The organism is Arenimonas sp., assembly GCF_047602345.1.
Taxonomy (GTDB): Bacteria; Pseudomonadota; Gammaproteobacteria; order Xanthomonadales; family Xanthomonadaceae; genus Arenimonas.
The window spans coordinates 55,592-107,502 of record NZ_JASGHN010000005.1 but is presented as its reverse complement, the minus strand read 5'-3'; the positions used below and the strand labels follow the sequence as shown (position 1 = coordinate 107,502).

The window sequence follows — 51,911 nt, the reverse complement described above, 5'->3', positions numbered from 1 at the left end:
GGCACGAATTCGTTGCCGCGCTGCAATATGTACACTCCATCCCGCCCGCGAGCATTTCTCAGCGACACGTCGCCGGGGTCTTCGAGACCGGCTGCTTTAAGGCGCTCAGCGACAAACGTGTCAGCAATATTCTCGAAAACCGTCGCGGACATACCCCAAGGGGGTAGCACGTCACCGTCGTTGTATTCCACTGGTTGGCCGACGATTGCATGAACGGCCGTCGCAACGAGGTCGTCATCCTGGTCGGCAGCAAACGCGCCGGCATCAGCAGAGACGCTTGCGTAGTAGGCGCGCACCGACTGCAGCGCGGCGCGGTATTCCTCAGGGCGGCCGGCGAAGGACTGGCCCACGAGGTTCGCGAACTCTGCCTCGAACTGCTGCGCGGGCGGCATCTTGAACGCGGCGCCCCGCCCGTCCTCTTCCCGGTCGCCCTTGGCCGGGTTCAGCAGCGCTTCGCCTTTGAGCAGATGCGTGGCAATGTCGCCGTATTCCTGTCCGTCGGCACCGCGAAGCAATCCGCTGGTGACGCCGTTCTTGCGTTGGAGCAGGTACAGCTCGCCGGCACGGGCGCGCACTGGGGAGTCCGGCGCGATCTGCTGCATGACAGCACGGTATCCGTCGTCATCGCCGAACACGGTGCGCAGCGACGAGAACAGCTTCACGACCTGGGCGGGCTTGGCCTGCGCCAGGGCGCCGGAGATCGCGCTCGCCTCGCCCGGCAGCAGCGGGGACGTGCCCGCCTCGCCGCCGTACTTCTTGCGAAGCGCGCCGAGCGTGTTCATGCGCGCGGCGATCTGCGATTGCAGGATGGACGTATCGCCATCGAACAGGCTTTGCAGGGCCAGCGGCTGCACCGGTTCGCCGGTGAGGTTGGCATTGAACTCGAGCGGCGAGTCCTTCAGCAGCTTGAGCTGCGCCTCCATCGCGGACTTCATGCGCGCGAAGTTGCGCTGCTCGCGCACGCTGGCGCCTTGCGCACGTTGGCGGACTTCTTCCTGCTGCAGGTACGCGCGCTGCTCGGCCGGCGGGCGGCGAAGCATCTGCTGTACCTCGACCTCGTCGGCCAGGCGCTCGCGGAACTCGGCCTCCATCGACGTGCCTTCGACGGCATCGGCCCACGATTGCAGGTCTTCGATCGTCGGCGGGATGGCCGTCGAGATTTGTTCGTCGTACTGCTTGATCGCGCGCTCGGCCTTGGCTTCGCGCTTGGTCAGCGCCGATTCGGCCCGGGCTTCGAGGCGGCTGCGCGCGGTCAGGATTTGCCCCTGCAGCGTCGTGATCTTCGCCGAGTCCATCTTGCCGTAGTAGCGCCCACCCTTGCCGAGGTCGGCCTCCAGCGCGTCTAGCAGCATCTGGTCTTCCTTGCTGGCCACCAGGCGCGCGGTGGCGTGGTCGGAATACACGCGATCGGCGAAGTCCTGATGTCCCTTGTCGAACACGTCGGGATCGATGCCGAAGCGCAGGGCGGTATCGCGCAGCGCCGCGTCTTGCGCGACGATCTTCTCGAGGTCGGCATCGGGTTCGAGCGCGAGCTTGCCGAGGCTGTCGCGCGTGCTGCTGATCGTGCCCTTGGCCTCGCTGCGCTTGGCGCCGGCCACCATCTGCGCGACGTCGGCCAAGCCTGCGGCCTTGTTGCGCTTGTAACCGCCGCGCGCAATCTCCATGCCGGCCGGGCCGAGTTCGACCGGATCGGGCGCCGGGATATCGTCGAGCGCTTTCAGCGCCTCGGCTTCGGCTTCGCGCCAGTCGAGATCGCCCGCGTCCACCCGTGCACCGATGTCGCGAACGCGGGTGCGAACTTCGAGCTGGTGATCGAGCTGCGCGTTCGAGGCCTTCGCGCGGGCCAGGTCTTCGTTCTGCTGCGCCTCGGCAGCGCGCATCTGATTGAGCTTGCCCGACAGGATCGACAGACCTTCCTGCCCCGCGTTGACGGCCGCGTCGAGTCCTGCGGTCAGACCGCGCGTGTCGGGCCGGAATTCGGTCGGGCGATCGGGGCCGCGATTGCCGAACTGCGGGTTGGAGCTGCCGACGCCGCTGGGGATACGTGCCATGTCAGGACTTCCATCCGCTGCCGCCGCCGTTGCCGTACATCGACAGCGCGGTCTTGCCGAGCGTGATGCCGGCGTTGAGATACGAGGCCGACTTCGCGACCTTGCCCTTGTCGCGCGTGAGTGCCGCCTGTGCCGCCATGCGCGCCGCGCGATCCTTGCCGCCGATCAGCGCGAAATAGGCGTCCTCGTTGGCTGCACGCGTGATGTCGCGATTGATGGCCAGGGCGCCGGCGCTGGAAACGTCGAGACCGCTGTGCGCCGTGGCGGCGGTAGCTTCGGCGACAGCCGCCTTGCCCATCTTTCGGATGCGCTCGGCTTCCACCTTCGCGTAGCCCGCTTCCGCGCGCGCATCGGCCTCCCCCTGCTTGGCTTCGTATTCGGCGTATTTCGCCTCGGCCTTGCCCTGTTGCACTTGGCCGTAGGCGGTCAATGCGCCGACGACCGCCATGCCTACCATGACGATAGTGGTCGGTTCACACACGGCGGAATGCTCCCTTGCTGAAGTAGCGCATGACGCCGCCAGGACCGGCGGGCGCCTTGCTGACTTTGAAGCCCAGCCATTCGAGCCAGGCGATCGCGACGTGGTTGTCGCAGTGGACGTAGTTGCACAGGATCGGGAAGGCGGCCTGCATCAGGTCGACTTCGCCGCGGCACACTTCGATGAACGGGCGGCGCACGCGCTTGATCGCATCGGTCGCCAGCATCCACGCGGCACCGACACCGGCTTCAGCGGTAGGCGCGACGCCGTACACGATGGCAGGCAGACCGTCGACACGCGCCACCGTGGCCCAGCGCGAAATGCGTACGCTTTCGAGCAGCACGGCGACGAGGTCGCGATCCGGGTCGGTGACGGTGAGTTCGCGGCGATCAGCGTCGCGAAGGTGCTCGGCGATGTAGCGCGCGGTTTCCGGCGTAGCGGCTTCGAACGAATAGCTGGGCTTAGCCATCGTTGACCTCCAGCCGGCGCACGAGGCCCAGCAGGTGGAACGGCAGCGGATCGGGCTGCGTGATGACGAGCTCGGCCTCACCCCGCATGGCGGAATCGGCGAGCTGTTCGATGCGCATGAGTCCGCTGTAAGGCTGGATCGGCTCGTTGAACGGCTCGTTGTTGAAGCTGCGGAACTGCATCGCGCGCCCGTTGACCGTGCAGCCGACCGTGTCCTTGAACATCAAATCGACGTAGATGTCGGACTGCGGCAGGCCGAAGATGGTCGTGCCGAAGGGGCTGTTCTGCAGGTCCGGGCGCAGGGTTTCGACGAGCGGCTCGAAGTGCAGGCCGATCTCGATGGTGGTCGCCGGGCGGTCGAGTTCGATCGCGCCATCCACCACCTGTAGCGGACGATGCACCATGCCGTCGGCGAGGATGTCGACCGTCTTGCCTTCGTACTGCTCCAGGCCTTCCCAGCTTGCCGTCGGGACCGGCGTCGGATCGGGATCGTCGCCACCGGCCGGCGAAGCGACGCCGAGCACGCTGCAGTCCATGTAGCGGTCGTAGTTGAATCGCTCGATCGAGCGGCGAGTCACGCCGCCCGCCTCACGACGCACCACGGCCCATACCCAGTGCACGCCCTGGTAGGGAACGACGCTGATGGATTCGAAGGCGCCGTCGGTGGTCAACAGCACCCAGGCGACGACCTCGTTGTCGCGATCAAGCGTGCACAGTGCGATCTTGCCGTCAGCACGCACGCACCACAGCAACGGCTCCGGCTCGATCTGCCGGTCCATGTCGACGATGCCGGATTGCGTGATGTGCTCAGCGAGGTCCGTGATGCTGGGCGCGGCGAAGTTGCTGGCATCGAAGCGATCCGCCGCCATCGCGCGGACCTTGAGGCCGGACAGGCTGACGAACAGCAGCTCGGAACCGATGCGCACCGGAGCGACATCGTTGCAGCCGAACGAGGTCTGGTTCTGCACGTCGATCGCGCCGGGCGAGATCGGTCCGCCGTCCGTACCGCGCAGCGTGAATTCGTTGCCTTCGGTCAGGACCGCCAGCGCGCGACTGCTGGCCATGTGCCGGATGGGGTTGGCCTGGTCCGAATTGACGATGCCCATCGTCGCCGCGTCGGCGAGCACGCCGATCTCGAAGTCGTAGTACAGGCCGATGGACGACTTCCACCAGCCTTGCGGAAAGGCCGGCGACCCGCCTGGCCACAGGCATTGCGAATGCAATGCACCGGTGCGCGGGTAACCGAATTCCAGCCCCCACATGCTGCGCGCGAGGAACCAGGCGTTCGGCGGCGCGGCGACCGTGGCCGACAGCTCGCGACGAATCTCGGCATCGACCACCGTTGCGCTGGTGTAACCGGTGATGCGGCACAGGCCGGCATTGAGGTTGACGAACTTGCCGACATCGTCCGAGCGCCAGCCCGCAGCGCCCAGCGTGAGCGTGATCGTTGCGCCGACGGGATCTTTCGCCGAGGGCGTGCAGGTGGCCTGCGGGCTTCCGGTGATCAGCCAGTCGCCGGCCACGTAACTCGTCGCCCCGAACGCCGTCTTGATCGTGCAGGTGACAACGGTGGTCGACGTGTAGCCGGTGATCGTGGCGATGCCGCCCGCGATCTCGATGTCGCGGCCCACGTCCGAGGCAAGGAACGCCGCGCCCGATGCGGTGAAGGTGACGCCCGCACCGATCGAGGGGGAGCTGAGCGTGAGGTCCACTGGCGGACGCAAGCCCAATTCGTCGAAGGGCTCGGGGTCAAACGGCGCGTTCATGATGCGCCAATCGGCATGGCCGAATCGCTGCACCCGCTGCGGGTACACGTTCGGATGCCAGAGGAACATCGTGTCGCCGCCCTGGCAGAAGTCCAGCGCCTGCGCCTGCTCGAAGGTGTACGGCGTGGCGATCTCGTAGGGCACGCCGGGGCTGGCTTCGATCTGTTCGCCAGACGCGGTGTGCACGCGCATGTAGTAGTCGCCGAACTCAAGCTGGTAGGCCTGGCTGACGGTGAACACGTAGGGAATGAGGCGACAACGCTTGTCGCCGAACTTGGCGTCCGCGATACCGTCGGTGCCGGGGCGACGCACAGCGCCGCCCTGCGCCTGGATGATGACGTTGATGGCGCGCTTGAGCGCGCTGTTGTACCGCGCGACGTTGCTGCGCATGTACATCCGCGGCGACATTTCGCCGGCAGTGAAATCGCATTGGCTGAAGTTGATGCGCGGCATCAGGAATACCGGATCGCGAGCAGCGGCGAGTCGCCGACGGTCTCGGGGGTTTCGTCCATGCCGTCGACCGCGCGCGCCTGCTTGAGCAGTTGCTCGAGCTCGAACTGCTTGGCCTTGGCCTTGTTCAAGTCGCGGGGGATGGCAGGCGCCAACGCCGCAGCCATCGCGACCTCGACGCACTGGATCAGCAGCGCGTCCCAGGACCCGGTGACGGTGTTGCGGAAGATGTAGCGCAGGTACAGCGCCGAGGCGTCCGTCAGAATCTTGCGCCCTTCCGCCTTGTATTCGGGTTCGTCGCCAACACGGCCGACCGACATCGTGCGCAGCCAGTCGCCCGGCACGGTGTACTGGTAGGCGTAGTCGAAGGCCGGCGCGATCGCATCGGGGCTGAGCACGACACGCTTGATGGCGCAGTTCCACGGGTGGGCGCGAAGGATCGCGTCGCGCACCGTGGGGTAAAGGCTTCGCGCCGCCTGCGCGGCATCGGTCAGATCCTCGAAGCTGTTGATCGGCTTAGAGCCGATGCTTAGCAGCGCGTTCGAGCACAGTTGAACCGGAGTGGACATGGGGCCGCCTCAGCAAGTAATCGGTAGCTGCGGGCCCGCGAAGCTGTTCGGCGGTGAGCAACAGCCCGCGTCGGTTGTCGAGTCCGCCGCCGCTGCGCCGACTCGCCAGCGGTACATCGAGCGGGGTGGCAGCGGTCGGCGCGATGCCGGCACGCTGCCCTCCCCCGGTTGAAGCCCGGCCAGAACTCGATTCCGAATCCTGGCCGGTGTCACGCATCGATCAGGAACTTGGATCAGTTGCCGTCGACGTACATCAGGCGAGCTGCCAGCACACCGGTGCCATCGGCATCCGCAGTCAGCGTGATCGCCACGTCGTACAGCTTGCGCGGGTCTTCGTTCAGGCCGAGCTGTTCCCAGACCTTCTTCTCGGTGTTGGCGAGCGTGATGACGTTGCCGTGCGTCACGTCGCTGTTGGCGAGCGCGCCGTCCTTCAGCGAGATCGATGCGCCGAAGAAGTCGACGTCGACGACCGCGCCGCCGTTGATGCGCGGCTCGTCGTACAGACCGATGCTGCACACCGTGGTCGTGCCGATGTCCGGGCACGAAATGAACAGCTTGTCGATTGTGTCGCCCGAGCTGATGCGGAACAGGCGGTAAGTGGAAGTGGACGAGTCGCCGCTGGTGATGCTGGCCTTGCCGAGCTTGCGGCGGATGCGACCGCCGTCGAAACCCTGCTTGTTCTGCACCGGCGGAGTCGCGTCGGCGTTGGTGACGGAAGTGGACTTGAGATTGACGACGCCCATGATGCATTTACTCCTGAATCTGAAAGGGGTTTGCGGATCAGCGGCCCGCCGAAGCGGGCGCGCTGGGTTCCGTTATTCGGTGCACTGGACTTCGACGACCTTCTCTTCCTCGACGCGCACGGCGCCGATCGAGAGGCAGACGTAGACGCGGACGTTGAAGCCCTTGCCCGGGTCCTTGCCGACTTCGGTCTTGATGTCCTGGCCGACGCCGAGGCACAGACCCGACTTCGCGAAGGCCACCAGCGAGCGGGTGGTGCTGGACTTCGGGCACAGCTCCGAGGGAATCCAGTTGAAGCCCATCCACTTCTTCGAGTTGATGTTGCCTTCCTGCAGCATCTGCACCGCGAGGTGATCGGACGAGGTCAGGGTCGTGTCGGTCAACACGTCTTCCATCGCCTCGCTGCCGTACACGAAGTAAAGCTCTTCGGCGTTCTGCTCGTCGGCTTCAGCCGCGCGGAACATCTTCTTGGCCTGGATGATCTTGGCCTTCGTCAGGCCAGCCGAGCCGTGCAGGATCTTCTGCGAGGACGGGAGCACGATGCTGCCGGTGGTCGAGCGCGAACTGCCGAGTGCGGCGGTGATGATTTCCAGGTCCTTCTGGCGATTGCCGCCGCCGACCATCGCCTTCATGTAGTCGCTGGTCGGGTCGGTCAGCAGCTTCAGCTTGTCGAGGTTGTCGAGCATGTCGCCGTCGTCGTAGTCGAACAGGTCGACGTAACGGGTGGAGTGCGGCTGCTCGTTGATCGGGGTGTCGGCGTGACGGCTGGTGCGGCGCTGCATCGTGCGCTTGCCCAGGCGGTTGACCGACTTGGACGTGCCGACGATGCCGTTTTCCTGGCGGACGGCGCCCATCAGGCGGGACTGCATCTGCTGCGCCACATGCAGGTAGGTCGAGCCGAACTGCTGGACGAAGGCTTCGGTAATTTGGTTGGACATGACTGACTCCGAGAAAGGTTGCGATGGGGTCTGCTGCCGTTCTCGGGGTGTCCGTTACCGGGCCCGATGCTCGCGCGGCGTTGCTCGCGGGCTGTGTCGCTGGGTATCCGGGTGCCACCCCGGGCCATGCGCGCCAATCTGTCGCTCGTGCCGTGTCGAGTTCTCGACTTTCGGAAAAAAGAGAGCCGGCGACGGGGCCGGCTCAGAGGGCTACACCTGCTGCTTGTTGTCAGGTCGACGATTTGCCGTTGTAGCGCTGCGCGAAGAGCCGGGTCGATTTCTCGACGGCCTTCGCGTGGTCGGGGTGGCCGGCCTGGTTGAATGCCTCGCTGGCGTAGACGGCCGCCAATTCGGCTTCCCAGCTCTGCACGTCGCTCGGGTTGAACGAGACAAGCTTGTCCTCGGTCACTTCGGCGCCGACGGCAGCGAGCACGCGGAACAGCAGTGGATTGTTCGGCAGCGTCGCGATCTCTTCGGGCGTCGCATCCGGCACGAACGCTCGGATCGCGCGCAAGCCGGCCTGCATGTTCTTGTCCCAGTCGCCAGGGTTAGGCCAGTGCTGCTGCATGGCCGTCTGCGCTTCTTCGATCGTCATGCCCGGCGCGGCGGCACCCTCGGCGCGCTTGGCGTATTCGCCAAGTATCCAGCCCAACGTGTCGTTGTTGATGCCCTTGGCATGCGCAGCCTTGAGGAAGCCCGTGTATTCCGGGTCCTGCTTGAGCGCTTCGAAGTCAAGACCTTCGACGACAGGCGCGTATTCGTCGGGCGTCGCGGGCGGTGCATCGCCGGTGCCGAGCCGCTTTTCGAGCGCGCTGTGTCCGTCGAGCATCTTCGCCCAGCTCGCATCGGCATCGAGTGAACCGTCGTCCTTCTTGACCTGGTACTTCTCGGGGATGCGATCGACGGCCGGCTTCGGCGCTTCGACGACCGGGTTGGCGGGGTCAGCCGCAGCCACCGCGGCGAACGCGTTCGCAGGTGCGGCGGGGGTAGCTACCGGCTCAACCGGCGGGTTCTGTGTCGTTTCCATCGTCTACTCCGTGGGCTCGGTTGATGCGCCGAAGGATGAACTGCACGACTTCGAGGCCGCCGGCGTTGAAGTCGGTGGCGCGTTGCGCGTCCAGGCCGCCCGGCTTGTACGGGTTGCGACCGAATCGCGCGACGAGTTCTTCGAGGATCTGCTGACCTTCGGGGATGTTTTCGAACACCCGGGCATAGGCCTCGGGTGGCAATTGCTGGCGTTCGGCCATTACTGGTCGAGCAGGACTTCGACGTCGACGCCGTAGTCGCTGATGTCGGGGCGGTTCACACGGAACACGCCGGGGCCGACGATCACGCGCAACGGATACGCGTGCGACAGGGACGACACGACGCGTTCGGCGCCATCCTGGTCGATCACGATCGGCAGCGAGAAATTGCCGGGGATCGCGACGCCGTCCGCCACCTTCAGCGATACGGTCGCGTTGCTGCCGGCAGCGACGGTGATGTCGCTGGAGGCGAGTGCCGACTGGCCTGCCGCGAGAATAGAAGTCTGTGCCATGGGATTCTCCGGGTTAAAGGGCGCGCTGCGCGATGCGGGTGCCGGCGGCTTCGGCGGCCTTCGACATGCCCTGCGCGAGCATCGCCTGCTGTTGCTGCTGTTGTTTCTGCTCGGCGCGTGCGGCGCGGCGCTTGGCCACGTCCTTCGCGTCGACGATGAGTTCGGCCGGCACGCCCAGCAGCTCGGCTTTCTTGCGCTGCGCGGCGTCGGCGTTGTAGTTGTCCATCAGCTCGATCGCGGCCTCGGGGTCGACCTGGCCGATCTGCTGCATCTGGATACCGAGCGAGGCTTCGAAGCGATCCATCGCGGATACGTCCTCGAGCTTCTGGGCGCGCGCCATCGGCGAGTCGTAACTGACCATGTACTCCCGATCGCGCAGCGATTCGGGCATGGGGCCGAGGATGCCGGCACGGAACGCGAGACCGAAGCAGCGCTCGACGAGCGGGCGCAGCCATTCGGGCTGCAGCCGGCCGTACACCGGGCCGAGCAGTTGGCGAATCAGGTTCACGCGCACGTGCACCTCGGTCGCCGTCATCGCCGGCCCGTCCTTGGGCTCGAGCTGGTCGGACATCATCACTTTTCGAATCGCGCGCTGCAGGTCCGCCTTCACGGTGAACGAGACTTGGAAGTCCGAGCCGGTGAGCAACGGCTTCATGGATTCGACGCTGTTGGCGACGATGACCTTGCGCGGCCCGACCTTGATGGTGCGCGCGTTGAGCACGCCATCGTCTTCGGCGATCCACATGCCGGCGACGGCGAGATCGGTCGCGATCAGTTCGTTGCGCACCAGCAGGTTCAGGGTCTTGATGTCGGCCAGCGCGTTCGCGATCGGGCCGATGCCGTAGGCGCTCGACGGGCTGATGCGCTTCCAGCGCGGGGCGATGAACGGGCACTCGTGGTAGCCCGATTCCCGCAGCAGCTTCTTCGCGTTGACCTCGAACGTGTACGAGGCAAACGGCATGTTCTTGGCCAGGCGCGCGCCCGGCACGTGCAGCTTGCGCGGCTCGACCACATGCAGCAGATCGACCATCGTGTCGGGCTTTTCCTGCGCGAGCTTGCGGGTCTGCTCGCTGAGGTTGTCCAGGCCGAAGGTCGAGGCGCAGGCGTCGGCCGTGAGCTGGTACGTGCGGTACAAAGTGTCCGCGCGGCCGTCAGGGCGGGAGCTGGCGAGGTAGCAGGTGCCGATCGGGAACTGCGTGAACACGTAGCCGCCGTGCTCGCGGTCGTCGTCGATGAACAGCACAAACCAGCCGCCGCCGACCAAGTCGAGCGAAGCCTCGTAGGCTTCCGCGTCGTAGTTGGCGTTGTGGATGTTCTTCCACACGATTTCGGCGCCACGGTCGAGCCAGCGGCGCTCTTCGTCGGTTTCGTCGCCCACGTCCAGCCCGAACCAGCGCGAGTTCGCCGGCGTGAGGCCGGACATGATCGCCGCGGCCAGCATGCGCGCCGAGTCGTCGGCCGTGCTGTCGGTGACGTTCGCGCGGTCGCTGCGGACCTCGTCGCTGGTCTTGCCCGTCGAGTTGAAGCCGTCGGAACGGATCGGGTCGACGTACAGGAAACACTGCCGCCAGGTTTCCTCGTGCGGCTGACGCGCCGCCTTCAGGGATTCCAGGCGCTTGCAGGCGGCGGCAGCTTCGGTCACTGCACGCCCCCGGTCGGGTTCGAGCGCGAGACGGCCTGCGCGAAAGCGGTGTTCGTCGGCGAGCCGGCCAGACCGCGCGCGCCGACCGTGAACAGCGAGGACATGCGTAGCTTCTTGCGCCGCATCGCGATCTCCGCGTTGGCTTTGCCCTGCGATTCGTTGGCCGCGTCCGCCGCTTCCTTCACAGGATCGCGTTCGACAACGGGCGGCGGCTTGGGCGTGGAGGCTTTGCACATGGCAGTCGTGTCAGTCGTTGATACCGAGGGGGCCGGGGCCGCCTTTCTTCGCGTCTTCCACCGCGAAGGCCGTGCTCTTCTTCGCCATCTTCGCGTCGGCCTTGAGGCGATCGAGGCCGAACTTCGTGCCCTTCTTCGCGTGGTCGAGGCCCAGCTTCGTGACGGCCTTGGTGTGCTTGATCGGGTTCGGGCTGAGCAGGCCGGAGCACATAGCGGCGGCGCTCAGGCTTTCGGCGGCGGGGCGGGCGTGATCCAGCCCTGCTTGGTCCGCACCGAGCGCTTGAGGGTCTTCGGGTCGATCTCGCTCGCGTCCGGCAACTCGCCGGGCTGGCGGTCCAGTTGCTTGCGGACCTGCTCGGCGTCGGCTTCGCTCACCTTCGTCTCGGCGACGGTGGCGATGGCCGCGGCTTTCTGCTCGGGCGTCTGCTCGACGGGCGCGGCGGCGGCGCTCGGTTCGGGGGTCGTGGTGTCGGTCGTAGCGCCGGGGACTTTCGGGGCGCGGTTGGACTTGGCGCGGGGCATAGCGGGCTCCGGGGTGAGGCGCACGGATGCGCAGGGGATGCGCGCCGAGTGTTGGTGGCGCGTGCTGTCGAGTTCTCGACTTTCAATCGAGCCAGGGCGGCCGGTTCGTCATCGGCAGCGCGTCACGTGCCTCGCCCGTCATGCGCAGCCACAGCCCGACCAGGCGCTCGCCGTCGGCGTGGCACGGCTCCCGTCCCTGCTTCCAGCCGAGGATCGTCGCGCGCGGAATCTCCACCTCGACGGCGATCATCGTCGTGTTCAGGCCGCGGCGATTGAGCGCGTCGAGGATCGCGAACCAGTCGACGCGGCTCTCGGTCTGCAGGCGCTGCTGCTGCTCGCGGCGCATCAGTCCTCCCAGCGCCAGGCGTTATCCGCGAGCTTGCGGCGCTTGCGGTTGCGCATGCCCTTCTTCGTGCCGCTGCTGTGGTGCCAGCCGTGGCAGTACTCGCAGTGGTAGGCCGAGCCCGCGCCGTGCTTGCGCACCGCCTTCGCCGCGTCGTGCTGCGTGGCGTGGATCGCCTTGCCGTTGCGGGGGCAGTAGCCGAGGCTCAACGCGCCCGATCCTGGTGCGTGACGGCCACCGCGAGCGCGGCCCAAGCATGCGACTTGACGCCATACGTTGGGCCTGGTGCCGCCTTCGTGCCTTGCGGGCCGAGCCGGTCGAGCAGCGCCTGCCGCACGTTCGGATCCTTCGCCCGAGGCGAGCCGCACAGGTGCAGCTTGACGTCCTTGCGGAACACCTTCGTCGGCAGCGAGCCGTATCGCCGGCGCCAGGCCTCGCTGAATCGGCCGATCCAGACGCAGGTCTCGAAGACCTCGTGCCCGACCGCCATGCCGTAGCTCGCGATCATCTCGATCGCGCAGTCCTCGACAACGTGGTGGATGATCATGGGCTTGATCTCGCCGGCGATCGTGTCGAGCAGGTGCTGGTTGCTGCACACGCCGCTCGCGGTCACGCGCCCGTTCGTGAGGATGACCCAGCCGGACTCGTAGGTTCCGGGGTCGATGGCGAGCAGCGCGCTCACGACACCCCCCACATGCGCGGGTACTTCGTCGGCGCCTGCCAGCTCGTCGGGAGCTGCTGCACCGTGCCGCCGCGGGCGAGGTATTCGTCGACGGTTTCGGCATGGCCTGCTGGCAGCGCGGGCGGTTTCGCCGGCCGGATGACGACCTGGCACGCGGCCGTGGGCTTCGGCTGGCCGCGCTGCAGCGCCTCGCGCCCGAGCAGCGTGATCGCGTACAGGTGGCAATCGCGCATCCCGCTGCGCTTGCCCTCGCAGAATTCCTTGCGCAGGCCCTTGACCTGGATCTTCGAGTCGGTTTGCAGCGTGCCGACGCTGGTCGCGACCTGGCGCGGGCTGAATCTCAGCGCGGCCACGAGTCCGACCGTCGTCGTCGGCCCGTGCTCGGCCAGGTGCTGCAGGATCAGGCGGGCGAGTCCGGTTTTCATGCCGCCGCCCTCCGCTTGCCTGCCTCGGTGATCGTCAGCACGTCGCCGTTGCGCACGGCGTACCCGTGGGTCTGAAGCGCCGTCACGACCTGGTCGCCAGCCAGCACGTCGCGGAACATCGCGCGGATGTCTTGCACCGGCACCTCGCGCTTGCGGTCGAGGCGCTTCAGGGCTTGCAGCAGTCGGTCTTTCTGTCCGTGGAACATCACAGCCACCTCCAGCGGTAGCGAGCTTTCACGTGGAACAATTTGCGATGCGCGTCGCCGCATCGACGGGCGCGGGCCTTCTCGCGTTGGTAGGCCTGGGCCCAGTTCTCGACGCAGACCCACATGCCGCCATCAGCGATGGCCTGAGCCATTGCCCGCAAATGCGCGCGCGCGGTGGGAGGTGGGGAGTTCAAGCGTCACCGCCGACGGATTTCAGGGCGGTCTGACTACTTGTCGATTTCCCTACTACCCTATAGGAATCGACAAGTAGTCGGACAGAGACCCGAGACGGGGAAATATCGGCCCTCAGAGAGCCGAATATTCCCCGCTCGTGTCTCCCTCGGGTTGCGCGACCATAAACAAGAGACTCGTCGATTGTTAAATCGACAGGTGCAAACGCAGCAACGGCGCGGCTTTCCGTCGCACTTGTCGCACTTGTCGAATTAGTGAATCGACGAGTCATTCCGACACCTTTAGGCGGTAAACCGGCGTCAGGCCCCGGGTGTGCGGGACAGCCTCGTCGACGACCTGTAGATCGCCCTGATAGACGGCATCGACAAGTGGTCGACGAGCCCATGCGGGACTCCGTCCGCAGGCATCGGAGACGGCGCGAACGGTCGGCTGACGCCCCTCCGATTCGAGACGTTCCACGACCGCGACGACCTTGCGGACGTCGTCTTGTTGTTTCACGGTCCGGACCTCGTCGGCGGCCTCGGCACGGTAGGAACCGATCTGCCGGTGCAGCTTTCGCCAGTGCATGCCGCGGTACTCGGCCGGCGGGGTGATGGCTTCCTGGCGGGTGTGGTCCCAGGCGAAGAACACGGGCGGCGGGTCGAGGGACTTCGAGCTGTCGAGGCAGATCAGGGCGCTGATGCGCGAGCGAATGCCGGGGGCGATCATCTGGCGCAGGTGGGTGCGCGCGTCCTTCTCGCCGAAGGGGTCGTCCTCGCTGCCGAGGTTGACCAGTAGCCAGGTCTGACGCGTGTTGCCGATCAGCGCTGTTCCGCCGCGGATGTCGGCCTGGCTGACGTTGAGCGTCGACAGGTTGAGCGCGGAGGCCTGGCTGGTGTGATGGGCCAGCGACACGGCGATACCGAGGCTGCGCGCGATCTGCTTGGCGGCGTCGGCGAATACGCGCAGGCCGACGTTGTCCTCGGCGGCGTCGGACAGTGTGCTGACGGTTTCGAGCACCATCCAGCCCAGTGGTGCGTCCCATTCGCCGTCGATGCTGTTGCCGTCGAGGGGGCGCTGGGCGGCGTCGATCAGGCTGTCGACGAGCGCGACGTTGCGCATGACCTCGCCATGCTGGACGAGCACGAGCGGCCCGACGCGGCGCTTGATGCTCTCCAGGTCGATGATGCGGACGTTGTCGAGGACGGTGCGCTGGTCTTTCGGGCTGAGCTTGCGAAGCTGGGCCTCGAGCTTGGCGTCGTACTGCTCGACGCTGTCCTCGGCCGACACGATGATCGTGCTGAAAGCGCCGTGCTCGCAGGGCTGATTCCCAAGGTCCAGGCCCAGCGCACCGTTCACTGCGATCGCGATGATGGCGCTGGTTTTGCCCTCGCGCCCCGGGCCGGCCAGGATCGACACCTCGGCACGCGGGAAGGCGGCAGAGTCACCGAGGCGGAACAGGTGCGGGTGCGGCTTCTTTGCCGCTTCCAGGTCGCTCGGCGTGCGCTTGCGCATCAGCTCGGCGATCTCGTCGGCGAGCGTCATTTCCTGCGCCGCGGCGAGCACCTTCGCGCGTTCCTCGACCGTGTCCGGTCGCCCGTAGCGCTCGAGGTCGTAGTCGTCGACGGCCAAGGCGTTCACGGGATCAGCCCCCTCGCCTTCTCCATCCGCTTGACCTGCTCGGGGGAACGGGCGGCGTGTTCGGCCTTGAGCTGTTCCCAGAGCTGCATGCAGCGATTGACGCCCATCGGGCCAGCGCGCTCGGCTTTGTTGAGTTCGCGCCCGATCTGCGCGATGCGTTCCTCGCGCGCGCGGTCCTCTTCGGTTTCGGCGGGGTGCGCCGGCAGCGAGTGCACGAGGGTCAGGTGCGGGCGGGCGCTCATTCAGCGCCCCGGGCTGCGCGAATGGCAGCGGTCCATCGGTAGGCTGTTGCGCGACACATGCCGAACTCGCTGCGCAACTCGTCTACGGTCGGAATTCGGTGTTGGTACTTCTGTGCGATTGAGCACGCGACGAAAATCGCACTTTGCCCATCGGCGTACAGTTGATCGCGAAAGGTGCCCGTTGAACGAATTCCGCGCTGCGGGGGGGCAACGAGTCCATCGCCGACAATGCCTGCGCCCAGTCTGTTGTAAATCGACACGACGTTTACGCCCGCGATCGCAGCAGCCTGTTTGGCTGTCAGCATTCCGGCCGCACCGCAGTCGTGGACGCGCGCTTGCTTGCCATTCTTGCCAGTCGGGACGAGTTGCATCACCCCTGCCCCCTCGCCGTGCCGTAAGCACGCGCGCCGGCCTTGCGGAACCGGATCTTCAGGCGGTACGCCTGCTGCCGAACGGCGGGTTCGCTGCGATTAAGTTCGAGCGCAACCTCGAGCGAGGTGTGCGTTTTCGCCATCGAGCGCAACGCAGCGAGATCGGCGCCGGACCAGGGCTGGTAGTGCATCAGTGCGTCTCCTTCTTGCGGCGCTTGAGGGCGCGTTCGATCAGCGCGAGCGACGATTGCTTTGCGCGGACTTCCTTGCGCAGGAAGTCGCGCACGATCACGAGTTGATCGAGCTGCAGGGCTGCGATATCCGCCTTCGACGGCGGGATCGGGCACACGAAGGTCGTGCCGAGGCGAACCGGGGCGGCGGACATTACTTCGCCCCGGCTTCGGCCATCAAACGGTTCAGTCGGTCGACGAGTTCCGGCAACGCGGCCATCGCCTGCTTCTGGACGGTTTCGGCGTCCTGCAGCCAACGCGCGGCCCAGTAGAGTGCCGGTGTCGTGTCACGGAATTCGCGCATGTAGCGCTCGACGATCGTGCTGTCGAGGTTGCGCTCGCCGCTGAGCATGGCGCTCAGGTTCGACGGCGCGACGTCGACGGCCGCTGCAACGCGGCCCAGGCCTTGGCGGTACACGCAGGCTGCAAAGCATTCGCGAAGATCGCGGTAACGCTGCGCCATCCCGGGCTCTAAGCTCAGGGCGAGTTGGTGCATGGGAATCTCCGATACGGATCGTTATCAGTGGTTATCAAGGCCACCGGCGAAAAAAAGGCATGCCCGACCTGCCCCGCCCGCTTGCACCGCCGCACCCGTTCGCGGGCTGCTTGTACCTGGGCTTCGTGGTGGTCGTGGCAACGCAGTCGCGCACCGTCACGCTGGCGGCGGCAGTTCGGCTCGACGCAGCGATTGAAGGCGCCCGCCTGCCGGTAGGATGGGGATGCGACCCCACCACCCACACCGGAGACGGACATGGAAGACGACGCGGCCATCAGGGCGCCGACCCCCGACGAAAAATTCGCGATGCTTTCGCAGCAAGCCTCCGCGTTGACCTGCGCAGTGCACGCATTGCTGACCACAGTTGCGGTGCCCGAGACCAGCGAGCGGCTTTCAGTGCTGCTTGCCAGCCACGAAGCCGCACTGAATGCGTCGCCAATCGGCGAGCGCGGGCTTCAGCATTTCCGGCAGATGGCCGAATCGTTACGGGCCGCAGCCGTCCTCGGAAGTCAGCGATCCACAATCCTGAAACAGGCAGGGCGGCAATAGCGGCATCAATCTCGCGGCGCCTCCGGATGACGGACAAGTCCGGAGCAATCAGCGCCGTCGGCACACCCAGCCCTGCGGTGTGCGCGTCGATCTCCTTGTCGAAATCCGGCTCGGCGGCCATGTCAGGCGGCCTCTTTCGCCGTGACCCAGACCAGGGTCTTGTAATCGAGCATCGGGTCGGCAGCTGCGAGGCGCTGGGCGAGCCTGCGGCCAATGCCGCGGCTTCCGTTGCAGACACCTGCGATGGTGGACAAGGGAACGCCGGTCAGCTCCGAAACCTTTGCCGGGCCGCCGTTGCGTTCCACGTAGGTGTTCCAGTATTCCCGCGGGGTCATGGTGCCTGCTCGTGCTATGCGTAACGCGTTATCAAGCACTATGCACAATGCAGAGCAGCTACGCAAGGGGCGTTGGCAGAATAGAAGCCGTTCCGATGCCGAAAGGTCTCAGGCTGTGAGCCAGCTTTCCGACAATCTCACCAACCGGCGAGACGAGTTAAAGATGAGGGTCGAGGACGTCCTTGTTGCCCTCAACAAAATGGGCCATGACGTGGCCTATTCCACCGTCGCCGGCTGGTTTAATGGCAGTCGAGGCGTGCGGAAAATGGAACATCTGAAAGCCCTGTGCATCATCCTGCAGACCGACCTGAACTCCCTGGCGGGCGACGAGATCGAGATCGCCGAGGGCAAGGTCGAATCTGCTGTCGTGCGTGAGCTGCGGGACGTGAGCCCCGCGCAACGCGAAGCGGTCCTGGCACTGATTCGCAGCATGAAGGGGGACGCAAAATGAAGAACTTCGCTTGGGCGGTCTACTGGATTGGTGACGCCGCGACTGTGATCTACCTGACCTTCTTCGACGGCTACAACTACACCTGGTGGAACTGGCTTATTGCCGTCCCCGTGAACATTTTCCTCGGGTTCATTTGGCCGATTTACTGGGGCATACTGGCCCCATTGCACCACTATCTCTAAGGCGAAAATGCGCCGCTGGGGCATCATCGCGGCGATCGGCGGATCCTTTCTCGCATTGCTTGGCTTGGGCGAATGGGCCCGCCGTAACAATGCCGAGCGTGATGCTGGCATCGTCTGGACATGGGTGGTCAGCCCGCGCACCTCGCAGTCCTACCTGATGCGCGCGAAGTACAACGACGACCAGAGCATCGCCAGCTTCGCTTTCGACGATGGCCAGGCGCATACCTTCGTTGGCTGTTACCCGCCCGAGACCGATGCGGAATCCGACGAATCAGTGAGCTGCACCGACCAGCTTGGCCTGAGCTGGCATCTTTCCCGGGACTGATTTGACCGCAAACCCAGCAGCGGCGCGGGTTGCGTAATAGTTTCGATTCACTACGCATTACGCATTGACAGACGCTACGCGTTGCGCGTAGTCTTCTCCCATCGCCCCACCCCGGGGCAGGGAGAACGATATGACCGAGACCTTCGATCACTTGTTCGGAGGCTGGCACAAGGCGCCGGCAAGGCGCTGGCGGAATCCGGACGGCTCGCAGGGCGGCATCGTTGCTGTCGAGGCGCGGGTCGATCAGACCCTGGTCATTCCCGGCGACGCGGTTGTGTGGCCGGGCGCCAGCATCGGCGGTCGCGCCAGCATCGGCGACGGCGCCAGCATCGGCTACGGCGCCAGCATCGGCGACGGCGCCAGCATCGGCGACGGCGCCAGCATCGGCGACGGCGCCAGCATCGGCTACGGCGCCAGCATCGGCGACGGCGCCAGCATCGGCGACGGCGCCAGCATCGGCGACGGCGCCAGCATCGAGGCGGGCGACTGGTGGATGTCTGCCGGTCCGTTCGGTGCGCACAAGCGCCTCGTTACGGCCGTCTTCTCGCCGAAGCATGGGCTGCGCTGGTGGGTCGGATGCCAGAACGGAATCTCGACCGCCACGTTCCAGGAACGCCTGAGTAAGGACCACGCGCCTGGCGATGTCGTGGACGCAGTCGGTGCGGCCTACATCCATTTCATCGCGTTCGTGCTCACGCATCCCGATCTGCTCGCTGCGCAGGCGAAGGCGGGTGCGCAATGAGCGTAACCCGACGCGATCACCGCATCTGTCGCGTTTGCGGCGGTAGCGGCGAGGTCTGGACGAACGAATCGAACGATCCGCAGACGGCGAAGGCTTGGCCGTGCGACGGCGATGGTTGCCTGAATGGCTGGGTTCGGACGCGACCGCTGGACCCGATGGACGTGCTGGCCGAAGCGCGCCGCAATGCGTTCTCCGCATCCTGGGGCGCGCAGTGGTACGGCTCGCTGCGTCAGCGCATCGTGAGCCCGGTGCTGCTGCCGTGATCGTTTCCATCAACCCCTGCGACAGCATCGAGGCGCTGGCCGTGCGCGATCGCACGATGACGCGCTCCGAATACACCGACGCCCGCCGCCGGGCGCATCAGCTCGACACCGAGGCTTGGCTGCTTCGAAAGGAAATGCCGAAAGCTGCCGCTGCCGACGAAGCCTATGCTCGCCGCATTCGCAGCGCCATCGCGGTGCCGGTCGATCGTACCGAGAGCGCGCGTAACGTGCGCTGGCAGCGCCTGACGCTTGCCCTGCGCACGTCCGCGCGCGCGGTACTTCTGCGCAACCAGGCCCGGCATATCGCACGGGAAGGGGCGGTCGCATGAACCCCGACGACCTCGCCCCCGCGCCCGACGCGAAGCAAGCCCACGTTCGCACGATGGATCGCTGCCTGCTGGGCCTGCTGCTGTTCCTGATCGTGACGCAGGTATCGCGCATGTCCGACGCCGAGATCGCTCAGGCGGTGATCGCGTGGCTGCTGCTGGCGGTGATCGCGTGGCTGTCGTACTGGCGCGGGCGGGACGATGCGAGGACCAAGCCGTGATCTGCTCGACGCGCGACACCCTCAAGCTCGCCGCCTCGCGCTTGCGCAGCGACAAAGCCTGCCCGCACACCGCCGACGAACTCGATTGCGACGTCATCCCGGTCGTCGACATGATGGCCGAGGCGTTGCGCTACGTGCGCGACAGCACCGGCAGCGCGACGGCCGCCCACCAACGCGCGGCCGAAGCGCTGGCCGCCTACGACCGCGGCATGTTGCCGCCCCGAACCGATTCCAACCCCGACAACCGGAGCATCCCCGCATGAGTACCCGCATCTACGTCGTCACCGAAACCTTCGAAGGCGGCACGAACAGGCACCTGATCCGCGCGATCAGCCCGGCCCAGGCGGTCGCCGCCGTCACGAAGCCGCGTTTCACCGCCGAAGTCGCGGGCCAGGACGAACTCGTCAAGCTCGTCGGCGAGGGCGTGAAGGTGAAGGACGCGGCGGGCGAATGAACGCCGTCTTGAAATATCCCGAGCCCGCGCTCGGCCTGACCTACGGCGAACCGGCGGACGTCTACCACGTCCGTCGGCTGGGTGAACTGTCGTGCAGCGGCATCAAGGAGCTGCTGCGCTCGCCCCAGCATTACCAGCACTGGGCCACACAGCCGGACGACGAGAGCACGGACGCGATGCTGTTCGGCCGCGCCTTCCACATGGCGCTGCTGGAGCCGGAGCGCTTCGCGCGCACGTACCGCGTGCTGCCCGAAGATGCCCCGCGCAAGCCCAGCAGCGCGCAGCGCAACGCCAAGAAGCCCAGCGACGACACGGTCGCCGCGATCCAGTGGTGGGACGCCTTCGAACGCGCCGGCCTGCTGGTGCTCAAGCCCGACGACGCCGAGCGCATTCGCGCGATGGTGGCGAGCGTGCAGGCCCACCCGTGGGCGAAGCTGCTGACGCAGGGCGGCCAGGCCGAAGTCTCGCTGCGTTGGATCGACGAAGCGACCGGCCTGCCGTGCAAGGCGCGCGCCGACTACTTCGTCGACGGCCCGAAGCGTTTCGCGCTCGACGTGAAGTCCTGCGTGGACGCAAGCCCGGCCGGTTTCGGCCGCGCGGTCGCGAACTACACCTACGACCTGCAGCACGCGCACTACTGCGACGGCTTCCGCGCGAACGGCTTGCCGCTCGACAACTACATCCTGCTGGCGATCGAGAACGAAGCGCCCTACGTCTGCCAGCCCTATTTCCTTGACGCCGAATCGGAACAGCGCGGTTACAGCCTGCGCGCGCGCGGCGCCGAGATCCTGAAACGCTGCCTCGATGCCGGGCGATTCCCCGGCTATTCCGACGACATCCTGCGCCTGAGCATGCCTGCTTGGGCGTTCAAGTCCACCCAGGAGTAACGCCATGTCCGCTGTCCCCGCCGATACCCTTCCCGTTCCGTCCACTCCGCAGAAAGCCGGCGCGCTCGCCCCGGCCTCGCAGGCCGATGCCCGCTTCAATCTCGTGTTTCGCCAGGCCAAGGCGCTGTCCTCCAGCCAGCTCGTGCCGCAGGCGTACCGCGACAACATTCCGAACACCATGCTCGCGCTCGACATCGCCGACCGCATCGGCGCCAGCGCGTTCGCGGTGATGCAGAACCTGCACATCATCCAGGGGCGGCCGTCGTGGTCGAGCACCTTCCTGATCGGCAGCGTCAACCACACGAAGCGCTTCGAACCGCTGCGCTTCGAAATCGAAGGCACCGACCCTTTCGACAAGGGCTACCGCGTGCGCGCCTACGCCAAGGATCGCGAATCGCAGACGGTGTGCTGCGGCGCGTGGATCAACTGGAAGATGGTCGAAGCCGAGGGCTGGTCGTCGAAGTCAGGCAGCAAGTGGAAGTCGATGCCCGAGCAGATGTTCCTGTACCGCGCCGCGGCCTTCTGGGCGCGCGTGTACGCGCCGGAAGTCTGCCTCGGCCTGCACACGGCCGACGAAATGGGCGACGTCTACGGCGGCCCGCAGGTCATCGACGGCGGCTCCGTGAACTCGTCGGCCAGCATCGGCGATCTGAAGCAATCGCTGCTCGGCCAGGACAGCATCCCACCTGCCGACAACGGCGAGGTCACCTTCGAGTCGATCAAGGCCGGGCTCGAAGCTGCCGGCACGCGCGATGCGCTCGACGAAGCGTCTTCGCTGATCGGCCTGCTGTCCGACCCCGAGCAGCGCAAGGCCCTGGTCGCGCTGTACGACGAACGCTTCCCCACCCTCGCCGAATAACCCGGAGCGCCTGCCATGTTCGAACTCCACCAGCACCCCGCGAAGATCATCAACCACAACGCCCGCGTCGAGCGGCACGGCGAGGAACTGAAGCTCGCCTCGGACCTGAAGCTGCAAGTCGTCGTCGGCGCGAAGGCCCTGGACGCCTTCGACGAGAGCCTGCGCACGTTCCTGTACCGCGAGCGCACCCTCGGCGATGCGCCGGCGCAGGCGCGACTGGACGGCGACAAGGACGAGGAAGGTCTCGCCCGTCGCCTGCCGAATCTCGACCCGCTCTCGCTGAAGGACAAGTTCCCCGGCTACAGCGTGACGATCGCGACGGGCATGGACTTGGTCGAACCGATCAAGCTGATCGCCGCCGAGTTGTCGAACTTCGACATCGAGGCGATGGACGGCGGCAGCGTCAAGCTCACGTTCCGCGCCACCAGCTACGTCAGCAACGCGGTCAGCGGCGAACTCGACGGCCTGCAGCAGCGCGAGGTCACGGTCAGCATCGAGCCGCCGTCGCGCGAGGCCAATGCATCGCCGCAGATGCAACTGCTGGCGACGGGTGCGGAAGATCCGGCCGACACCCGCAAGCGCGTTCTCGTCGTCGGCATCGCGACCGAGTCGCGCAAGGGCGGCACGGTGACCGGCGTCACCTGCACGCTGTCCGACGGCGACGAAATCGACGGCGGAGAATTTGCCTACATGCCGACACTCGACGAGATCGACGCCTGGATCTCCGTCAAGCACGGTCTCGCGGTCGAGTTCAGCCCGTCGGCGCGCGCGACGTACGAAGAGAGGGCCGCCGCATGAGTATGCACAACGCTCGCAACCGCATCGCCGGTGCTCCGCGCCCGCCGTCCAGCACGTTCCACATGCTGCTGCAGAAGGGCAAGCGCAACGCGACGGAACTGCTGCGTCACCTCTCGGGCGATCCGAACGCCGAAGTCCGCACCGAAGGCGTCGGTCGTTTCGCTCGCACGATCTTCCGCCTGTCGTGGGGCTCCAGTGGCTGGGCGCCGCACCAGGGCGAGCGTGAGCGCGCCCGCCGTCGCGGCGGCAGGCACTGGGACGCCTTCCGCGCTTCCGACCGCAGGCGCCGCGGCCTCGACACCTGACCTTCACCGACAGCGGCGGGGAACCCCGCGGCGCCTCCCCTCGCCGACCTCGCCGCTGTCAATTCTTCGGAGTAGCGCATGCGCCTGTTCCTTCAAATCATCGGCGGCATCGTCGTCGGCCTGGTGCTGCTCGCGTTCGTCGCCTACCTCGCCGTCTGGCTGTGGCTGCGTAGCTACGGCTACGGCACCCACTAACCCGGCCTAGGAGAGAGTGATGGACAACAGTGATTACTGGTCGGAGTGCGTTGCTATCGCTGCCGAAGAATGCGGCGCGACGCTCACTGCCGAACAGATCGAGCATATCGCCGGTTCAGTGGAAGGCGCCCACGAGAACTACGGGATGGCCTTCTATCAGCCACCCGCATCCGACCGCATAGGTGACATAGAGCGCGACTGGAGGAAGAAGCTGGACGATTTGCAGCGCGAGTTCGATGCATACCGCAATGGCTCAGAGAGCGCGATGCGCCGAGCACTGGGTGAGCGCAGCAGCTCCAATATCAGCATCGACAGCGAAGGCCGCGTGTTCCGGCACGATGGTCGAACGGAGCAGCTCCTATGACGCCCCTCGACGCCGCGCGGTTGGTGATGGAGTCGGCTGAGAAGGCGACGCCGGGGCCCTGGTTCCACTGCCAGCCATTCCAGCGGGTTGAGAAATATCGAACCGTTCATGGCCCCGTGGCCGGACAGTGGGTCGACTTCGTGTCAACGGAGCCGACCCCTGTTCACAGGCGAATCGTAATCCCGATGCACGACGCCGAGAGTGGCCGCCGTGTCATTTCTGAAGACATGGCCTTCATCACCGCCGCCTGCAACTTCGCCCGCACCGACCTTCCCGCCCTTGTGGCGGAGGTGGAGAGGTTGCTGGTAGGTATTGAGCGATTGTCAGCGGAATGGCGAGCAGATGCGATCAAGCTGCGTAGAAGGAAGCGAGGCTTTTCAATATCTCGCCCATTTGAAGCCGCAGATCTTGAGGCTACCGCACAGGAAAACGACTCCAAAGCCGACGAGCTAGACCAACTACTGAACGCCCAACCCGGAGGCCAGCGATGAGCGACTACAGCATCCGCGTCACCAAGGACGGGCCGCAGCGAAAGATGCCGGATGGCTCGTATAAGCCGACGAGCTGGGCCATTGCCGATGCCGTTTTCACGATGAACATACCTCTCGCCCAAGCCCTGATAGAGCAGGAAGAACAGAACGAAAAGGCCCCGCAGCGATGAGCGAGAAGATGAGCGATGACAGATATTGGTCGCCAGAAGATTCCATTTCGGCTATGCATATTTTGCAGTTCGGAAAGAGCCTCGACAACATTGGCAAAGAGGCGTGCAAGCGTACTGCCGAAACGATCAAAACCCTCACCGCCGCGCTGGCTGAGCGGGATGATCGTGAACAGGCTTTGCAGGCGGCATTGATTCGCTGGCTCCCGCAGGTGTTCGACGAACAGTCCGGCGACGACGCCATGCTCCTGGTCGGCTACAGCGGCCCGGATCAGCCGCAGCTAGGCGAGGCGATGAGGGCGGATGCGGAGCGCTTCCGTTGGGGTGTCGAGAATGCCCGCTGGATTCGCCACGACCACGAAGCCTATGTCGCCATCCCTGTTGCGCTGGTGGCTGACCTTTCCTGCTACGCAACGCGGGTGCATGCCATCGACGCCGCCCGCTCAGGAGACAACAATGCGCCACGATGAGCTAGTCACACGGTGGAGAGAACGCGCCACGATCAAGCGTCAACGAAACGAAGGCGCAGTAGCAGATGCGTTGTTCGGTTGCGCACGAGAACTTGAACAATCTCTCGCCACCCCAGCGCCAGAGGGGGCGGTGGCTTGGCAGACCCGCAGTTTCTTCCCGACGGCGGATCGTTGGTCTGATTGGATGCCAGCCGATTCAGCCGAGGTCGCGGAAAAGCAGGTGGCCGACTTTGAGCGCGCCGGCTACAAGTCCGAATCGCGTGCCCTCTACGCAACCGCCCCGCCGCAGGTGACGGAGGCGATGGTCACGGACGAAATGGCGTTCGCATGGGCCGAGCGTTGCGACTTCGGCGGCTCGTGGAGCGCGAGCGAACTGCGCACGACGATTGAGGACGCTCAGACGATCCACGCGCAAGGGGGCGGGTGATGTCAATGCTCACGCCCGGTGATGACAAGGCTATTGCCGCTGAACTTCGTAGGATCGAGCGAAAGAAACGGGAACAGGACTTTGATCCTGACCCGCCTCGATGCGGAACCTGTCTCTATTTCAGCCAGGGGCCAGCCAAGCAACGGCGCGAGGCAGCTAAACGTGGGCGAGGAATCGAACACCTGCAACGCTGCACCTTCGGCAACTTTCGTGTGACCTACAAGGGCGTATGCGACGAATGGCGCAACCGTCAAGGCGACAAGATCGAACAGGAGCACCCCACCCATGAGCGATGATGTGAAGCGGGTGGTCATCGGCAGCGCAACGCTGTACCTGGGCGATTGCCGAGACATCCTGCCGACGCTGCCGAAGGTGGACGCGGTTATCACCGATCCGCCGTATGGAACGACCCGTTGCAGGTGGGATGTCGCGATACCTTTCTCGGAGCTATGGCTAGCAATTCGCTGCGTAACCGGTCGCTCGGTCCCTATCCTTATGTTCGGAGCTGAGCCATTCTCGTCCGCGCTGAGGCAATCCAATCTAGGGGAGTTTAAGTTCGACTGGATTTGGGAAAAGCCAAAGGCGTCTGGTCACCTCAATGCGAAACGTCAGCCACTTAGGGCGCATGAAATTGTTAGCGTGTTCTGTGCCGGGCCGGCGCCATATTTTCCGCAAAAAACCCAAGGACACGAAAGAAAGTCGGCGTTCAAGGGTGCGCACCTGCAGACGGATGTATATGGGCGAACGGCTCAAGGGGTCAGCTACGACAGCACAGAGCGTTACCCGAGAACAGTTCTGCGATTTTCACAAGATACACAGCGTTCAAGCGAACATCCGACACAAAAACCTGTCGCGCTTATGGAGTACCTGGTCAAGACGCACAGCGCAATGGGAAGCTCTGTCATAGACCCCTTCATGGGCAGCGGCACCACTGGCGTAGCTTGCATGAACCTAGGCCGCAGCTTTATCGGTATCGAGCGCGAGTCTAAGTATTTCGACATAGCGTGTCGGCGTATTGAGGAAGCATGCCGGAACCAGAGGTTAATCGCATGAAGCGCGCGATGGCGAGGGCGTGGTGGAGGACTCAACAATCAACCTGGAGTGTTGCGACATGAAAACTTTGCAGTTCAGTGGCTATAGCGACGACACGTTTGGCGAGATTTCGCCACGAGGCGACGACTACGATAACTGTGCCAGCGGCAAGCCCATCGAATGGGTGGTCGAATCAGCGTCAGAGGCCAATGCGTTGCTCGTTGTCGGCCAGCATTGTCCGGGGAATGCGCGGGGCTGGCTGATCGGCGTGTCGCCATACGACCCGAAGGACAACGAAGCCGAACCTCCGGCGTGGCCTATTCGCATGAAACCAGGCGAGCGGGAATACAGCCTCGTGCTGGAAATTGATGCACCGGACGATGCGACCATTCGTTGCCTGCAACGCACCGATGACGACGACTAACCGCTGGGCGCGACGGGAGGGGCGGTGATGGACTCGCTGAACCTCACCCCCGACGAGATCCGCGACATCACCGGAAGCCGCAAACGATCGCTGCAGCTCGGCTGGTTCATCGCGCACGGCATTCCCGCCGAACTCGGGAACGACAACCAGGTGAAGGTGTTGCGAGCCGCCTACGTCACGCGCATGATGCCGACGGCGACGAAGCCCCGCGCCAAGACCGAACCCCGCCTGGACCTGCTGCCCAAGGCAAGCTGACGTGAGCCGCCCCCGCAAGCACCGCACCGGCCTCCCGTCCTACTGCCAGCGGGACAGGAAAACGGGCGCGCTGTGGATGTACGTGCCGGACGCCTCGCGCAAGTCCGGACTGCGCCGGCAAGCCTTCCCCTCCCTCGATGCGATGCTCGCCGCCTGGCGCACGACGTGGGGCGATGCTAAGCGCCGGCAGGGCCGGTACGTCGGCGACCTGCTCGATGCGAACCTGGCCGAATGTGTGCAGCGAGAGGCGAAGGGCGAGCTATCGAAGGCCACGCTGACCGACTACACGCGCTGCCACGCCTCCCTGCGACCCGTCTGGGCGGACGTCGCGATCGACGATGTGGACGTGCCGATGCTGTTCCGCTGGCGCGATGCGCGCGGCGCCACGGCCAAGGTGCGGGCAAACCGCGAGCGCAGTTTCCTGTTCGAATCGTTCCAGCTCGGGGTGCGACGCGGCGCGCTCAGGGACAACCCCGTGCGCTACCTCGAACGCTTCGCCGAGAAGCCGCGCGAGCGCTACGTGACCGACGAAGAATTCATGGCCGTGTACGCCGTCGCGCCGCCGATGGTGCGAGCAGCAATGCTGCTGGCGGCAGTGACCGGCTTGCGGCAGGCCGACATCCTGCGCATCCGCCGCGCCGACTTCGGCGACAACGGGCTGACCGTGCGCACGAACAAAACCGGCAAGGCGCTGCAGTTCGCCTGGACCGAGGGCCTGCGTCGGGCGGTCATTGCCGCGGCCGATGCTCGCGACTTCATCCCGCTCAACTTGATCGCCACCGAGCGCGGCAACGCCTACACCGGCGACGGCTTCCGCACGCTCTGGCACCGGGCGATGGTGGCCTCGGGCCTGGCCGATCGCTTCACCTTCCACGACCTGCGGGCCAAGGCTGGCAGCGAGGCGCGCGACTGGCAATTGCTCGGCCACATGGATCGGCGCACCTTCGAACGCATCTACAACCGCCTGCCGCGCCAGGTCACGCCGGCCCGCTAAAAAGTCCGTTTTCAGTCCAGCAGAATCAGGCACCTGGCCTGTGGATAACCCTTGCGCGTTTTGAGCGCCGGCCCGACGCAAGCCACGGGCGGGCAAGGGAAAGCGGCGACCCCGAAACACTGATTGAAAATCCCCGTGTCGGCGGTTCGATTCCGTCCTCGGCCACCATTGATTTCAGTGACTTACGAAAGCCGCACTAGTTGCGGCTTTTGTTTGTGTGCCAAAAACGTGCCATCGATCCGGCCCGCCGCCCCGCGCAGGTGATCCGCCGCAAGGTGGGCGTACCGCAAGACCATGTCGTAGCTGGCCCAGCTGCCCAGCTCCATCAGTTCCTGCAGCGGCGTTCCGCTTTGAACATGCCACGACGCCCAGGTATGCCTGAGGTCGTGCCAGCGAAACGACCGCTCGATGCCAGCCCGTTCTAACGCACGCTTCCATGCATGGGTCGAGCATCGTTCTACGGGTCTGCCGTTGAAGGTAAACACGTAGCTCCGATCCTGACCTAAGCGCCGACGCAACACGTCGAGCGCGTCCTCGTTCAATGGAACGCCAATGGCCCTCCCGGCCTTGGCCTCATCTGGATGAATCCACGCCACGCGGCGGCTCATGTCCACCTGGTCCCAACGCAGGAAAGACACGTTGCGCTGCCGGAGTCCCGTGGTCAGTGCCAACTGCGCCATGTCCCGAAGATGCGCCGGCAACTCCGCCAGGAGTCGCCGGGCCTCGTCCGGGGTCAGGAAGCGGATGCGCTGCTTCGGTTCCCGGTAGAGCCGGACGCGCGGGATATGGTCGAGCCATTCCCATTCGTCCTTTGCACGCCTGAGGATCGAACGAATCAAAGCAAGGTAACGGTTCGCATTGCTCGGGCTGGATTCTTTCGCCTTTCGCTCCGCGATCTTCTCGATCACATCCTTGGTCACGTGATGCAACTTCAAGTGACCAAGAAAACGATCCAACCACCGCAACTTCGCCTTGTCCTTCTCGTGCGATCGCTTGTGGCCTGTCTCCTTCACCCAACGCACAGCGGCTTCCTGCCAGCTGCGCTCCGGTTTGACGCCTAACCGCTGTTGCTCCCAATACCGGACCTTCAATCGGTCGTGGAATTCGAGCGCCTGCGTTTCGTCGTCAGTCCCAGCAGAACAGCGTATTCGCTCGCCGTTCGGCGTGGTGAAGCTGACCCACCAGACATCACCCCGTCTGAATAGCCCCATGAAGATTTCTCCTCGTTGGAGCCACTTAACGGCGCTTGCCGCTGACGAGCGTAAAGCTGGCCGAGATAGTCAGCAAGATCCTCGTCGAGGAAGACCCAGCGCTTGCCCGGTTTCGCAGCCTTGACGCGGCCTTGGCGGGCATGCAGGCGCAGGACGGCGGGCGACATGCGCAAGAACGCCGCCGCTTCGAACAGATCGAGCGTGCGCATGGCTTACTCCCGGTCATCGTCTTTCATCCGGACGTTGTAGCGACGCGCCTTGGCCCTGGCCTTGCGCTCCATGTAGTCGGCCAGGCGGCGCTGTTCGTGCGACTCCGGCGAGTCGTAGTACACGGAGAGCGCCTGCAGGAACTCGCCCAAGCCTTCGTCGACGCGATGGATGCCCTCGCGCGCCATGAAGGAACTCAAGCCCCACAGCCCGGACTTGAAGATGGCCTCATCGCTAGGTTTTCGCGTCTTGGGCGCGCGCACGAGCGGCGCGGCGTCGGGCGGTACGTCCCACACGACCGACAACGCATCCCAAATCGGATGAGTCGGCCAACGGCTGCGGGTTTCGTCCGAATCGGACGGGATGGCCAGGCGTAGCCACTCGCTGGTCAGGTAACGCCAGAGGAGCCCCAAGAGAGGCACCGTCTCCGACGCGGGGATTTTCAGACTCTCGGGCAAACCCTCCCGGCGAACCTGAAACTCCATGCGCCAGACCGTCTGGCCTTCTTCCCAGCCCTGCGCTCGCCAGAGGGGCTTCAGGTAGTCCTTGCCTGACTTCCTGATTTCCACCGTCTTGTCGTACAGCCGGGCGCTGACTTCATTCCCGGCCCCGAAGGTGATGCCGGTGACGTAGTCCCGTTCCTCGTGGATATCCCGCTTCTTCGAGCGCTTGACCCAATGCCCGCCCGGCAAGGCGATCAGGTTCAGATCAGTCACGAAGTCCACGAACAGGTCGATCCGGCTCAGGCTGGCCGGCCCTTCTACCTCGCCGAACTCGGGCAAGAGCCGGTCCAGGGTAGAGATGGCCTCCTCCATGCCCACCGCGGTCAGGTACTCGCTACGGACCTGCACATGGGCCAGGGGAAGGACCTTAGCGGTCGCGTTGGCCAGCTCGATCCGGAACCAGCCGTCCTCCAGGACATAGGAAAACCGACCCCGCCCCCGACCCGATACCGCTAGGTCATGCTCACCATTGCTCCACCCTGCCCCGCCCTGAACCTTCTCATCGAAGGATTGGGCAGCCTCCTTCAGCTCCTGCAGCAGGATCGCCACGAAGCGATCTAGCTGGCCTGGATAAGACAGATAGAGGCTGTCCACGCCATGTCTTAAAGGCCGAATGCTGTTTGCGGGTGCTGTGATACTGGGTGGCGCACCCGCCTGGCCGTCCGGCGCGCCGGCCTCGCCGCCGGCGCGTGCGTCCGTCCCGGCGTCCTGCTGCTTCTCGTTACTCATCTCGCGTCCTAGTCATCGCCGCTGATTGGGCGATAAGAACGCTATGCCTCACTCATCCTGTTTCCGACCAACTAAAACAAGGGAATCAGTTTCCCGCTTCCTTCTGCCATTTTCTAAACAGCATGAAGAGCGCCTTCTTTGAGTCCTTCTTCTTCGTATCGTCATCGTAAAGATGCAGTCTATTGACGATGAGGTCGTGAATGTCATCCTGACTACAAGCCAAAAACGCGCCCTGGTCGCGCAGCAAGTACTCCGCCCAGCGAAGCGTTTCGTACACCTGACGCTTCTTGTGAGGGCCACGAATAGCCTTGAACACAACTTCCGCGAAACTCCCATCACCAGCCATTTGCCCCATTCGCATCACTACTTGAATCGCAGGGAGTGTGGAAATATAGGAATCTACGGAAAGCGCCTTAAATATCGCCCCCACATCCTGCTTTTCGCGCGCATCACGCAACAAGTCATTTATGGACCGCGAGTACCTGGAAATTGAATCCAGATTGCCGATCATCGCGAAGGCAGCTGGAATGGCCTTAGATCCCTCAGGCGCTTCTTCTGGAAGAGACTCAATCAAGCTTGTAACAACGGAAATAGGATCGTCCGACTGAGCCGCTCTCAGAAGTTCATCTTTAAAGCCGCTCTCCACGAGCATGTAGGCGATGAGTTGAACAAGTGAAAGCTGATAGAACCCAACCCAATTGGGAATCTCCGCTAGCTTGGTTACACCATTCTTGAGCTGCTGCTCGCTCAGGCCATCAAACATTTTCGAGCGGCCAGACCAAATCTCGTTCAGCATAGCCAAGTAGGATTCAACCTGACCCCCAGAAATCCTGCCGTAGAGCCTCAGCCGCCAGTTCTGCTCCAAATCAGCCCTATCCCGCTTCGGGGACAACGCTCGCTGGACACCGCGCTTTGCCTTGGTCATATTCATTCCAGAACAGCTCGCATGGAATCTACCATGTCCATTAGAAGCGGCCTTAGTCGAGTACTCTCCGAATACTTGGCAGCGTCAAAGCAGCCGTTCACAGCCCATCCGCTAGCAAACTTCATCCGCACTGATCTCAAAGACGCAGTGCGAGACCAAAGCGGGGCACCTGATCACCTACTCTTCAAAGGCAGCGCCGGGCAAGGAACCTGGGCGAAGGGGCCGTGGATCGGCATTTTTGATCAGCTAGTAACCGACAGCGCGCAGCGCGGCTACTACCCAGTCTATCTATTCCGCGAAGACATGCAGGGCGTGTACCTCAGTCTCAATCAAGGAATGACGGAAGCAAAAGCCTCGTACAGTTCCGATGCCAAAACGGCCTTATTAACTAGAGCCGCAAACTTTCGCGCAGCGCTGGGACCTCAGCACAATCAGTTTTCTCACCAGACGATAGATCTCGCACCTTCATCTTCTAACAATGACACGGCATTCTATGAGGCTGGCAACATACTGGCCGTCTATTACAGTGCGTCTGACCTGCCTCCTGAAGAGCAGCTTGCGTTCGACCTCAGGACCGCAATAGATCTGTATGAAAAGCTCTTGCTGGCCGAACAGCTGGAAGAATCAACAGCCTACGTCGAAGGCGATGAGCCCGAAGGGCAAGAGTACGAAGATGGCGCCAAGCTGCGGCTGCACAAGCGCATTGAACGAAACAAGAAGCTAGTGCAAAAGGTCAAGAACGAGAGAGGAACAACCTGTGAAGCCTGCGGGTTCAACTTTGGGAAGAAATATGGATCGATTGGGGAAGGCTTCATCGAAGCCCATCATTTGAAACCGATCGCCCAACTCCAGGGAGCAAAAGTCCCCATGGACCCCAAGAAGGATTTCGTCGTTCTTTGCCCCAACTGCCATCGCATGATCCATCGTTCCGGCTATGCCGGCGACGTAGCCGGCTTCAGAAGCGAGCATCTCAATGCAAAATAAGTCCGACCTTTACCAACTGCGCGACGACATTCGGCATTTCGTCGAAGAACGCGATTGGAGTAAATTTCATACACCAAAGAATGTTGCTACAGCCATCTGCATTGAGGCGTCAGAGTTGCTTGAGCCATTTCAATGGCTTGATACAGGATCAGTTGACGAACTGGGAACAAAGAGGCTGTCTCTAGTTCGGCAAGAAATGGCAGATGTCTTCATGAACCTGCTGCGCTTGTCCGACCTCCTCGACATTGATCTCATGGCAGAGGCTCACAATAAGCTGCAAGACAATCGGCACAAATACCCCGTCGATCGCGTGCGAGGGGATGCAAGAAAGTACTCAGAATACGACTAGTCCAGAACGAACCAGCTCTTGAATCCCGGCTTCAGCCCGCCAAGATGTTCTGACCGATAACCGCGAATGTGCCAGTTAACATACTTTGCGCACATCCATCTCCCCGGGTATGGCTTCCCATAGCTGGAACCGATCGCCACCCCCTTCGCCTGAAGAATATCGGTCCTTACGTTGGCCATTGCCTCACAAAGGCTCACCAGATGAGCAAAGAAGCCGACCACCACTAGCCCCAATAAAATTCCGACCACCACAACGGAAACCCACCACCAGCGCTGAAGCTGTAGTGCTAGAACCAGAAAACCGCCGTAACAGATGAGCAACGCTGGGATGACCGATTGAATGAACTTGGCTCGCACGACCAGGGTTCGCAGAAATCTCTGACCAACTATTTCATCCTTCATTGCCAATTGAAGGTATTTTCCCCACTCTTCGTGCATGTCGGGGAGATTGTGCGAGTCCAAGCAATCATCTATCCCTCGTTCTATCGCCGCACCGAAGTTCTCGAGCATCAGACCAGCGGCCGTAATGAGAGCCAGATACGCGCCAAAAAAAGCAAACGGCTGCGCTTTGAATAGCAACGCAACCTCATGGTTCCAGTTCCCCGCCACCAAAACAAAGGGCGAAACCGCCAGGAATCCGGGAATCAGAAGCACTACAAACGGCCTGAATAGCTCGTCTTTGAATGCAGATGTAAAGTCCATGATTCCCCCTGAGACCAAACCCTCTACTCCGTGCGGCACTACCTGGATTCGCCGGCACGCACGACTTCCCCCGTTATAACGCGAACACCAGCATGATCAAGTTTTGCTTTGACTATAGAAATACTTGGATGGGTCACTTTCTGTAGCAACCATGCGATGGACTCTGAGGCGCGGATTCCTAGTATCACCTTCGTGATTCGGCCACCTATATCGAAGTAGGGTTGATCACCTATAATCCGATACTCCTTCTCGTACTCCCAGTGCGTTGTCTTCTTTGTGAGAACGTCAATCGCGTTGGGCCCACCGAGTATCGTGCTTCCAAACTTTGGCAAATCAGCCTCATAGCTGACAGCATGCAAGCTGCCATCTAGTCCGTCAAAATTTATCTCAACTGCTATGCCTTGGTGGCTCTCCGCATAGAGAGACCACATACGTACATCGTGGACGTCCGCGGTGAGACTGCAAACTCTTGTTTCACTAAACGGAAGCTCGGCCAAGTCTCGATAACGAATTCGCGTTTGCGGAGATCCCCCCGTGATTGGTTGAACGATTGGGGAAACAATTGGCCGGGCAATCGGTCCCGCTAGAGCGCCAGCGGTATGTACCAAGCTTCGAAACTGCCCTTCAAAGGGATCATTAAGTTTCGAGTATTCCTGGCAGAACAGCCGTTCTCTGACCGTGATATCCAACAAATGCTGTAAAGCGCCGGCTGGCTTGAACTTGTAGAGGCGCATGCAGACCCCCTTTCTGCTCACCTATGGGGACACTTTAGCGAGGAATTTGATCCAGCCGAAACGAGAAGCTCACTGACACTCTGTGTAATGCTATTGAGCTAAGGCATAGCGCCGTAAGTGGCTGATTTTATTGACAAGCCGGATCGGTTGAAAATCCCCGTGTCGGCGGTTCGATTCCGTCCTCGGCCACCATAGTTTTGTCGAAGCCCGTCAACCACTTGGCGGGCTTTGTCGTTTCAGATCCCCGTGTTCACGCTGCACGGACGGGGCTGCTCCGGCGAGGGCGACGACCCGACGCACACCCCTTGCGAACCGATCCCGGGGCATCCACATGGCGAGCTGAGCCTGCTCTTTCCGCTTGGCCCAACTCCCCGGGGGTACCGCGCCGATGACCACACTGCCGCACTACGACGAAGCACTGGACCAGGCGCGACGCTTCGCCGATCAGTTCCTGTCGGGCCTGGCGGACCGTTCCGTAGCCGCCCAGAGCAGAGCCGAAGCGCCCTCTCCGCCCGACGGCGTAGGCCTGGATGCCGCGCTGGCCCTGGTCGCGCGCGATGTGATGCCGCACTTGTCCGGTTCGCCCGGGCCGCGCTACTTCGGTTTCGTCACCGGAGGCGCAACGCCCGAGGCCTTGGCCGCCGACTGGATCGCCAGCGCCTGGGACCAGAACGTATCGAACCACGTCGGTTCGATCGCCGCCGATCTCGAAAACAAAACCGTGCAGGCCTTCGCCGGGATATTCGGCCTCGGAACGGACATGCGCGGGCATTTCGTCAGCGGCGCGACTGCCGCCAATACGGTGTCGATGGCGACGGCGCGGCAATGGGCACTGCGCAAAAGCGGAACAATGCCGGCCGTGTTCGCCGGTGCGGCGCACTCGAGCATCCTGAAGGCGATGGCGATCACCGGCGTCGGCCGCGAACGTCTCGTCACGGTGAAAACCTTGCCCGGCCGCACGGCCGTGGATCCGCAGGCCATGCGCGACGCACTCGCTTCGCACACGGGTCGGGCCGTCGTCGTCGCCAGCGCCGGTGAAGTCAATACCGGCGATTTCGACGACCTGCAGGCTCTGGCCGACATCTGCGCACAACATGATGCCTGGCTCCATGTCGACGGTGCCTTCGGCCTGTTCGCGGCATTCGTTCCGGAACTCGCAGCGCGCATTGCAGGCATCGAGCGCGCCGATTCGGTGACCGTGGATCTGCACAAATGGCTGAACGTGCCCTACGACAGCGCGATGGTCTATACGCGACGACCCGATCTGCAGCGCGAAGTCTTCGCGGCGACGTCGGCCTATCTCGGCGACGATCCCGACCCGCTGCACTACACGCCGGAGAACTCGCGTCGTTTCCGCGCCTTTGCAGCCTGGATGGTCCTGGCCGTGCGCGGAACGGCCGGCATCGGCGAATGGGTCGAAGCCAATTGCCGGCAGGCGCGACAGCTCGCCGACGGGTTGCGAGGCCTGGGCTTCGACGTGCTCAGCGATGTGCATCTGAACATCGTCTGCTTCGCGCCGAAGAACGCCGATGCGGCCACGCGCGATGCCTTTCTCGCGCGACTGAACGGCAGCGGCGAAGTCTTCATGACCCCGACCGTCCTGCACGGCCGCCCGGCTGTCCGCGCGGCGATCTCGAACTGGTCGACGAGCGATTCGGACATGGAACGCGTGCTGCGGGCAGCTGCAAACGCAAAGGTCGCCTGAGACCGATCGCCGTGCTCGAACTCCGCGAGTAAACCCTTTACCGCGATCGTGCATCGGACATCCGTTCCTCCGCGGATTTCCTTCATGCGCCGTTTCGAGCTTCCCCTGACCTGGCAGACCCTGTTGAGCCTGTCGTTGCTGTGCTGGGTCGCGTCATTCAGCCATGAAGTCACCCATCACGTCGCCGGCTGGCTGGTCTGCGGCGAAGTCGGCCGCATGAGCCTGAATCGCTTCGTGCTCGACGCTTCCTGCACCGGCCCCTGGCCGCTGTCGACCGCCGCCGGGCCCGCACTGAGCTATCTGATGATGTGGCTGGGCGCCTGGATGGTCTGGCGCGGCAAACGACCACTGGTCGGTTTCGCGATGGTGGTCGCCTACATTCCGTTCCTGCGTCTGTTGACGGCGGCGATGGGCGGCGGAGACGAAGGCGTATTGATGCGGCTGGCATTCCCTGATTCCGGGCATTGGCCGGCATTGGCCTTGGTGCTGGCGCTGAGCCTGCCGCCGTTGATCGTCTGCTTCCGCGCACTCGCCAACCGGCGTCGCATCGCGGTCTTCTTCGCCGCCTTCCTCATCCCGCTGATTCCGTTGTTGCCGATTCCGTCGCGCGACGGCGTCTGGTACGGCGAATGGTTGGCTGGAAACCAGATGTTGCCGAATCTGTTCGGCGTGCCCTGGTCGGTGTGGGCTGCGCACCTGACGATGGCGATGCTCTGCCTGTGCGCGTTGCTGCTGCTGTTTCCGCGCGCGCCTGCGCTCGTTTCTCCCGCTCGAACGCTGAACCCGATTCGTTGACCTCTCTTGCAGCATGAGCGCACGCATGGGCGATGCCGTGCAATGCGCAGGCATCAACCGGCTAGCGATCGCGTGCAACGCGCCGCCACCCGGACTTTCGTGGTTCCCGTAGCGATGGCACACATCCTGCGTCCCTTGAACACGGGCACCCGCCCGGAGTCGGTTTCGATCGACGCAATCCCTTCCAAGGAGCGGACCATGACCAACCAGAAGCTTCCCACCAACAATCCCGACCCCATCACCGGCGCACCCGGTGCGCACCCCGTAGGCACCGGTATCGGTGCAGCCTCGGGCGGCGCCGCCGGTGCGGCGATCGGCGCGGTCGCCGGACCGCCCGGCATCGTCGCGGGCACCGCCATCGGCGCCATCGTCGGTGGCCTGGCCGGCAAGGCCACGGCCGAAGCGGTCGATCCCACCGTCGAAGCCCTGTATTGGCGCGAGCAATATCCGCTCGAGCCGTACTACGCCAGCACGCGCACGTTCGAGGACTACGCGCCGGCCTATCGCACCGGTTACGAGGGCTACAGCAAGTACTACGGCCACAGCTACGATGATGTCGAAGCCTCGCTCGAACGCGATTACAAGGTGAATCGCGGCGACTCGAGCATCGGCTGGAACGACGCGAAGCTGGCGACCCGCGCTGCGTGGCATCGCCTCGAACGCGCCCTGCCGGGCGACGCGGATCGCGACGGACATTGATCCGCGTTTTTTGGAACGCGTGACACGAGGGCGGCGCAAGCCGCCCTCTTCCGTTCATGAGCCGCGACGATCCACGTTCGACGGCCAAAAACATGACTTCCGTACCGTCGGTCCGCTTCGCCCGCCTGTTATGCTTGACCATCCCCAAGCGTACGGAATTGCCATGCGCCTTACCCGGACACTCGCCTTCGCCACCCTGTTCCTGTCCATGGCCGCCCTGCTTGCCGCTTGCGGCGGGCGCGAACGCAAACGCATCAACCCTCCCAGCGCGAGCCTGCAGGAACTGGTGGCGCAGGCGAACGGGCAATGGCAACTGAAGCTGCGACTGCAGAACTTCAGCAGCGTCCCGATCACCTTCGACAACATCGACGGCAACCTGACGATCGGCGGACAGTCCGCCGGCAGTTTCTCTTCCGCACCCGCCATCAGCATCGGGCCGGAGACCAGCGATATCGTCGTGCTGACGATGAAGCCGTCGCTCGAAGCCAAGACGACGGTGGCGACGGCGCTCGCGGTCGGCCAGTCGCTGCCCTATCGCATCGAAGGCCGCATCCGCAGCCACGACCCGAACCGCGACGATCAATTCAAGTTCGAAAGCGCGCTGAGTCCCGCGCCCGGCCTGCCCGGCGTGATGCGCTGAACACCGACTTTTCCCAGGAAACCATTGCATGAATCGTTATGCCGCCCCGATGCGCGACATGAAGTTCGCCCTGTTCGACGTGCTGGAAGGCGAAAAGCTGTTCGCGCACCTCGGCATCCACAACGCACAGCGCGACATCATGGACGCGGTGCTGGAAGAAGCGTCGAAGTTCGCCGAGCAGATCCTCGCCCCGACGAATTCGGTCGGCGACGAGATCGGCTGCAAGTTCGACAAGGCCACCGGCGAAGTCACGACGCCGCCGGGCTTCCGCGAGGCCTATGGCAAGTTCGTCGAAGGCGGCTGGAGCGGATTGACGGCGCCGGAGGACATGGGCGGGCAGGACATGCCGGAAACGCTCGGCGTGCTCGTCAAGGAAATGCTCGACGCCGCCAACCTCGCCTGGGGCAACTATACCCTGCTGTCGCACGGCGTCGTGGAAGCCTTGAAGCAGCACGGCGAAGCTTGGCAGAAGGAAGCGTTCCTGCGCCCGATCCTGGAGGGCCGCTGGACCGGCACGATGTGCCTGACCGAGGCGCACTGCGGCTCGGATCTCGGCCTGCTGAAGACGCGCGCCGAACCGAACGCCGACGACAGCTATTCGATCAGCGGCAGCAAGATCTTCATCACCGGCGGCGAGCAGGACTTCACCGACAACATCGTGCACTTGGTGCTTGCGCGCCTGCCGGATGCGCCGGCCGGCACGAAGGGCATCTCGCTCTTCATCGTGCCAAAGCTGAAAGTCGCGCGCGACGGCAGCGTCGGCGAGCGCAATGCCGTGCGCTGCGGTTCGATCGAACACAAGATGGGTATCCACGGTTCGTCCACCTGCGTGATTAACTTCGACGCGGCACAGGGCTATCTGATCGCGCAACCAAACAAGGGCTTGAACGCGATGTTCACCATGATGAACACCGCGCGCCTCGCCGTCGGCATCCAGGGCCTGGCCATCAGCGACCGCGCCTTCCAGAACGCGCTGGCCTATTCGCGTGATCGCTTGCAGATGCGTTCGCTGTCCGGCGCGAAATTCCCGGACAAACCCGCCGACCCGCTGATCGTGCATCCGGACATCCGCCGCATGCTGCTGACCTGCAAGTCGCTGGTCGAGGGTGGGCGCCTGCTGGCGCTGCATGCGGCGCTGCAGGTCGACATCCTCGAGCGATCGACCGACGCCGAGGAACGCAAGGCGGCCGATGAGATGCTTGGTTTCCTGACGCCGATCGTCAAAGGCATGCTGACCGAGTGGTCGAACGAGTGCACCTACCATGCGCTGCAGTGCTTCGGCGGCCACGGCTACGTGCGCGAATGGGGCATGGAGCAACTTGCGCGCGACGCGCGCATCACGACCATCTACGAAGGCACGACGCAGATCCAGGCGCTGGACCTGCTCGGCCGAAAGACGCTGCACCTGCAGGGCGCCGGTCTGCGCCGCTTCCTCGATCTGATCCAGGCGTTCTGTGCAACTCATGCCAACGACGCGACGATGCACGAGTTCGTGTTGCCGCTGGCCGAGGCGGCCAAGTCCTGGGGCGAGCTGACGATGGAGGTCGGACGCAAGTCCATGGCCAATCCCGAAGAAATGGGCGCGTCCGCCGTGGACTACCTGTTCTTCTCGGGCTACGTCGCCCTCGCCTACTGGTGGGCGCGCAGCGTCGCGACTGCCGAAGCGGGCAGCCACTCCGCCGATTTCAAGACGATGAAACGCGAAACAGCCCGCTTCTACTTCGCCCGCATCCTGCCGCGCACGCAATCGCATGCGGCCAATATGCGCAGCGGCGCGGCGAAATTGCTGGCGCTGGATGCGGCGCTGTTCGATAGCTGATCGGTAGTTCGTCGGTTAGCAGTCAACGAACTAGATAAGAGGAGACGAGCCATGCCCGGAACCGTGCGTTTCCATCGCGTGCTGAAAGCCCCGCCGGAACGCGTGTACCGCGCCTTCACGACGGCCGATGCCATGGCCAAGTGGCTGCCGCCTTTCGGCTTCACCTGCACGGTCCATCAGTACGAAGCGAAGGTCGGCGGCACGTTCCGCATGTCCTTCACCAACTTCACTACGCAGGACAGCCACTCCTTCGGCGGCGTTTACCACGAGCTGGTGCCGAACCAACTGCTGCGTTACTCCGACACGTTCGACGACCCGAACCTGCCCGGCACGATGCAAGTCACCGTGAAACTGAGACCGGCGATGGGCGGCACGCACATCGACATCGTGCAGGAAAGCATTCCGGACGCGATTCCGGAAGACATGTGCTACCTCGGCTGGCAGGAATCGCTGACGCAGCTGGCGATGCTGGTGGAGCCGGAGATCAGGCAGTAAGAAAAACAAAAGCCCGCACTTGGCGGGCTTCGGTCAGAACACCGCGGATTGCGGGTCCATAATTTCGATTTGGTCGGGACGGCGGGATTCGAACCCACGACCCTTTGCCCCCCAGGCAAATGCGCTACCAGGCTGCGCTACGCCCCGACTAAGGCGGTAATTATACGGGAAGCACCCGCCCCTCGCACCCGACCGCGCCTTGCGGCGATTAGCGCTTGAGCAGGTTCAGGACTTCCTCGAGCTCCATCCGCACCTGCCGCACGATCTGCGCGGACATGCTGGCTTCCATGCGACCGGATTCGCCTTCCAGGCGCTGGCGCGCGCCGCTGATCGTATAGCCCTGTTCGTACAGCAGGCCGCGGATCTGGCGGATCATCAGCACGTCGTGGCGCTGGTAATAGCGACGGTTACCGCGACGCTTGACCGGCGCCAGGCTCTCGAACTCGGTTTCCCAGTAACGCAGCACGTGCGGCTTCACGTCGCACAGCTCGCTGACCTCACCGATGGTGAAGTAGCGCTTGGCCGGGATCGCGGGTAGTTCGCGGTTGCTGCCGGGATCAAGCATTCACGCCCCCGGAGTACGCTTCCACGCGTTCCTTGAGCTTCTGGCCAGGACGGAAGGTGACGACCGTGCGCGCGGAGATCGGAATCTCCTCGCCGGTCTTGGGGTTGCGTCCGGGGCGCTGGTTCTTCTGGCGCAGGTCGAAGTTGCCGAAGCCCGACAGCTTGATGCTCTGCCCGCGCTCGAGCGACTCGCGCAGCGCGTCGAAGAATGCGTCGACGAATTCCTTGGCTTCGCGCTTGTTGAGGCCTACTTCCTCAAACAAACGCTCGGCCATCTCGGCCTTGGTGAGTGCCATGTTATCCCCTGATTCTCGCGCCGCAGTCGGAGGCCAAGGCCTGGAGGGCCCGGGAAACCGCCTGGTCGGCGTCCTGATCGGTTAGGGTGCGTGAAACATCTTGGAGAATCAAGCCCATAGCGAGGCTCTTTGTACCGGTTTCTAGACCTGGGCCACGGTATTGGTCGAAAAGCACCACTTCGCGCAACAGGGGGCCTAGCGCCGCCCGCAGACTGGCCTCCAGGCTGGCCCAGGACGCGGCCTCGGGCACCACCAGGGCCAGGTCGCGGCGGACGGAGGGGTAGCGAGATATCTCCTGGGCCTGGGGCAGGCGGCGACTGGCCAGCGGGGCCAGGTCCAGCTCGAAACCGACCACTTCGCCGTCCAGATCCAGCACCTTGGCCAGGCGCGGGTGCAGATGGCCGACCCAGCCGATACGGCGCCCCTCCAGCCAGACGGTCGCGCTGCGGCCCGGATGGCCTTGGGCTTCATCCGAGGGGCGGAACTCGGCCCGCTGCGCCGCCAGACCGAGCAGGGCTTCGACGTCGGCTTTCAGGTCGTAGAAATCGACATCGCGCGACTGACCGTTCCAGCGTTCGGCATCGGCACGGCCGCGGGCGATCGCGGCGATGCGCTGAGTCTCGCGCGGCGCATCGCTGGCGACGGCATGGAAAACGCGACCGATCTCGAACAGGCGCACGCGGTCCTGCTGGCGCGCACGATTGCGACGCAGCGCATCCACCAGGCCCGGCAGCAAGGACGTGCGCATCACGCCAAGCTCGGACGTCAGCGGATTGGCCAGCGCGACGGCGCCTTCGTCCATCTGCCAGGTCGCGAGCGCCTGCGCATCGACGAAGGCGTAGTTGATCGCTTCGAGATAGTCGCGCGCGATCATCTGGCGACGCATCGCACTTTCGCCGACGCGCGTTTCACTCGGCGCCGCCAGCACGATCTCGCCCGCCGGCAGGCGCACGGGAATGGCGTCGTAACCGTGGATGCGGGCGATCTCTTCGATCAGGTCTTCTTCGATCGCGATATCGAAACGTCGCGAGGGCGCGACCACGGACCAACCTTCATCGGTCGGCGTGGCCTGCATGCCCAGCGCGCGCAGGATGCGTTCGATTTCGGTATCGGGCACGCTGATGCCGAGTACGCGGGAAACGCGGGCCCGGCGCAGCTGCACCGGCGCGGATGCGGCGAGATGCTGCGTCAACGCGGTCTCGGTCATCGGGCCGGCGCGGCCGCCCATGATCTGCAGGGTCAAGGCGGTGGCGCGTTCGACGGCGTATCGCGGCAGTTGCGGATCGACGCCACGCTCGAAACGATGCGCGGCGTCGGTATGCATGCCCAGGCGACGCGCGCGACCGATGATCGCACTCGGACGCCAATGCGCGGCCTCGAAGAAGACGCGCGTCGTCGCGGACGTGACGCGCGTATCCCAGCCGCCCATGACGCCGCCGAGGGCGACTGCGCGATCGTTGTCGGTGACGACCAGGAACTGCCCGTCCAGCGCGACTTCGCGCTCGTCCAGCAGCTTCAGGGTTTCCCCGGTGCGCGCATGGCGCACGACGATCGGACCCTTGAGCGTATCGGCGTCGAAGGCATGCAGCGGCTGGCCGAGCTCGAGCATCACGTAGTTGGTGATGTCGACCAAGGGGCTGATCGGACGCAGGTCGGCGCGTTTCAGGCGTTCGCTCATCCATAGTGGCGTGCGCGCATTCGCATCCAGGCCTTCGACGACGCGGCCGCAGAAACGCGGGCAGTCGGCATCGGCCTTCAGTTCAACGATAAAGCTCGCATTCGAATCGACCTTCGCTTCGGGAATCTCGATCGGATTGACGTTCGTACCCAATGCGGCGGCCGCATCGAAGGCGACGCCGCGCACGCTGAAGCAGTCGGCGCGATTCGGCGTCAGCTTCAGCTCGAAGCTCGCGTCTGGCAGGCCGAGATACTTCGCCAGCGACTCGCCCACCGGCGCATCGGCTGGCAGTTCGAGCAGACCCGACGCATCCGGGTCGATCATCAGCTCCTTGGCCGAGCACAACATGCCGAAACTCTCGACGCCGCGCAGCTTGGCCGCCTTGATCTGCAGGCCGCCAGGCAGCTGCGCAGCGACGGTGGCGAGAGGCGCTTTCAGGCCGGCGCGCGCATTCGGCGCGCCGCAGACGATCTGTACCGGCTCGCCGCGGCCGATCGATACCTGGCAGACCTGCAGGCGGTCGGCTTCGGGATGTTTGGCGGCGGAGAGGATTTCCGCGACGACGACGCCTTCCAGCGCGGCGCCGATTTCTTCGACGCCCTCGACCTCCAGGCCGATGGCGGTCAAGCGCGCCGCAAGTTGATCGCGCGATGCGGCGACGGTGACGTGTTCGCGGAGCCAGCTTTCGGGGAATTTCATGGTTCTTTCCGTAGGGCGGGCCTTGGCCCGCCATCATCCAGTGCGGTGGGACAAGGCCCACCCTACATTCAGGCGAATTGCTTCAGGAAGCGGCAGTCGTTCTCGAAGAAGCTGCGCAGGTCGTTGACGCCATAGCGCAACATCGCGAAGCGCTCGACGCCGAGACCGAAGGCGAAACCGGTGTAGCGCTCCGGGTCGATGCCGCAGTTGCGCAGCACGTTCGGATGCACCATGCCGCAGCCGAGCACTTCCAGCCAGCGCGTGCTGCCGTCGGGCTGCTGCCAGGCGATGTCCACTTCGGCTGACGGTTCGGTGAAGGGGAAATAGCTCGGGCGGAAGCGCATCTCGAAATCGCGCTCGAAGAAAGCGCGTACGAACTCGGCCAGCGTGCCCTTCAGGTCGGCGAAGCTCGAGGTTTCGTCGACGAGCAGGCCTTCGACCTGGTGGAACATCGGCGTATGCGTCTGGTCTGAGTCCGAACGATAGACCTTGCCGGCCGCGATCATGCGCAGCGGGGGCCCGCTCTTGTCGCGCACGGCCGCGTCCATGAAACGCACCTGCACACCCGAGGTATGCGTGCGCAGCAGGCGTCCGTCGGGGAAGTAGAAGGTGTCGTGCATCGCGCGCGCAGGATGGTGCGGCGGGAAATTCAGCGCCTCGAAGTTGTGCTGGTCGTCTTCGATCTCGGGACCATCGGCAAGCTGGTAGCCGAGGCGCGCGAAGATGTCGGTGATGCGCTCGAGCGTGCGCGACACCGGATGCAGGTTGCCGACGCCGTCGCCGCGACCCGGCAAGCTGATGTCGATGCGCTCGGTGGCGAGCCGCTCGGCGAACGCGGCCTCTTCCAGCACGAGCTTGCGCGCGGACAGCGCGTCGGCGACGGCTTCCTTCGCGCGATTGATCTGTTCGCCGGCCGCCTTGCGTTCTTCCGCCGGCAACGCGCCGAGCTGCTTGAGCTGGCCGGTGATGCTGCCCGATTTGCCGAGCAGGGCCACGCGCTGCGCTTCGAGCGCATCGAGGCTGGCGGCGCCGGCGATGTCGGCCAGAGCCGAACGGGTCAGTGTTTCGATATCGCTCATTCGGACTTCATCCAGATGATCCGTAGCTTGGTTTTTGCACGCCGCTCTCGGCATCCTGCCTATCGCGGCATTCGCACATCCATGTGCATCACGCTCTCGGCATCGTGCCTATCGCGGCATTCGCACATCCATGTGCATCAAAAAAATGGGGAAGGACTCTCGCCCTTCCCCATTCCTGTCCGCAGGCGCGCCACCGGGCGCGTTCGCGGCCGTAGCCGCTCCTGCAGGTTGCCTTACGCCGCGAGAGCGCGCTTGGCCTGCTCGGCGATCTGTCCAAACGCCGTCAGGTCGTGCACGGCGATATCGGCCAGGGCCTTGCGGTCCAGTTCGACGTTGGCCTTCTTCAGGCCGTTCATCAGGCGGCTGTAGCTCAGGCCGTACATGCGGGCAGCGGCGTTGATGCGCACGATCCACAGGCTGCGGAACTGGCGCTTCTTCTGCTTGCGACCGATGTAGGCGTACTGCTGGGCCTTCGTGACCGCCTGCTTGGCGACGCGGAAGACCTTGCGACGCGCGTTGTAATAGCCGCGCGCGAGCTTGATGATTTTCTTGTGACGGCGGCGCGCCGTAACACCACGTTTGACTCGTGCCATGGTTCAGTCCTCCTCAGAGATAGGGCAGCATGCGGTCCAGACGGCCGGCGTCTTCGGCACGAACATGGTTCGTCTGCCGCAGGTTGCGCTTCCGCTTGGTCGCTTTCTTGGTGAGGATGTGGCTACGGTTGGCGTGGCCGGATTTGTACTTGCCGGAAGCGGTCTTCCGGAAGCGCTTGGCCGCCGCCCGATTGGTCTTGATCTTGTTCTTGGCCATGAGAGGTCCCTTCGGTTCTTGTATGACTGACCTAGGCGCCCGATGGTTAATGTCTTGTGCGACTTCGTCGCAAAGACACTAACCCCAGGTCTTTCCGTCCTGCCCGTGTCGGCTTGTAAGTTTCTGATTCCAAAGGAATCTTCAACAGGTCCAAAGCGGTTTCGCCCGATGGACTGGGCCCGGATTCCGCGCCGGGGTTCTCGGCCGAAGCCAAGAACCGGCAATTATGCAGGAAATTCCGTGACTTAGGAAGTCGGCCGAAGCTTTTGGCCTTCTCACCCCCATCCGCCCCCGCGGAACTGCCGAGCAGGGCCAAAAAGCAAAGCGCGCCATCGGCGCGCTTTGCTTCAATCCGAGGCCGTGAAGCTTATTTTCGCTTCGGGGCGATCATCATGATCATCTGCCGCCCTTCCAACCGCGGCCGCTGTTCGATGACCACTTCGTCGGCGAGATCCGCCTCGATGCGCGCGGCCATTTCCAGGCCGAGCTCCTGGTGCGACATCTCGCGGCCCTTGAAGCGGATGTTGACCTTCACCTTGTCGCCTTCCTCGAGGAAGCGACGCAGGTTGCGCATCTTGATGTTGTAGTCGCCGTCGTCGGTGGTCGGACGGAACTTCAGTTCCTTGATCTCGACGATCTTCTGCTTCTTCTTGGCCGCCGCGGCCTTCTTCTGCATCTCGAACTTGAACTTGCCGTAGTCCATGATGCGGCAGACCGGCGGGTCCGCCATCGGCTGGATCTCGACCAGGTCGAGTCCGGATTCTTCCGCAAGCGCCAGCGCCTCGTCGCGCGAGAGCACTCCCACCATTTCTCCGTCGGCGCCGATCACGCGTACGCGCGGCACTCGGATTTCGTTGTTCTTGCGGTTACCTTTTTCGGTCGCTGGCGTATTGATGCGTGAATCCTCTTGGTCAACGGAACCGGCGGCCTCAGGCCGCCGGGCTGGTCTCTGCGCGTAGTTTAGCGAGGAAAGCCTCGACCGGCATGCTGCCCAGGTCTTCGCCGCTGCGGGTACGCACCGCCACCTGCCCCTGTTCCTTCTCGCGGTCTCCAACGACCAGCAGGTAAGGAACCTTCTGCAGCGTGTGCTCGCGGATTTTATAGCCGATCTTTTCGTTGCGCAAATCCGAAATGACCCGGAAGCCTTGATTTGCAAGGACTTTCTGTACTTCGCGAACATAATCGGCCTGGGCGTCGGTGATGTTGGCGACCACCGCCTGCACCGGCGCGAGCCAGGCCGGGAAGGCGCCGGCATGGTTCTCGATCAGGATGCCGATGAAGCGTTCCATCGAACCGACGATGGCCCGGTGCAGCATGACCGGGTGGCGACGGGCCGAATGCTCGTCCACGTACTCGGCGCCGAGGCGCTCGGGCATCATGAAATCGACCTGCATGGTGCCGAGCTGCCAGGTGCGGCCGATCGCGTCCTTCAGGTGATACTCGATCTTGGGCCCGTAGAACGCGCCTTCGCCCGGCAGCTCCTGCCATTCGACGCCCGAGGCCGACAAGGCGCTGCGCAACGCCGCTTCGGCGCGATCCCAGGTGGCGTCGTCGCCGAGGCGGTTGTCCGGCCGCAGGGCGATCTTGACCGAAGGCTCGCCGAAGCCGAAATCGCGATAGACCTTCAGCGCCTGCTCGTGGAAGGCCGTTACCTCGGCTTCGACCTGTTCCTCGGTACAGAAGATATGGCCGTCGTCCTGGGTGAAGCCGCGCACGCGCAGAATGCCGTGCAGCGCGCCCGAAGGTTCGTTGCGGTGGCAGGCGCCGAACTCGCCGTAGCGTATCGGCAGATCGCGATAGCTGTGCAGCCCCGAATTGAACACCTGCACATGGCCAGGGCAATTCATCGGCTTCAGTGCGTACTGGCGATTCTCCGATTCGGAGAAGAACATGTTCTCTTTGTAGTTGTCCCAGTGGCCGGACTTCTTCCACAGCGACACGTCGAGAATCTGCGGGCAGCGCACTTCCTGGTAGCCGGACTCGCGATAGACGCGGCGCATGTACTGTTCGACCACCTGCCAGATCGCCCAGCCCTTCGGGTGCCAGAACACCAGGCCCGGCCCTTCCTCCTGCAGGTGGAACAGGTCGAGCGCCTTGCCGAGCCGGCGATGATCGCGCTTCTCGGCTTCTTCGATGCGCTGCATGTAGGCCTTGAGCTGCTTGTCGTCGGCCCACGCCGTGCCATAGATGCGCTGCAGCTGCTCGTTCTTCGAATCGCCGCGCCAGTACGCGCCGGATACGCGCGTCAGACGGAAGGCCTTCAGGAAGCGCGTGTTCGGCACGTGCGGGCCGCGGCACATGTCGACGTATTCCTCGTGCCAGTACAGGCCCATCGCCTTTTCGCCGGGCATGTCGTCGATCAGGCGCAACTTGTATTCCTCGCCACGCGCCTTGAAAGTGGCGATCACCTCGTCGCGCGGCGTCATCTTCTTGACGACGTCGTAATCCTTGGCGATCAGCTCGGCCATGCGCTTCTCGATCGCGGCCAGGTCTTCCGGCGTGAAGGGCTTCTCGTTGAAGATGTCGTAGTAGAAACCTTCGGCAATGACCGGCCCGATCACCATCTTCGCGTCCGGGAACAACTGCTTGACCGCGTGTCCGACCAGGTGCGCGCAGGAATGGCGGATGATCTCGACGCCTTCCTCGTCCTTCGGCGTGATGATGCGGAGGCTGGCGTCGTGGTCGATGACGTCGCTGGCGTCGACGAGCCGACCATCGACCTGGCCGGCTACGGTGGCCTTGGCGAGGCCGGCGCCGATCGACTGTGCGACCTGCATGACGGAGACAGGGACTTCGAATTCGCGGCGGCTGCCGTCGGGGAGCGTGATGTTGATCATGGCGTTGGGCTATTCACGGGCAATAAAAAAGGACGCCAGGCGTCCTTCGTGCGATACGAGAACGTGGCGGATTCAGGTTCGGGCGCGGGTAGTGCTCATGTCGCACGCTCGACGTCGGTTTCCCGACGCCACCTTCGGTCTGAGGCTAGGCGCCCAATTTAGGGCCCGGCGCAACGCCTGTCAAAAAAACGCGTTCAGAGGCCTTTCTCGGCGCAGCGTTCCCGGATGATGACCGGGTCGCTGAGGCCGAATACGAAGGCCGAAGGCTTCTCGCCGCGTTTTTCGGGCTTGAAGTACAGGGCCAGGAAGGGACTGCTCGCCGTATAGGCGCCCTGCGCATCGGGAAAGCTGACGGTCCCGCAGACAGTGCGGCCGTCGTTGCCGAACCGCACCCCTTCGAAACGCGCGCCATCGACGTTCTGATGCTGCAGGCGCAGCGCCTCGCGGATCGTCGCGAGTTCGGACTTGCTGGCATTGCGCGGCGAGGCCGCCAGCGCGGCGCCGGCGATGAACAAGGAACACAGGACCCAGCCAGAACGCATGGCGCTTCTCCTCGGCTTTTCCGTACTTTGACCCGGTGAGGCATAACCCCGGGTAACTGGCCTTGGTGCAACTGCAACGCAAACGACCGGTTCGATACCCCAGAAACACGAACGGCGCGAACCTCGGAAGGCCGCGCCGTTGCTGGGTCTCCACTCCACGAAGGAGTGGTGGGCGGTACAGGGTTCGAACCTGTGACCCCTACCATGTCAAGGTAGTGCTCTACCGCTGAGCTAACCGCCCGAAGGGTGCGAATTCTAGCCCAATGGCGGGAATTCAGGCAAATCGGGCTTACGGACGGGGGTTCAACTCCCCCACCGCTATCGAACCCTCGCTCCTACTCCGTCGCCTCCGGCAGCAGGGTTTCTGCGGTGACGCCCGGCTTCGGCACGCCACCGCAGCCCAGGTCCGCCGCCTTGTTGCGTGTTTCCTGGAGTTGCGGCTCGTCCGAGGGACTGAGCAGACCGTCCTTTTGCAGGCCTTGCCATAGCGCCAGGGTTTCGGCGACCCATTGGCAACGGAGGCGGAGATCGCCTCGTGCCCGTACGCGCTCGCCGAGGGCGACGGCGAGATCGCGGCGAGCCGCCGGCGCATCTTTCGCGGCCGCATGGCGTTCGCGTGCAGTCTTCAGGGATTCTTCCAGATGCGTCGCCGAACGCCGACCATCGCCGGTCTGCAGATAGGCCAGTCCGAGTCGCTTGTGCGCCGCCGCTATGTCGCGCCGGTATTCGGCCTGGGTCGGGTCGCGCGCGCTCAAGGCCAGATAGCCATCGAGGCCATGCCGGAAATCCTCCAGCGCCTCCGGTAACCGGTTCATCGCCAGCAGCACGTCGCCGCGCTTGCTATGCATCAATGCGACATTGCGCATGGCGCGCAGGTCGCTGGGCTCGGCCAGCGCCATGCGCTGCGCCACGCGCAGGCCATCGCCCATCGCCTGCAGCGCGAGTTCCTTCTGTCCGGACCAATCGAGGATCTCGCCGCGCTTGCTCTGGGTAACGATGTAGCCGTGGGCGACATCGCTATCGTCCGGTGACTGCCTCATCTGCCGCTCGACGATGGCGAGCGCCTCGTCGATCTCGGCGCTCGCTTCCGGGTAACGATCCATCCAGGCCAATGTATCGGCGCGCCGCGTATGGCAGATACCGGCCGAATCGATCAGGCTTGCATCGGTCTTCGCCGCAGCGACGCGCTCCTTGCAGACACTGTCGTAAGTCGCCAGCGCTTCCTTCAACTGCCCGTTCCAGAACTGCACGTCGCCCAGGCCGATCACGGCGGAAGCGTGCTGCAAGGACACCTCCTTCGAGGGGGCGCGCTTCATTTCGGCGGCCAACAGCGGAATGGCCGCGCGAAAGGCCTGTTCGGCGGTCTTCAAGTCGTCGTCCCAGTAGGAAAACAGTCCGCGTGCCGACAAAGTCCGCGCCAGCGCATGCGCCAACGCGGGATCGTCGGGCCGCAAAGACAACGCGCGTCGCGAAAGCGCTTCGGCGCGAGCGAAATGCTGGCGCGCCGCAGGCGCATCGCCCAAGTTCGGATACTGCGGATTGCCTGAGATATCGCCGAGCCGACGTTCGACCAGGGCCATGTCGGCGAGCAGGCGCGGATCGTCCTGCGCGTCCTCGCCGAGTTCCTGCAGGTACTTCTTCGTGCGCGCGACCAATTGCCGGCGCGCCTCGATGGTGCCCGGCACGCTGGCGATGCGATCCTGGAAGTCGAACAACACGTCCTTCACCAGGCCGCGCGAAAGATCGAATCGTTTTTGCGCCAACGCGCGTTGCTGTTCGGCAAGTTGCGCCTGCCAATGCGTGGCCCAAACGCCGGCGCCGAGCGTGAGGAGCACGGCAGCGGCGGCGCCGACCGCCAACCAGTTGCGCCGCAACCAGCGCGAGGCGCGATAACCGAAGCTGCCGCGACGCGCCAGTACCGGCTGGTGCGATAGGTGGCGCTGGATGTCCTCGGCCAACTCGCGCACGGAACCATAGCGCGCTTCCGCTTCGAAACGCAGGCAGCGACGCACGATGTCGTCGATATCGCCGGCGAGGCGCCGGGCGCGCTTGCGGCGCTCGGGCTCCTGCAGCCAGGGCGAAGAAAGCACGGCGCGGCTCGGTTTCTCCAGCGCGTCGCCTTGTATCGCCTGCAACTGCGCCAGTGCCGTGCTGCAACCCGCGTACGGCATTTTCCCGGTCAGCAGCCGGTAGAGCACCGCCCCGAGCGAATATACGTCGCTCGCCACGGTGATCGGCTCTCCGTTCATCTGCTCCGGGCTGGCGTAGTGCAAGGTGAAGGCCGAGGTTTTCGTCCGGCCATCGTCCTCCCCGATCGGCGCCACTTCCTTGGCGATGCCGAAATCGAGCAGCTTGCTTTCGCCTTCCGGCGTCACCAGCACATTGGCCGGCTTGATGTCGCGATGCACGATCAGGGCACGATGCGCATGTTCGACCGCCGCGCATATCTGCAGGAACAGCTGCAGCACGCGATCGATCGGCAAGCCGTCGGCGAAACTGTCGAGCGGCACGCCGTCGACGAATTCCATTACCAGGTAAGGGCGTCCATCGGTCTCGCCGCCATCGAGCAACCGCGCGATATGCGGATGCTCAAGCCGCGCCAAGGCCTGGCGTTCGCGACGGAACCATTCGATCGCCTCGCGATTGCCGAGCGTAGCGCCGACGAACTTGATGGCCACGACTTTCGAATAGGCCGCGTCGGCGCGTTCGGCCAGCCAGACCTCGCCCATGCCGCCGCGTCCGATCGGACGCAGCAGACGATAGGGCCCGACGCGCTGATCCTGGCTCTCGCGCAATGGCGCGCCAGGGCCGGTCGTGGCGACGGAAGAAAGCACCTGCGTCGCCAGCGCGGCCTCCCCGGACAACAACCGGCGCAAGGTGGTGGCTTCCGCCGGCGAACGCAGCGTCAGTTCCTGCAGCCAGCGCTCGCGCGCATCGCCTTCGAGCGTGCGCGCCTGTTGCAGCAAGGCCTCCAGCGCCGTCGCGTCCGGTTCATTCGCCATCGCACCCCCCTGCAACATCCCGCGTCGCGGCTATGGCGAAGGGCGACATCAAACCGGACTCACCAGGCCGGAGGCGCGCAAGCGCTGGATCTGGTCGCGCAGCTTGGCCGCCTCCTCGAACTCGAGGTTCTGGGCATGCTTGAACATCTGGTTTTCGAGTTGCGCCAGCTTCTTCGCCAGTTGCGCC

Annotated in this window: 76 protein-coding genes and 2 tRNA genes (2 of these 78 running past the window's edge); 32 read left to right on the top strand and 46 right to left on the bottom strand. The window is 64.1% G+C overall.

Annotated features, from left to right (window positions below; all coding sequences use genetic code 11):
• From QM707_RS04350 to QM707_RS04225, 26 genes are all read right to left on the bottom strand, one after another.
• On the bottom strand, positions 1-2,051 hold the 5' portion of the coding sequence (locus tag QM707_RS04350; RefSeq protein WP_415000641.1) for a hypothetical protein. The gene continues 46 nt to the left of window position 1, outside the view; the window shows 2,051 of its 2,097 coding nt (coding positions 1-2,051); the start codon lies at positions 2,049-2,051; its stop codon lies beyond the left edge, outside the window.
• 1 nt (position 2,052) lies between these two features.
• Positions 2,053-2,532, bottom strand: a complete 480-nt coding sequence (locus QM707_RS04345) for a hypothetical protein (protein ID WP_415000640.1) — start codon at positions 2,530-2,532, stop codon at positions 2,053-2,055.
• Complete coding sequence (locus QM707_RS04340) at positions 2,525-2,998, bottom strand: hypothetical protein (protein ID WP_415000639.1); 474 nt, start codon at positions 2,996-2,998, stop codon at positions 2,525-2,527. Before QM707_RS04340 ends, QM707_RS04345 begins: the two co-directional genes overlap by 8 nt.
• Positions 2,991-5,216 carry a hypothetical protein gene (locus QM707_RS04335; protein ID WP_415000638.1) on the bottom strand — a complete coding sequence of 742 codons (2,226 nt, stop codon included), beginning with the start codon at positions 5,214-5,216 and terminating at the stop codon, positions 2,991-2,993. The genes QM707_RS04340 and QM707_RS04335 overlap by 8 nt, the downstream gene beginning before the upstream one ends.
• Complete coding sequence (locus QM707_RS04330; protein ID WP_415000637.1) at positions 5,216-5,782, bottom strand: hypothetical protein; 567 nt, start codon at positions 5,780-5,782, stop codon at positions 5,216-5,218. The genes QM707_RS04335 and QM707_RS04330 overlap by 1 nt, the downstream gene beginning before the upstream one ends.
• A gap of 233 nt (positions 5,783-6,015) precedes the next feature.
• Positions 6,016-6,525, bottom strand: a complete 510-nt coding sequence (locus tag QM707_RS04325; protein WP_415000636.1) for a hypothetical protein — start codon at positions 6,523-6,525, stop codon at positions 6,016-6,018.
• A 72-nt stretch (positions 6,526-6,597) separates the two neighbouring features.
• Positions 6,598-7,461 carry a phage capsid protein gene (locus tag QM707_RS04320; RefSeq protein ID WP_415000635.1) on the bottom strand — a complete coding sequence of 288 codons (864 nt, stop codon included), beginning with the start codon at positions 7,459-7,461 and terminating at the stop codon, positions 6,598-6,600.
• Between the two features lie 229 nt (positions 7,462-7,690).
• Positions 7,691-8,488: a hypothetical protein gene (locus QM707_RS04315; protein ID WP_415000634.1), complete on the bottom strand. Its 798-nt coding sequence runs from the start codon at positions 8,486-8,488 to the stop codon at positions 7,691-7,693.
• Positions 8,460-8,708 (bottom strand): hypothetical protein, encoded by a 249-nt coding sequence (locus QM707_RS04310; RefSeq protein WP_415000633.1) that lies wholly within the window; start codon positions 8,706-8,708, stop codon positions 8,460-8,462. The genes QM707_RS04315 and QM707_RS04310 overlap by 29 nt, the downstream gene beginning before the upstream one ends.
• Entirely contained in the window at positions 8,708-8,998 is a 291-nt protein-coding gene (locus QM707_RS04305; RefSeq protein WP_415000632.1) for a hypothetical protein, read from the bottom strand. Before QM707_RS04305 ends, QM707_RS04310 begins: the two co-directional genes overlap by 1 nt.
• A gap of 13 nt (positions 8,999-9,011) precedes the next feature.
• The gene (locus tag QM707_RS04300) at positions 9,012-10,640 is read right to left on the bottom strand and encodes a portal protein (RefSeq protein WP_415000631.1); all 1,629 of its coding nucleotides are present in this window, start codon (positions 10,638-10,640) and stop codon (positions 9,012-9,014) included.
• Positions 10,637-10,876 (bottom strand): hypothetical protein, encoded by a 240-nt coding sequence (locus QM707_RS04295; RefSeq protein ID WP_415000630.1) that lies wholly within the window; start codon positions 10,874-10,876, stop codon positions 10,637-10,639. The genes QM707_RS04300 and QM707_RS04295 overlap by 4 nt, the downstream gene beginning before the upstream one ends.
• Positions 10,877-10,886: 10 nt before the next feature.
• Complete coding sequence (locus QM707_RS04290; RefSeq protein ID WP_415000629.1) at positions 10,887-11,087, bottom strand: hypothetical protein; 201 nt, start codon at positions 11,085-11,087, stop codon at positions 10,887-10,889.
• Positions 11,088-11,098: 11 nt separating this feature from the next.
• Entirely contained in the window at positions 11,099-11,398 is a 300-nt protein-coding gene (locus QM707_RS04285) for a hypothetical protein (protein WP_415000628.1), read from the bottom strand.
• Positions 11,399-11,480: 82 nt separating this feature from the next.
• Positions 11,481-11,744, bottom strand: a complete 264-nt coding sequence (locus QM707_RS04280; RefSeq protein WP_415000627.1) for a hypothetical protein — start codon at positions 11,742-11,744, stop codon at positions 11,481-11,483.
• A complete protein-coding gene (locus QM707_RS04275; protein ID WP_415000626.1) occupies positions 11,744-11,950 on the bottom strand; it encodes a hypothetical protein in 207 nt (68 codons plus the stop codon). Before QM707_RS04275 ends, QM707_RS04280 begins: the two co-directional genes overlap by 1 nt.
• Positions 11,947-12,423 (bottom strand): hypothetical protein, encoded by a 477-nt coding sequence (locus QM707_RS04270; protein WP_415000625.1) that lies wholly within the window; start codon positions 12,421-12,423, stop codon positions 11,947-11,949. Before QM707_RS04270 ends, QM707_RS04275 begins: the two co-directional genes overlap by 4 nt.
• Positions 12,420-12,848, bottom strand: coding sequence for a hypothetical protein (locus QM707_RS04265; RefSeq protein ID WP_415000624.1), 429 nt, complete (start codon positions 12,846-12,848; stop codon positions 12,420-12,422). The genes QM707_RS04270 and QM707_RS04265 overlap by 4 nt, the downstream gene beginning before the upstream one ends.
• Positions 12,845-13,054 carry a hypothetical protein gene (locus QM707_RS04260; RefSeq protein ID WP_415000623.1) on the bottom strand — a complete coding sequence of 70 codons (210 nt, stop codon included), beginning with the start codon at positions 13,052-13,054 and terminating at the stop codon, positions 12,845-12,847. Before QM707_RS04260 ends, QM707_RS04265 begins: the two co-directional genes overlap by 4 nt.
• Positions 13,054-13,206 carry a hypothetical protein gene (locus QM707_RS04255; protein WP_415000622.1) on the bottom strand — a complete coding sequence of 51 codons (153 nt, stop codon included), beginning with the start codon at positions 13,204-13,206 and terminating at the stop codon, positions 13,054-13,056. Before QM707_RS04255 ends, QM707_RS04260 begins: the two co-directional genes overlap by 1 nt.
• 307 nt (positions 13,207-13,513) lie before the next feature.
• A complete protein-coding gene (locus QM707_RS04250; RefSeq protein ID WP_415000621.1) occupies positions 13,514-14,866 on the bottom strand; it encodes an AAA family ATPase in 1,353 nt (450 codons plus the stop codon).
• Entirely contained in the window at positions 14,863-15,108 is a 246-nt protein-coding gene (locus QM707_RS04245; RefSeq protein ID WP_415000620.1) for a hypothetical protein, read from the bottom strand. The genes QM707_RS04250 and QM707_RS04245 overlap by 4 nt, the downstream gene beginning before the upstream one ends.
• Positions 15,105-15,479, bottom strand: coding sequence for a hypothetical protein (locus QM707_RS04240; RefSeq protein ID WP_415000619.1), 375 nt, complete (start codon positions 15,477-15,479; stop codon positions 15,105-15,107). The genes QM707_RS04245 and QM707_RS04240 overlap by 4 nt, the downstream gene beginning before the upstream one ends.
• Positions 15,479-15,670: a hypothetical protein gene (locus tag QM707_RS04235; protein ID WP_415000618.1), complete on the bottom strand. Its 192-nt coding sequence runs from the start codon at positions 15,668-15,670 to the stop codon at positions 15,479-15,481. Before QM707_RS04235 ends, QM707_RS04240 begins: the two co-directional genes overlap by 1 nt.
• A complete protein-coding gene (locus tag QM707_RS04230; protein WP_415000617.1) occupies positions 15,670-15,864 on the bottom strand; it encodes a hypothetical protein in 195 nt (64 codons plus the stop codon). The genes QM707_RS04235 and QM707_RS04230 overlap by 1 nt, the downstream gene beginning before the upstream one ends.
• Positions 15,864-16,205 carry a hypothetical protein gene (locus QM707_RS04225; protein WP_415000616.1) on the bottom strand — a complete coding sequence of 114 codons (342 nt, stop codon included), beginning with the start codon at positions 16,203-16,205 and terminating at the stop codon, positions 15,864-15,866. Before QM707_RS04225 ends, QM707_RS04230 begins: the two co-directional genes overlap by 1 nt.
• A 255-nt stretch (positions 16,206-16,460) precedes the next feature.
• Between QM707_RS04225 and QM707_RS04220 the strand changes: the two genes are divergently transcribed.
• The gene (locus tag QM707_RS04220) at positions 16,461-16,754 is read left to right on the top strand and encodes a hypothetical protein (protein WP_415000615.1); all 294 of its coding nucleotides are present in this window, start codon (positions 16,461-16,463) and stop codon (positions 16,752-16,754) included.
• 122 nt (positions 16,755-16,876) lie between these two features.
• On the opposite strand, the gene QM707_RS04215 is transcribed toward QM707_RS04220, so the two are convergent.
• Positions 16,877-17,089 (bottom strand): hypothetical protein, encoded by a 213-nt coding sequence (locus QM707_RS04215; RefSeq protein WP_415000614.1) that lies wholly within the window; start codon positions 17,087-17,089, stop codon positions 16,877-16,879.
• Positions 17,090-17,204: 115 nt separating this feature from the next.
• On the opposite strand from QM707_RS04215, the gene QM707_RS04210 reads away from it, so the two are divergent.
• The 23 genes from QM707_RS04210 (at position 17,205) to QM707_RS04100 (ending at position 27,721) form a co-directional block, all read left to right on the top strand.
• Positions 17,205-17,540, top strand: a complete 336-nt coding sequence (locus QM707_RS04210) for a hypothetical protein (RefSeq protein ID WP_415000613.1) — start codon at positions 17,205-17,207, stop codon at positions 17,538-17,540.
• Complete coding sequence (locus tag QM707_RS04205; protein ID WP_415000612.1) at positions 17,537-17,722, top strand: hypothetical protein; 186 nt, start codon at positions 17,537-17,539, stop codon at positions 17,720-17,722. Before QM707_RS04210 ends, QM707_RS04205 begins: the two co-directional genes overlap by 4 nt.
• Positions 17,723-17,729: 7 nt before the next feature.
• Positions 17,730-18,047, top strand: coding sequence for a hypothetical protein (locus QM707_RS04200; RefSeq protein WP_415000611.1), 318 nt, complete (start codon positions 17,730-17,732; stop codon positions 18,045-18,047).
• A gap of 130 nt (positions 18,048-18,177) precedes the next feature.
• Complete coding sequence (locus tag QM707_RS04195; RefSeq protein ID WP_415000610.1) at positions 18,178-18,789, top strand: hypothetical protein; 612 nt, start codon at positions 18,178-18,180, stop codon at positions 18,787-18,789.
• Positions 18,786-19,052 (top strand): hypothetical protein, encoded by a 267-nt coding sequence (locus tag QM707_RS04190; RefSeq protein WP_415000609.1) that lies wholly within the window; start codon positions 18,786-18,788, stop codon positions 19,050-19,052. Before QM707_RS04195 ends, QM707_RS04190 begins: the two co-directional genes overlap by 4 nt.
• Positions 19,049-19,381, top strand: a complete 333-nt coding sequence (locus tag QM707_RS04185; RefSeq protein ID WP_415000608.1) for a hypothetical protein — start codon at positions 19,049-19,051, stop codon at positions 19,379-19,381. The genes QM707_RS04190 and QM707_RS04185 overlap by 4 nt, the downstream gene beginning before the upstream one ends.
• Positions 19,378-19,599, top strand: a complete 222-nt coding sequence (locus QM707_RS04180; protein ID WP_415000607.1) for a hypothetical protein — start codon at positions 19,378-19,380, stop codon at positions 19,597-19,599. The genes QM707_RS04185 and QM707_RS04180 overlap by 4 nt, the downstream gene beginning before the upstream one ends.
• A complete protein-coding gene (locus QM707_RS04175) occupies positions 19,596-19,862 on the top strand; it encodes a hypothetical protein (RefSeq protein WP_415000606.1) in 267 nt (88 codons plus the stop codon). The genes QM707_RS04180 and QM707_RS04175 overlap by 4 nt, the downstream gene beginning before the upstream one ends.
• Positions 19,859-20,053: a hypothetical protein gene (locus tag QM707_RS04170; protein ID WP_415000605.1), complete on the top strand. Its 195-nt coding sequence runs from the start codon at positions 19,859-19,861 to the stop codon at positions 20,051-20,053. The genes QM707_RS04175 and QM707_RS04170 overlap by 4 nt, the downstream gene beginning before the upstream one ends.
• Positions 20,050-20,940 (top strand): PD-(D/E)XK nuclease-like domain-containing protein, encoded by an 891-nt coding sequence (locus QM707_RS04165; RefSeq protein ID WP_415000604.1) that lies wholly within the window; start codon positions 20,050-20,052, stop codon positions 20,938-20,940. The genes QM707_RS04170 and QM707_RS04165 overlap by 4 nt, the downstream gene beginning before the upstream one ends.
• Before the next feature lie 4 nt (positions 20,941-20,944).
• The gene (locus tag QM707_RS04160; RefSeq protein ID WP_415000603.1) at positions 20,945-21,799 is read left to right on the top strand and encodes a recombinase RecT; all 855 of its coding nucleotides are present in this window, start codon (positions 20,945-20,947) and stop codon (positions 21,797-21,799) included.
• Positions 21,800-21,814: 15 nt separating this feature from the next.
• Positions 21,815-22,597, top strand: a complete 783-nt coding sequence (locus QM707_RS04155) for a hypothetical protein (protein ID WP_415000602.1) — start codon at positions 21,815-21,817, stop codon at positions 22,595-22,597.
• Positions 22,594-22,902 (top strand): hypothetical protein, encoded by a 309-nt coding sequence (locus QM707_RS04150; protein ID WP_415000601.1) that lies wholly within the window; start codon positions 22,594-22,596, stop codon positions 22,900-22,902. Before QM707_RS04155 ends, QM707_RS04150 begins: the two co-directional genes overlap by 4 nt.
• A 214-nt stretch (positions 22,903-23,116) precedes the next feature.
• Positions 23,117-23,461 (top strand): hypothetical protein, encoded by a 345-nt coding sequence (locus QM707_RS04145; RefSeq protein WP_415000600.1) that lies wholly within the window; start codon positions 23,117-23,119, stop codon positions 23,459-23,461.
• Positions 23,458-23,952: a hypothetical protein gene (locus tag QM707_RS04140; protein ID WP_415000599.1), complete on the top strand. Its 495-nt coding sequence runs from the start codon at positions 23,458-23,460 to the stop codon at positions 23,950-23,952. The genes QM707_RS04145 and QM707_RS04140 overlap by 4 nt, the downstream gene beginning before the upstream one ends.
• On the top strand, positions 23,949-24,122 hold the full coding sequence (locus QM707_RS04135) for a hypothetical protein (protein ID WP_415000598.1): 174 nt from the start codon (positions 23,949-23,951) through the stop codon (positions 24,120-24,122). The genes QM707_RS04140 and QM707_RS04135 overlap by 4 nt, the downstream gene beginning before the upstream one ends.
• A complete protein-coding gene (locus tag QM707_RS04130; protein WP_415000597.1) occupies positions 24,119-24,589 on the top strand; it encodes a hypothetical protein in 471 nt (156 codons plus the stop codon). The genes QM707_RS04135 and QM707_RS04130 overlap by 4 nt, the downstream gene beginning before the upstream one ends.
• A complete protein-coding gene (locus tag QM707_RS04125; RefSeq protein ID WP_415000596.1) occupies positions 24,576-25,016 on the top strand; it encodes a hypothetical protein in 441 nt (146 codons plus the stop codon). The genes QM707_RS04130 and QM707_RS04125 overlap by 14 nt, the downstream gene beginning before the upstream one ends.
• Positions 25,016-25,312, top strand: coding sequence for a hypothetical protein (locus tag QM707_RS04120; RefSeq protein WP_415000595.1), 297 nt, complete (start codon positions 25,016-25,018; stop codon positions 25,310-25,312). The genes QM707_RS04125 and QM707_RS04120 overlap by 1 nt, the downstream gene beginning before the upstream one ends.
• Positions 25,302-26,069 carry a DNA-methyltransferase gene (locus tag QM707_RS04115; RefSeq protein ID WP_415000594.1) on the top strand — a complete coding sequence of 256 codons (768 nt, stop codon included), beginning with the start codon at positions 25,302-25,304 and terminating at the stop codon, positions 26,067-26,069. The genes QM707_RS04120 and QM707_RS04115 overlap by 11 nt, the downstream gene beginning before the upstream one ends.
• A gap of 58 nt (positions 26,070-26,127) precedes the next feature.
• Positions 26,128-26,472: a hypothetical protein gene (locus tag QM707_RS04110; protein WP_415000593.1), complete on the top strand. Its 345-nt coding sequence runs from the start codon at positions 26,128-26,130 to the stop codon at positions 26,470-26,472.
• Between the two features lie 27 nt (positions 26,473-26,499).
• Positions 26,500-26,727 carry a DUF4224 domain-containing protein gene (locus QM707_RS04105; protein ID WP_415000592.1) on the top strand — a complete coding sequence of 76 codons (228 nt, stop codon included), beginning with the start codon at positions 26,500-26,502 and terminating at the stop codon, positions 26,725-26,727.
• 1 nt (position 26,728) lies between these two features.
• The gene (locus QM707_RS04100; RefSeq protein WP_415000591.1) at positions 26,729-27,721 is read left to right on the top strand and encodes a tyrosine-type recombinase/integrase; all 993 of its coding nucleotides are present in this window, start codon (positions 26,729-26,731) and stop codon (positions 27,719-27,721) included.
• A gap of 182 nt (positions 27,722-27,903) precedes the next feature.
• Here QM707_RS04100 and QM707_RS04095 read toward each other — a convergent pair whose 3' ends face one another.
• The 4 genes from QM707_RS04095 to QM707_RS04080 form a co-directional block, all read right to left on the bottom strand.
• Entirely contained in the window at positions 27,904-28,743 is an 840-nt protein-coding gene (locus QM707_RS04095) for a tyrosine-type recombinase/integrase (protein WP_415000590.1), read from the bottom strand.
• A 65-nt stretch (positions 28,744-28,808) separates the two neighbouring features.
• Positions 28,809-29,141: a helix-turn-helix domain-containing protein gene (locus tag QM707_RS04090; protein WP_415000589.1), complete on the bottom strand. Its 333-nt coding sequence runs from the start codon at positions 29,139-29,141 to the stop codon at positions 28,809-28,811.
• A 3-nt stretch (positions 29,142-29,144) separates the two neighbouring features.
• Positions 29,145-30,371 carry a hypothetical protein gene (locus QM707_RS04085; protein WP_415000588.1) on the bottom strand — a complete coding sequence of 409 codons (1,227 nt, stop codon included), beginning with the start codon at positions 30,369-30,371 and terminating at the stop codon, positions 29,145-29,147.
• An 85-nt stretch (positions 30,372-30,456) separates the two neighbouring features.
• On the bottom strand, positions 30,457-31,302 hold the full coding sequence (locus QM707_RS04080) for a hypothetical protein (RefSeq protein ID WP_415000587.1): 846 nt from the start codon (positions 31,300-31,302) through the stop codon (positions 30,457-30,459).
• 15 nt (positions 31,303-31,317) lie between these two features.
• On the opposite strand from QM707_RS04080, the gene QM707_RS04075 reads away from it, so the two are divergent.
• The gene (locus QM707_RS04075; protein ID WP_415000586.1) at positions 31,318-32,280 is read left to right on the top strand and encodes an MrcB family domain-containing protein; all 963 of its coding nucleotides are present in this window, start codon (positions 31,318-31,320) and stop codon (positions 32,278-32,280) included.
• Positions 32,270-32,629, top strand: coding sequence for a nucleotide pyrophosphohydrolase (locus tag QM707_RS04070; protein ID WP_415000585.1), 360 nt, complete (start codon positions 32,270-32,272; stop codon positions 32,627-32,629). Before QM707_RS04075 ends, QM707_RS04070 begins: the two co-directional genes overlap by 11 nt.
• Here the strand turns inward: QM707_RS04070 and QM707_RS04065 are convergent.
• Positions 32,626-33,330, bottom strand: coding sequence for a hypothetical protein (locus QM707_RS04065; RefSeq protein ID WP_415000584.1), 705 nt, complete (start codon positions 33,328-33,330; stop codon positions 32,626-32,628). The genes QM707_RS04070 and QM707_RS04065 overlap by 4 nt on opposite strands.
• Positions 33,331-33,368: 38 nt before the next feature.
• On the bottom strand, positions 33,369-34,064 hold the full coding sequence (locus QM707_RS04060; RefSeq protein ID WP_415000583.1) for a DUF2971 domain-containing protein: 696 nt from the start codon (positions 34,062-34,064) through the stop codon (positions 33,369-33,371).
• A gap of 388 nt (positions 34,065-34,452) precedes the next feature.
• On the opposite strand from QM707_RS04060, the gene QM707_RS04055 reads away from it, so the two are divergent.
• The 6 genes from QM707_RS04055 to QM707_RS04030 all read left to right on the top strand — a co-directional run bounded on the left by QM707_RS04055 (position 34,453) and on the right by QM707_RS04030 (position 40,217).
• Positions 34,453-35,769: a pyridoxal phosphate-dependent decarboxylase family protein gene (locus QM707_RS04055; RefSeq protein ID WP_415000582.1), complete on the top strand. Its 1,317-nt coding sequence runs from the start codon at positions 34,453-34,455 to the stop codon at positions 35,767-35,769.
• Positions 35,770-35,853: 84 nt separating this feature from the next.
• Positions 35,854-36,564: a hypothetical protein gene (locus tag QM707_RS04050; RefSeq protein ID WP_415000581.1), complete on the top strand. Its 711-nt coding sequence runs from the start codon at positions 35,854-35,856 to the stop codon at positions 36,562-36,564.
• A gap of 198 nt (positions 36,565-36,762) precedes the next feature.
• The gene (locus QM707_RS04045; protein WP_415000580.1) at positions 36,763-37,263 is read left to right on the top strand and encodes a hypothetical protein; all 501 of its coding nucleotides are present in this window, start codon (positions 36,763-36,765) and stop codon (positions 37,261-37,263) included.
• 163 nt (positions 37,264-37,426) lie between these two features.
• The gene (locus tag QM707_RS04040) at positions 37,427-37,903 is read left to right on the top strand and encodes an LEA type 2 family protein (protein ID WP_415000579.1); all 477 of its coding nucleotides are present in this window, start codon (positions 37,427-37,429) and stop codon (positions 37,901-37,903) included.
• 28 nt (positions 37,904-37,931) lie between these two features.
• Positions 37,932-39,722, top strand: coding sequence for an acyl-CoA dehydrogenase C-terminal domain-containing protein (locus QM707_RS04035; protein WP_415000578.1), 1,791 nt, complete (start codon positions 37,932-37,934; stop codon positions 39,720-39,722).
• A gap of 51 nt (positions 39,723-39,773) precedes the next feature.
• Positions 39,774-40,217, top strand: coding sequence for an SRPBCC family protein (locus QM707_RS04030; RefSeq protein ID WP_415000577.1), 444 nt, complete (start codon positions 39,774-39,776; stop codon positions 40,215-40,217).
• Between the two features lie 70 nt (positions 40,218-40,287).
• Here QM707_RS04030 and QM707_RS04025 read toward each other — a convergent pair.
• The 13 genes from QM707_RS04025 to uvrB form a co-directional block, all read right to left on the bottom strand.
• Positions 40,288-40,364: transfer RNA gene (locus QM707_RS04025), tRNA-Pro, on the bottom strand.
• A gap of 61 nt (positions 40,365-40,425) precedes the next feature.
• Entirely contained in the window at positions 40,426-40,782 is a 357-nt protein-coding gene (locus tag QM707_RS04020; RefSeq protein ID WP_415000576.1) for a MerR family transcriptional regulator, read from the bottom strand.
• Positions 40,775-41,077 carry an integration host factor subunit alpha gene (locus QM707_RS04015; RefSeq protein ID WP_415000575.1) on the bottom strand — a complete coding sequence of 101 codons (303 nt, stop codon included), beginning with the start codon at positions 41,075-41,077 and terminating at the stop codon, positions 40,775-40,777. Before QM707_RS04015 ends, QM707_RS04020 begins: the two co-directional genes overlap by 8 nt.
• A 1-nt stretch (position 41,078) precedes the next feature.
• A complete protein-coding gene (gene pheT, locus QM707_RS04010; protein ID WP_415000574.1) occupies positions 41,079-43,454 on the bottom strand; it encodes a phenylalanine--tRNA ligase subunit beta in 2,376 nt (791 codons plus the stop codon).
• A gap of 68 nt (positions 43,455-43,522) precedes the next feature.
• A complete protein-coding gene (gene pheS / locus QM707_RS04005) occupies positions 43,523-44,533 on the bottom strand; it encodes a phenylalanine--tRNA ligase subunit alpha (RefSeq protein ID WP_415000573.1) in 1,011 nt (336 codons plus the stop codon).
• A 233-nt stretch (positions 44,534-44,766) separates the two neighbouring features.
• A complete protein-coding gene (gene rplT, locus QM707_RS04000; RefSeq protein WP_415000572.1) occupies positions 44,767-45,126 on the bottom strand; it encodes a 50S ribosomal protein L20 in 360 nt (119 codons plus the stop codon).
• Between the two features lie 13 nt (positions 45,127-45,139).
• Entirely contained in the window at positions 45,140-45,343 is a 204-nt protein-coding gene (gene rpmI, locus QM707_RS03995) for a 50S ribosomal protein L35 (protein ID WP_415000571.1), read from the bottom strand.
• A 367-nt stretch (positions 45,344-45,710) separates the two neighbouring features.
• Entirely contained in the window at positions 45,711-46,238 is a 528-nt protein-coding gene (gene infC / locus QM707_RS03990) for a translation initiation factor IF-3 (RefSeq protein WP_415000650.1), read from the bottom strand.
• A 34-nt stretch (positions 46,239-46,272) separates the two neighbouring features.
• Positions 46,273-48,180, bottom strand: a complete 1,908-nt coding sequence (thrS, locus tag QM707_RS03985; RefSeq protein WP_415000570.1) for a threonine--tRNA ligase — start codon at positions 48,178-48,180, stop codon at positions 46,273-46,275.
• Between the two features lie 194 nt (positions 48,181-48,374).
• Entirely contained in the window at positions 48,375-48,722 is a 348-nt protein-coding gene (locus QM707_RS03980) for a hypothetical protein (RefSeq protein WP_415000569.1), read from the bottom strand.
• Between the two features lie 166 nt (positions 48,723-48,888).
• Positions 48,889-48,963 (bottom strand) — tRNA-Val (locus tag QM707_RS03975).
• 94 nt (positions 48,964-49,057) lie between these two features.
• Positions 49,058-51,724, bottom strand: a complete 2,667-nt coding sequence (locus QM707_RS03970; protein ID WP_415000568.1) for a protein kinase domain-containing protein — start codon at positions 51,722-51,724, stop codon at positions 49,058-49,060.
• Between the two features lie 48 nt (positions 51,725-51,772).
• A protein-coding gene (gene uvrB / locus QM707_RS03965; protein WP_415000567.1) for an excinuclease ABC subunit UvrB crosses the window boundary here: on the bottom strand, positions 51,773-51,911 show its end. Its footprint extends 1,883 nt past the window's final position; only the last 139 of its 2,022 coding nucleotides appear in the window; its start codon lies beyond the right edge, outside the window; it ends in the stop codon at positions 51,773-51,775.

Bases quoted from the DNA above. Each gene is read 5' to 3' on its own strand.
- QM707_RS04240 (WP_415000619.1), bottom strand. From the start codon at position 15,479: ATGCAACTCGTCCCGACTGGCAAGAATGGCAAGCAAGCGCGCGTCCAC.
- QM707_RS04140 (WP_415000599.1), top strand. From the start codon at position 23,458: ATGACGCCCCTCGACGCCGCGCGGTTGGTGATGGAGTCGGCTGAGAAG.
- pheS (WP_415000573.1), bottom strand. From the start codon at position 44,533: ATGAGCGATATCGAAACACTGACCCGTTCGGCTCTGGCCGACATCGCC.
- QM707_RS04075 (WP_415000586.1), top strand. From the start codon at position 31,318: ATGGAATCTACCATGTCCATTAGAAGCGGCCTTAGTCGAGTACTCTCC.
- QM707_RS04125 (WP_415000596.1), top strand. From the start codon at position 24,576: ATGCGCCACGATGAGCTAGTCACACGGTGGAGAGAACGCGCCACGATC.
- QM707_RS04265 (WP_415000624.1), bottom strand. From the start codon at position 12,848: ATGAAAACCGGACTCGCCCGCCTGATCCTGCAGCACCTGGCCGAGCAC.
- QM707_RS04215 (WP_415000614.1), bottom strand. From the start codon at position 17,089: ATGACCCCGCGGGAATACTGGAACACCTACGTGGAACGCAACGGCGGC.
- QM707_RS04280 (WP_415000627.1), bottom strand. From the start codon at position 11,744: ATGCGCCGCGAGCAGCAGCAGCGCCTGCAGACCGAGAGCCGCGTCGAC.
- QM707_RS04320 (WP_415000635.1), bottom strand. From the start codon at position 7,461: ATGTCCAACCAAATTACCGAAGCCTTCGTCCAGCAGTTCGGCTCGACC.
- QM707_RS04040 (WP_415000579.1), top strand. From the start codon at position 37,427: ATGCGCCTTACCCGGACACTCGCCTTCGCCACCCTGTTCCTGTCCATG.
- QM707_RS04180 (WP_415000607.1), top strand. From the start codon at position 19,378: ATGAACCCCGACGACCTCGCCCCCGCGCCCGACGCGAAGCAAGCCCAC.
- rpmI (WP_415000571.1), bottom strand. From the start codon at position 45,343: ATGGCCAAGAACAAGATCAAGACCAATCGGGCGGCGGCCAAGCGCTTC.
- QM707_RS04205 (WP_415000612.1), top strand. From the start codon at position 17,537: ATGAAGAACTTCGCTTGGGCGGTCTACTGGATTGGTGACGCCGCGACT.
- QM707_RS04155 (WP_415000602.1), top strand. From the start codon at position 21,815: ATGTTCGAACTCCACCAGCACCCCGCGAAGATCATCAACCACAACGCC.
- QM707_RS04045 (WP_415000580.1), top strand. From the start codon at position 36,763: ATGACCAACCAGAAGCTTCCCACCAACAATCCCGACCCCATCACCGGC.
- QM707_RS04030 (WP_415000577.1), top strand. From the start codon at position 39,774: ATGCCCGGAACCGTGCGTTTCCATCGCGTGCTGAAAGCCCCGCCGGAA.
- QM707_RS04225 (WP_415000616.1), bottom strand. From the start codon at position 16,205: ATGCACCAACTCGCCCTGAGCTTAGAGCCCGGGATGGCGCAGCGTTAC.
- QM707_RS04150 (WP_415000601.1), top strand. From the start codon at position 22,594: ATGAGTATGCACAACGCTCGCAACCGCATCGCCGGTGCTCCGCGCCCG.
- QM707_RS04340 (WP_415000639.1), bottom strand. From the start codon at position 2,998: ATGGCTAAGCCCAGCTATTCGTTCGAAGCCGCTACGCCGGAAACCGCG.
- QM707_RS04260 (WP_415000623.1), bottom strand. From the start codon at position 13,054: ATGTTCCACGGACAGAAAGACCGACTGCTGCAAGCCCTGAAGCGCCTC.
- QM707_RS04190 (WP_415000609.1), top strand. From the start codon at position 18,786: ATGAGCGTAACCCGACGCGATCACCGCATCTGTCGCGTTTGCGGCGGT.
- QM707_RS04115 (WP_415000594.1), top strand. From the start codon at position 25,302: ATGAGCGATGATGTGAAGCGGGTGGTCATCGGCAGCGCAACGCTGTAC.
- QM707_RS04335 (WP_415000638.1), bottom strand. From the start codon at position 5,216: ATGCCGCGCATCAACTTCAGCCAATGCGATTTCACTGCCGGCGAAATG.
- QM707_RS04195 (WP_415000610.1), top strand. From the start codon at position 18,178: ATGACCGAGACCTTCGATCACTTGTTCGGAGGCTGGCACAAGGCGCCG.
- QM707_RS03980 (WP_415000569.1), bottom strand. From the start codon at position 48,722: ATGCGTTCTGGCTGGGTCCTGTGTTCCTTGTTCATCGCCGGCGCCGCG.
- QM707_RS04120 (WP_415000595.1), top strand. From the start codon at position 25,016: ATGTCAATGCTCACGCCCGGTGATGACAAGGCTATTGCCGCTGAACTT.
- QM707_RS04020 (WP_415000576.1), bottom strand. From the start codon at position 40,782: ATGCTTGATCCCGGCAGCAACCGCGAACTACCCGCGATCCCGGCCAAG.
- QM707_RS03970 (WP_415000568.1), bottom strand. From the start codon at position 51,724: ATGGCGAATGAACCGGACGCGACGGCGCTGGAGGCCTTGCTGCAACAG.
- QM707_RS04135 (WP_415000598.1), top strand. From the start codon at position 23,949: ATGAGCGACTACAGCATCCGCGTCACCAAGGACGGGCCGCAGCGAAAG.
- QM707_RS04035 (WP_415000578.1), top strand. From the start codon at position 37,932: ATGAATCGTTATGCCGCCCCGATGCGCGACATGAAGTTCGCCCTGTTC.
- QM707_RS04085 (WP_415000588.1), bottom strand. From the start codon at position 30,371: ATGAGTAACGAGAAGCAGCAGGACGCCGGGACGGACGCACGCGCCGGC.
- QM707_RS04220 (WP_415000615.1), top strand. From the start codon at position 16,461: ATGGAAGACGACGCGGCCATCAGGGCGCCGACCCCCGACGAAAAATTC.
- QM707_RS04065 (WP_415000584.1), bottom strand. From the start codon at position 33,330: ATGGACTTTACATCTGCATTCAAAGACGAGCTATTCAGGCCGTTTGTA.
- QM707_RS04170 (WP_415000605.1), top strand. From the start codon at position 19,859: ATGAGTACCCGCATCTACGTCGTCACCGAAACCTTCGAAGGCGGCACG.
- QM707_RS04105 (WP_415000592.1), top strand. From the start codon at position 26,500: ATGGACTCGCTGAACCTCACCCCCGACGAGATCCGCGACATCACCGGA.
- QM707_RS04165 (WP_415000604.1), top strand. From the start codon at position 20,050: ATGAACGCCGTCTTGAAATATCCCGAGCCCGCGCTCGGCCTGACCTAC.
- pheT (WP_415000574.1), bottom strand. From the start codon at position 43,454: ATGAAATTCCCCGAAAGCTGGCTCCGCGAACACGTCACCGTCGCCGCA.
- QM707_RS04310 (WP_415000633.1), bottom strand. From the start codon at position 8,708: ATGGCCGAACGCCAGCAATTGCCACCCGAGGCCTATGCCCGGGTGTTC.
- QM707_RS04050 (WP_415000581.1), top strand. From the start codon at position 35,854: ATGCGCCGTTTCGAGCTTCCCCTGACCTGGCAGACCCTGTTGAGCCTG.
- QM707_RS04230 (WP_415000617.1), bottom strand. From the start codon at position 15,864: ATGTCCGCCGCCCCGGTTCGCCTCGGCACGACCTTCGTGTGCCCGATC.
- QM707_RS04130 (WP_415000597.1), top strand. From the start codon at position 24,119: ATGAGCGAGAAGATGAGCGATGACAGATATTGGTCGCCAGAAGATTCC.
- QM707_RS04285 (WP_415000628.1), bottom strand. From the start codon at position 11,398: ATGCCCCGCGCCAAGTCCAACCGCGCCCCGAAAGTCCCCGGCGCTACG.
- QM707_RS04290 (WP_415000629.1), bottom strand. From the start codon at position 11,087: ATGTGCTCCGGCCTGCTCAGCCCGAACCCGATCAAGCACACCAAGGCC.
- QM707_RS04160 (WP_415000603.1), top strand. From the start codon at position 20,945: ATGTCCGCTGTCCCCGCCGATACCCTTCCCGTTCCGTCCACTCCGCAG.
- QM707_RS04245 (WP_415000620.1), bottom strand. From the start codon at position 15,108: ATGAGCGCCCGCCCGCACCTGACCCTCGTGCACTCGCTGCCGGCGCAC.
- QM707_RS04305 (WP_415000632.1), bottom strand. From the start codon at position 8,998: ATGGCACAGACTTCTATTCTCGCGGCAGGCCAGTCGGCACTCGCCTCC.
- QM707_RS04070 (WP_415000585.1), top strand. From the start codon at position 32,270: ATGCAAAATAAGTCCGACCTTTACCAACTGCGCGACGACATTCGGCAT.
- thrS (WP_415000570.1), bottom strand. From the start codon at position 48,180: ATGATCAACATCACGCTCCCCGACGGCAGCCGCCGCGAATTCGAAGTC.
- QM707_RS04330 (WP_415000637.1), bottom strand. From the start codon at position 5,782: ATGTCCACTCCGGTTCAACTGTGCTCGAACGCGCTGCTAAGCATCGGC.
- QM707_RS04235 (WP_415000618.1), bottom strand. From the start codon at position 15,670: ATGCACTACCAGCCCTGGTCCGGCGCCGATCTCGCTGCGTTGCGCTCG.
- QM707_RS04015 (WP_415000575.1), bottom strand. From the start codon at position 41,077: ATGGCACTCACCAAGGCCGAGATGGCCGAGCGTTTGTTTGAGGAAGTA.
- QM707_RS04055 (WP_415000582.1), top strand. From the start codon at position 34,453: ATGACCACACTGCCGCACTACGACGAAGCACTGGACCAGGCGCGACGC.
- rplT (WP_415000572.1), bottom strand. From the start codon at position 45,126: ATGGCACGAGTCAAACGTGGTGTTACGGCGCGCCGCCGTCACAAGAAA.
- QM707_RS04255 (WP_415000622.1), bottom strand. From the start codon at position 13,206: ATGGCTCAGGCCATCGCTGATGGCGGCATGTGGGTCTGCGTCGAGAAC.
- QM707_RS04060 (WP_415000583.1), bottom strand. From the start codon at position 34,064: ATGCGCCTCTACAAGTTCAAGCCAGCCGGCGCTTTACAGCATTTGTTG.
- QM707_RS04315 (WP_415000634.1), bottom strand. From the start codon at position 8,488: ATGGAAACGACACAGAACCCGCCGGTTGAGCCGGTAGCTACCCCCGCC.
- QM707_RS04090 (WP_415000589.1), bottom strand. From the start codon at position 29,141: ATGCGCACGCTCGATCTGTTCGAAGCGGCGGCGTTCTTGCGCATGTCG.
- QM707_RS04325 (WP_415000636.1), bottom strand. From the start codon at position 6,525: ATGGGCGTCGTCAATCTCAAGTCCACTTCCGTCACCAACGCCGACGCG.
- QM707_RS04145 (WP_415000600.1), top strand. From the start codon at position 23,117: ATGGACAACAGTGATTACTGGTCGGAGTGCGTTGCTATCGCTGCCGAA.
- QM707_RS04080 (WP_415000587.1), bottom strand. From the start codon at position 31,302: ATGAATATGACCAAGGCAAAGCGCGGTGTCCAGCGAGCGTTGTCCCCG.
- QM707_RS04295 (WP_415000630.1), bottom strand. From the start codon at position 10,876: ATGTGCAAAGCCTCCACGCCCAAGCCGCCGCCCGTTGTCGAACGCGAT.
- QM707_RS04110 (WP_415000593.1), top strand. From the start codon at position 26,128: ATGAAAACTTTGCAGTTCAGTGGCTATAGCGACGACACGTTTGGCGAG.
- QM707_RS04200 (WP_415000611.1), top strand. From the start codon at position 17,730: ATGCGCCGCTGGGGCATCATCGCGGCGATCGGCGGATCCTTTCTCGCA.